Raw genomic sequence first — 57,671 nt, forward strand, 5'->3', positions numbered from 1 at the left:
GGACCGATAACTTATCAGGAAAAGTGGCTGGTTTGAATTTGGTTAGAAACAGTGGCCCTGCCGGATCGAATAAAATTATTCTGCGTGGCGAAAACAACCTTACCGGCGATAACGAAGCGCTGATTGTAATTGATGGCGTAGTAGCCAGCAGTTCGGCCAGGAGAACGGCAGGAGCATCTGGTGGTGTATATGGTACATCGGGCGATATTATGCCTGCCGATTTTGGTTCGGCCCTGAACGATTTAAACCCTGATGATATTGAAAGTGTTACCGTGTTAAAAGGTCCGGGTGCATCTGCACTTTACGGTCAGCGCGGTGCAAATGGTGCTATCATTATCACTACTAAATCGGGCAAGGCCAGGAAAAAGTTAAGCATCACCATTACCTCCAACAATACCTGGGAATCGGTCAATAAAAGCCCGGATATCCAGAGCAGTTACGGGCAAGGGCAGTTTGGCGTGAATTACTTTTCTTACGGTGCTTCAGACGATGGCGCCAATCAGAACGCAACCAGTGCAAGCTGGGGAGCACCATTTGGCCAGGGAACAAGCTTTTTTCAGTATGACACGGCCACCAAAACAAGAGGGCTTACCAGAACACCATGGGTAGCTTATGAAAACCCTATCAAATCATTCTTTAAAACAGGATTTGAAACCTTAAATTCTATCAGTATTGATGGGGGCTATAAAAAGGTAGGGTTGCGGTTTTCGGCCAACCACGGTAACGATAACTGGATAGTTCCGAACACGGGTTTACAGCGCACCAATATCTCCCTATCGGCAAACAGCGATGTAACTAAAAAACTGAGTATTCAATTTAAAGCCATTTACAACAACAGAAGCAGCGATAACCTTCCCGCAACTGGTTACGGCAATCAATCATTAATGTATTGGTTCATGTTTGCGCAGCCTAACGTAAATACCGATTGGTACCGTGATTACTGGGCACCGGGTAAAGAGAATGTGCAGTTTGTGAACATTACCACCACTAACCCCGAAAGCCCTTATGCTGTTTCGGAGCAATATATTAATAAACAACACCGCAACGGCGTTATTGGAAACCTGCAGGCCAATTACAAATTAACCAACGATTTGAACCTGATGGTGCGCGGCTCCATAGATTATAATAAAGACGGCCGCGAAACATTGCGCCCCTGGGATGCCGCCGGAAATAAGTTTGCGCAAGGTTCTTACCGTGTGCAGGATATTGCATCGTATGAGATCAATGCCGATTTCTTGTTGAGATATAACAAAAAGTTTTCGAAAGCACTTCAAATGAACGCTACCGTTGGTGGCAGTCAAATGCGTAACGAATACAAAAAATCGGAGCTTAGGGCAGATGGTTTAGTGATACCCGGCGAGTACCGTTTAGATAACAATGCTAATCCGTTGATCTCTGTTCCGGATACGGCACGTTACCGCATTAATAGTCTTTACGCGGCTTTGTCTTTCAACCTTAAAAGCTACTTGTATTTAGACTTAACAGGCCGCCAGGATTGGAACAGTACCCTGGCCACACCATTGAGGACAGATAACGTGGGCTTTTTCTATCCATCGGCAAGTACATCTTTTATTGCTTCCGATGTATTTAAATTGCCAAAGTTCATCAGTTACTTTAAACTAAGAGCCTCTATTTCTCAGGTAGGTAGCGGCGGTACAACTCCATATCGTACAGCTTACAATTACAACCTTGCATCTAACGGTATTTACCCCGATAGTGCAATGAGCAACCCTAACGTATTGCCTAACCCTAACTTAAAGCCTTTAAAAACAACTACCATTGAGTTGGGTTCTGAATTGCGTTTATTTAATAGCCGTTTAAACTTCGATTTAGCAGTTTACAAAGGCAAAACCAAAAATCAGATCCTGAGCAGGGTGGTAGATCGTGCAACCGGGTACAACGTAGCCATATTTAACGTGGGTCAGGTACAAAACCGGGGTATTGAGCTTTCGGTTATTGGAACGCCAATACAAACTAAAAAATTCTCATGGCAGGTTACCGGTACCTTTACGGCCAACCGCAATAAAATCATTGAACTGGCAGACAGCTCTGTGGTACTCCGAAGCGGTGCTTTAGGCGGCGGTGCCATTGTAGCCAACGTGGGCGGCAGCATGGGCGATTTATATGGCCGTAACATAGTGCGCTCGCCAGATGGTAAAATTGTTTACGATGCAGTTACCGGTAATGCCAAAGCCGGTACCGATTTGGTTTACCTGGGTAATACTCTGCCTAAGTTCAGGTTCAGTTTTGGGTCTACCCTTACTTACCAGCGCATTAGCTTTTCAGGATTATTTGACGCGCAATTAGGCGCGGTAGCACATTCACTTACTTTTTCACGCATGGCCGCTTTAGGTAAGCTGGCTATAACCCTGCCCGGCAGGTACAACGGTTTGGTTGGCGATGGTGTAGTGCAAAATGCCGACGGTACTTACCGCCCTAACGATGTAGTGGCAACCAATCTCGAAAGCTTCTATACCTCCTTATATGGTTCAGACCAAGCAGAAGGAAGTGTGTTCAAAACCGATTACTTAAAGTTCAGGGAAGCAAATATTACCTACGCCTTCAGCACAAAGTTGGTAAAACGGATAGGTATTAACAGGCTAACTCTTGGGGTATACGGACGTAACTTGTTCATCTGGTCGCCATGGCCGGCATTTGACCCTGAGTTTGGTACGTTGTCGGGCACCGACATTGTGCAGGGTTTTGAAACTGGCCAGTTGCCCTCTACCAGGAGTTATGGTTTCCGTTTAGTTGTGGGGATATAATAAGAAACAGATCATGAAAGCATATCAAAAAATAACCAGTTATATATTACTATCGGCATTTGTCACCCTGGGTTCTTGTAAAAAAGATTTCAACTCGGTAAATACCGACCCTATCGGCAAATCGACTACTACGCCAAGCCAACTGCTGGCGCCGGCATTGGTCAACATTTTATCAACCAACATGACCCGTAACCGGAGCTTTAACAACGAGTTAATGCAGGTTACGGTAGATATAAGTGACGCAGAAGGTAAGGTTTTTAGGTACGATGTAAGACGTACCTGGGGTGATTCTCCATGGAATAACTTTTATCCTGAATTAACCAACCTGCGCGATATTTATAACATTGCCAATCAGCCGGCTACCTTAAATACATCTTATAAAGGTATTTCGTTAATTACACAAGCCTGGGCTTTTCAAATTTTAACAGATGTTTACGGAGATGTGCCATACTCGCAGGCCAATCAAGGTAAAGAGGGTAATTACGAACCTGTTTACGATAAGCAAAAAGACATCTATCTGGATTTGTTTAACAAACTGGAAGAAGCCAATAAACTGTTAGCCGAAGGAAAAACCATCATCGCAAGCGGCGACCCGGTGTATAAAGGCGATATAAGCAAATGGCGCAGATTTGGTAATTCGTTATACTTAAGGCTCTTGCTTCGTATTTCGGGTAAGGCAGAAGTTAGTGCACAGGTAATTGCCAAAATTAAAGAGATTGCCGAGACTAACAGGGTTAATTACCCTATTATGGAGGACAACTCTCATACCGCAAAAATTTTATGGAACGGTACCAACAGCAGTACGGCCGTATACTCTTCTCCGTTCATGATCAACGTTAGGGCGGTTGATTTCAGGACACCGGCCATTACCAACTTCTTTCTTGGAAATTTAACCAATTGGGCCGATCCGCGTATTAACGCTGCTTATGGTGTTAATGGCTATAACAAGTTTGGCATTGCCGCCGGACCGGCAGGTTTAATAGGTGTACCGAGCGGTTATGATACCGGCTCATCGGTTGTTAAACAATCTTATTTTTATTCTGATGCGCAAAGTGCCGGTGTTACCTTACAAACCGACCCTAATACCGGTATCATAATGAACTGTGCCGAGGTGGATTTTATTTTAGCCGAAGCCGCTGCTAAAGGATGGATCAGTGGTACGGGCGAATCTTACTATGTAAAAGGTATTGCCGATGCATTAAATTATTGGATACCCACCATGTTTACTTCAGTTTCTGACCCGCTCTTGATCAGCTACATTAATGGTGCTGATATGACCTGGAACAATAATTTGCCTTTAAATAATACTACCGCAGGCTCTCCAAGCAAAATGGAGCTTATTCATTTGCAAAAGTACTACGCCATGTTCCTGGTAGATTTTCAGGAATGGATAGAATATCGCAGAACGGGACACCCTTTTCTTCCCAAAGGAACCGGTTTGGCAAACGGAGGCCGTATGCCGGCGCGGGTAAATTATCCTTTAATTTCTCAATCAACTAATCCAACGAGCTACAAAGCAGCTGTTGCAGCGCAGGGTACCGATGATATAAACACCTTAGTTTGGTGGCAAAAACCATAATCATATCACTAAAAACTATATGAAAAAGATCATACTTTACGTTGCGGCACTAATAGTGTTATGCAGCACCTGGATGGGGTGCAAGCGCGACAGCGATTATATAAAAGTTTCGGTTAGTCCGTACATTTCAAACTTCGATCTGCGTCATCTTTACAAAGGCACAGATCTGCCACTGAATAACGAAAATTTAGGCGGTGCTACTTCTATCAGGGCTGTTGTGGTTTCAGATCATACCGGCGGTAATATTCCTGCCGGATTACTGATTGTTCAAAACAGCCGTGTTGCCGGTAATGCTATCGATTCGTTAAGGGGTATTGCCATCAACATCGGCACTGATGCTTCGAAATACGTTCCGGGCGATTCTGTCCACGTAAACATATTAGGTGCTACGTTGAAAAGAGTAGATGGAATTATGCAGCTTACCGGCGTTGCTCCTACCAATGTGGAGAAAAAGGCATCAGGTAAAAAAATAATTGTCAGAGGTGTAAATTCGGGAGCTTTGGCAAGCCGGCCTGGTTATTACGAAAGCACGCTTATTACCATTAGTAAAGGGAAAATGGCTCCAGAGCCTGTTGCAGGTGATACGAATGCCGGAAACAAAACCATCAGCGACGGATTTGGAACAGCAGTTGTACACACAGAAGCAGCTGCAACCTTTTCCAATGAAGGTCCTAAGCCATTTGCCGATGTTACCGGAATTGTATTTGCTACTACCTCAGGTATTCAGCTTTGGCCAAGGTCGGCAGATGATTCAGATCAACTTCCTGAAATCATACCTTCTGCATTGGTCATAACAGGTTACCTTACAGATCCTTCGTCTACTGATGGAAATTACGAGTATATTCAGTTTAAAGCTACCCGCGATATTGATTTTGCAGCAACACCATTTTCGGTGGTAACTTGTAACAATGCCGGTATCCTTGTAGCTCCAAATACAGGCTGGGCCTTTGGTGGTGTGAGAACATATAAATTCAACATCAGTTCGGGAACGGTTAAGAAAGGGCAATTTTGTTACGTTGGCGCCAATAAAGCCATTTGGGGCCTCGGCACAACAGATATTAGCAACGCCGTATGGATTGCCAGTAAGCAATACGCTACGGTAAATGGCGATGATTTTGGAACCGCCACAGGCAACTTGCTGGCTAATAGCGGTAACGTTGCCGGCGTAGCTGTTTTTGCAGGCCTTACCGTAACAGGTAATTCTGTACCATTAGACGTAATCATGTACGGGGGTAATGGTTTGGTATATTCGGCAGGCCCGCCTGCAGTTGGCTACCGCATTACCAATACAGACCAATACAGTACTATACAAAGCAGAGTAACAGTGCCGTTTTATGGTGCAGGTAAAAACATCAGCAAATTTGGTTTTCCTTCAACCGCAGGTGCGTTTACCATGTTAGGCGGTGCTTACAATCCTACAACGGGTATCTGGAGCACCGGCAGAACGGCTAAGTTTATTGTATTAACCGGCTCGTCGCCTCTTTCAGCCATTGAAGAAGCTACCGGCTTTACCACCTTGGTAGATAAATAATAATAAGCCGGGCATCAAGTGCCCGGCTTATTACTCAATTCAACAGATCAGTAATCACTTTATATCAACTTTAAAAACAGAATTATGAAAAGTGTAGTGTCAAAATTGGTTTATGCCGTAGTAATGGTATTTCTATTTAATGCAGGTTATGCCGGCGTATTACCAGTAACTAAAGTGTTGCCCCGGATTAAAACTGCCCAAAAGAAGAAAACAGCTTACAATACCAATGTTTCATTTGTAAACCAGTCTGGAGCGGCTTTTACCTATATTGAAATAAGCGGAATAGATGGCAACAATCAACCTTACTCAATCTATACCCTAAACCCGCTTGCCAATGGCGGCCAGGCTAATTTCTTTGTGGCAGGTGGTATTCAAACCATTAAAGTGCGCATTAACACTGCACGCCCCAAAGAGTACGGTGTAGAAGCTTACGATGTAAATGATAACTTTTTATATTCAAAAGGCAGTAACGATACCGATGATTTTATTTTCACGTTACCACAGACCTTTGATAGCTCTATGGAGCAACTATCATTATATTTTAATTTATAATAAAGCTAATATAATACCGGCATAGGCCACTCTTTTCCTCCTAATCAATATAATGGACCGCAGAATATTTATACAGCGCTCACTCCTGTTAACGGGCGCATTAACATTAAGATTTAAGAACACTTTTGGCTTTGGCAAAAGTGCTGCTGTTAGCGGCAAGGTAACGGCTGCAGGCAAGCCGGTTGCCGGTGCGCTGATCTCTGATGGATTTACTATCGTTAAAACCGGGACTAACGGTACCTATCAGATCAACACCGATGCTAAGGCCGAGTTTGTGTTTGTTATTGTGCCGGCCGGGTACGATATACCGCACGAAAAGCAGATAGCCAGCCATTATCACCTCATAAGCGAGGGCGGTAGCTTCGATTTCAAATTGAAGCCGCTTAAAAAGAACGATAGCAAGCACAGCTTTATCGTATGGGCCGATCCGCAGGTGAAGAATAAAAAGGATGTTGCCCAAATGCTGGCACAATCGGTGCCCGACACAGTAAGAACCATTAAGGCGTTAGGTGCCGATGAACTGGTGCATGGCATAGCCGTAGGCGATTTGGTGTGGGATAACCACGACCTGTTCCCCATGTATAATGAGGCCGTAGCCGAAATGGGCATTCCGTTTTACCAGGGCTTGGGCAATCATGATATGGATTACCGCCAAGGTGGCGATGAAACCTCGGATAGAACCTTTAAAAAGTTCTACGGACCTACTTATTACTCCTTTAACCGTGGCCGTGCCCACTATGTGATGTTGGATGATGTACGTTACCTGGGCACCGAGCGCGAGTACGACGGCTATATTACCGAGCAGCAATTGAACTGGCTGGAGAAAGATTTGGCTTATGTAGCCAAAGACGATCTGTTATTCATCTGCCTGCACATACCTGTTTACAGTAGTGTTAAAAATAACGAGGACCTGTACAAACTGCTTAAGCCGTTTAAGAATGTACACATCCTATCGGGCCATACGCATTACAATGCCAATAATATTACCGGTAACGTATTCGAGCATAATCATGGTACGGTTTGCGGTGCCTGGTGGACGGGCCCAGTATGTGAAGACGGCACCCCGCGCGGTTACGCCGTTTACTCGGTAGAGGGCAACCAGGTAAAATGGTACTATAAGCCCATGGAAATGGACAGAACCAACCAAATGTCGGTTTTTGTGGAAGAGCTAACCAACCAAAAACGTATGATAGCCAACGTTTGGAACTGGGACCCTGCCTGGAAAGTAGAATACTGGCTGGATGGCAAATACAAAGGTGAGTTAAAGAACGAGCACGGCATGGACCCGCTAACCATCAAACTATACAAAGGTACCGAACTACCTAACCCCCGCCCGTTTGTAGAACCACGCGATACCGACCACTTATTCGTAGCCCATTTTGAGCCGGGCGTTAAACAGGTAAAAGTGATAGCTACCGATAGGTTTGGCGAGAAATTTCAAAAGGAAATTAGCGCTTAATTTAAAGTAAGCAATAGCTGTTTAACCAGCTTATATAAAATGCTTGTACCGCTTCATTGTTGGTACAAGCATTTCTTAGTTTTAAGAAGATATGTTGAAGTAGGTAAATAACAAAAGTTTAATAATTAGCTATCTTAGCCATGCTGTATGAATTATTTGTATAACAAGCTTAAGATAGGTAAGTCTATAAGGCTCTTAGCCGTATGCATGTACATTATGGTGAGCTTTTTTACAATAGCCTGCAATCGTGCTAAAAACCAAAATACACAACAGCTTAAATCGGCACTAAAAGCAAAGAACACTGCTGTTTGCTGCGAGTCTAACATTCCTTCACGTTTTGGAAATGCCAAATTATCCCAACCTACAGGTATTGAGCAGCAGGGCTTAAGTAGCCACCAAGGGATGGTTTGGATAGCAGGCGGAACCTACCCAATGGGTGCCGATAATAAACAGGCATCGCCCGATGAATACCCTAAACACAAAGTAACTGTTGACGGCTTTTGGATGGATGTAACAGAGGTGACCAACACCCAATTTGAGGCTTTTGTACAAGCTACAGGCTACGTAACCACCGCCGAAAAGAAGCCCGACTGGAACGAGCTAAAAAAACAACTCCCTCCCGGCACACCCAAGCCCGATGAAAGTATGTTGGTTGCGGCATCGCTGGTATTCAAGCCCACACAGGGCCAGGTAGACCTAAACGATTACAGCCAATGGTGGACCTGGCAGCAAGGTGCCGACTGGCGCCATCCACATGGGCCGGGCAGCAGTATTAAAGCTAAGGGCAGTTATCCGGTAACCCAAATATCATGGTACGATGCCCTAGCTTACTGTAAATGGGCCGGTAAACGCCTGCCCACCGAAGCCGAGTGGGAGTGGGCTGCCCGTGGCGGTTTAAGCAACAACGTTTATCCCTGGGGTAACCAGCCGGTTAATGCAGGCCAGGCTAAAGCCAATATATGGGAAGGCGATTTTCCGTATAAAAACACGCTGGCAGATAAATTTTACCTGGCTGCGCCTGTAAGATCGTTTAAGCCTAACGGCTACGGTTTGTACGATATGGCCGGTAACGTATGGGAGTGGTGCCACGATCTGTATAATGCTGATTATTACAAAACCAGTCCGGCTAAAAACCCGCAGGGAGCCAATCAAAGCTTCGATCCGCAGGAGCCTTACGCTATTAAGCGGGTAATTCGCGGCGGGTCTTTTTTATGTAACGATAGCTACTGTTCGGGTTTCCGCGTTGCCCGCCGTATGAAAAGTACCGAAGACAGCGGCATGGAACATTTAGGTTTCAGGTGCGTGCAAGCGAAGTAACAAAAGCTGAATTTTTCATATTAATTACCAAACTGTCAAGGATCTGAAATCAATATTTCAGAATCCGGAATCAAAACCTATATTTGCCCCATAATTTCTTAAGGGGTGCCTTGCTTTGAGCAATCAAAACACAAAGACAGGCTGAGATCATACCCATTGTTGAGGTTCAGAGTACAAAGTTTTAAGTATAAGGTCGAGATTGACTAAGACTAAAAACTTCCGACTAAAGACTGCAACATGCACCTGATCCGGGTAATGCCGGCGTAGGGATTGGTAAAAATGTTAAGTGTACTGCGCGCAATTTACACCCTTAGCGGGCAGATGGTTTAACAAGGTTAATTAATTAAACATTGAAAAAAATTTACTCGGCATTTGTTGCCCTGCTGTTGCCTATGCTGGCTATGGCACAATTTACCGTATCCGGTAAAATTACCGACGAGCGTACCGGCCAGCCTTTACCCGGTGCCACGCTCACCCTGCAAAGTATGCAACTTGCGCCAAGCACCGTAAGCCAGGTCAACGGAAATTACGAATTCACAAACATTAAAGCAGGAAGTTATGTGCTTAAAATAAGTTACATTGGCTATCAGTCAACGCAAAAAACCTTCAACTTAAAAGGTAATTTAACGGTGAATGCAGGCCTTACAGCCAGCACTTTTACGGCCGATGAAATAACGGTTAACGCTACCCGCGCCTCGGCCAAATCGCCAACAACATTTACCAACCTGAAAAGACAGGATATTCAAAAGAATAACCTGGGTCAGGATCTGCCTTTCTTACTTAACCAAACACCATCGGCGGTAATAACTTCAGATGCCGGTGCGGGCGTAGGTTACACAGGTATTCGTATTCGTGGATCAGACGGTACGCGTATTAACGTAACCATCAACGGTATTCCGCTTAACGATGCCGAAAGCCAGGGAAGTTATTTTGTAGATCTTCCCGATTTTGCTACTTCGGTAGATAATATCCAGATTCAGCGCGGTGTAGGTACTTCTACCAACGGTGCCGGTGCTTTCGGTGCCAGCATCAATATACAATCAAACACCCGCCGCGACAGCGCTTATGCCGAGCTCAACAATTCGGCAGGTTCTTATGGTACGGTTAAAAATACGGTGCAGGTAGGTACCGGCATGTTAGGCGGTCACTTTACATTCGATGGTCGCTTATCGCGCATTTCATCTGATGGGTATATTGATATGGCATCATCCAACCTCAAATCGTACTTTTTAAGCGGTGCCTATTATGGTAAAACCAGTGTGATACGTGCCAATGTATTCTCGGGCCATGAGCGTACTTTCCAAGCCTGGAATGGTGTACCTGATGTGGTTATCGGCGATCCGGATTATGAGAAGAGCACCGGGCAAAACCCCCGCCGTTATAACGAATTAGGTATTATGGCCAATGGCGACAGGTACCGCAACCAGGTTGATGATTATACCCAAAACCATCACCAGTTACTGTACGATCAGCAAATAACCTCTCAGCTTTCTTTCAGCGGAGCTTTGCATTACACCAAAGGGTACGGCTACTATGAGGAATATCGTAAAAACGATGACCTGCTGGGTACCTATGGCATTAAACCGGTAACTATTGGAGGTACTACCATCACCAATACTAACCTGGTGCGTCGTCGCTGGTTGGATAATGACTTTTACGGGGTAACTTACTCGTTAAAATATCGTCCGCAAAACAAGCTCAACTTCATTTTAGGAGGTGCTTACAATAAGTACGACGGCGACCACTTTGGTAACGTAGTGTACACCGAACAAAGTGCCGGCATCATCCCCGATTATGAGTATTACCGCAACAACGCCAAAAAGAACGACTTTAACATTTTTGGCCGTGCCGAATACGAGGTTGGCAACTTTTTACTGTACGGCGATCTGCAATACCGCCATGTTTATTACGAAAGCTACGGTTTGGAAAACAAGATGCAGCTCATTAACATAAAGGATAAGTTTAACTTTTTTAACCCTAAAGTGGGCGTAACCTACCAGCTAAATGATCGTAATAATATCTATGCATCGTTTGCCGTAGGTAACCGCGAGCCTAACCGCAACGATTATACCGACAGGATAGCTACACAACCCAAGCCTGTTTCAGAAAACCTGAAAGACTTTGAAGTGGGTTACCGTACTACGGGCACCGTGTTTTCGGGTAGCTTAAATGGTTATTACATGAAATATAAAAATCAATTGGTATTAACCGGTCAGTTGAACGATGTAGGCTCGCAAATTCGTAAAAACGTTAAAGACAGCTACCGTGCGGGTATAGAAGCCCAGGGCCAGGTAAAAATTACCCGTCAGCTAAGTTGGGCGGCTAATGCAACCGTGAGTACTAACAAAGTAAAAAACTTTAGCCAGGAGCTTACCAATTACAGCGTACCCGATTATGATGTACTGCCCAATGTAGTGCAAACGCTTGCAAAATCAGACCTGGCGTTTTCACCATCGTTCATTGGTGGCAGTGAAATTGCCTTTTCGCCAGTGAAAAATGGCAGCATAGCTTTCCTGAGCAAGTATGTAAGTAAACAGTTCCTGGATAATACCAGCAATATTAACCCAACCAGCATCACAACTTCGCCCGATGTGGCCAGCAATAGCTATGCTGCAAACCGCTACCTGAAAGCTTACTTTATTAACGATGTACGATTGAATTATAACTTCAGCATTAAAGGGGTGAAAAATATAGGTGTTACGCTGTTGGTGAATAATGTATTCAGCAAAAAGTATGAAAGTAACGGTGCTACCTACCCCGATGTAGAAGGCGGTACTTTGTATAACTATAACTACTATTTCCCGCAAGCCACGCGTAATTTCCTGGCATCGGTTAATTTGAGGTTTTAAAAGAGCCCCTCCCAACCCTCCCCGGGAGGGAGGGCTATTGAATGATATAAATTAACAAGTAGTAATTAGATAGATTTTCAAAGTCCTCCCTCCCGGGGGAGGATTTAGGAGGGGCAATGAACCACTGGATAGATCTTTTAACCGACCAAATACGCCACACTCCATGGTTGGAGTGGCTGGGTGTACTGTTGAGTGTGACCGAGGTTTTGCTGGCCCGGAAAAATAGCATCTGGCTTTACCCGGCTGGTATTGGCGGCTCGGCTATAACCATTGCTTTGTTTTTAGAGGTTGGGTTGTATGCCGAATCGGCTTTGAGCGCTTACTACGTAATTATGAGCATTTACGGCTGGATATTGTGGTTGCGCCGTGCTGGTGAACCACCGGTAAAAGTAGCTTATGCCACCCGTAACGAGTGGCTGATCACCGCATTGATTGCCTTTGGCGGATGGGGAGTGATCTATTTAATATTGCACCACTTTACTAAGTCTAACGTACCTGTATGGGATGCCTGGGTATCATCAACGGCATGGGCGGGTACCTGGTTGCTGGCCCACAGGCGTATAGAGAACTGGATCATCCTGAACGTATCTAACCTGTTTGCTATTCCTTTGCTGTTCCATAAAAATTTGGCCTTGTATGCATTCTTAACTATTTTCCTGTTCATTGTAGCCATCATTGCCTATTTTGATTGGACGAAGATCTACCGGCAGCAAAATCAATCTTCAATATCCACTATCTAATATGCACCAAGAGCCACATCCATCGCACTTGCTCCAACCCGAATGGGTTGATACCATTCGCCGGTACGCTTTTGCTGCCGAAGAAGCCGGTATGTTGCAGCCCCAACAATTGGAGCTAATTTACCAGCAGCAGTGGTTTAAATTGTTAGCACCAAAAGCTTACGGTGGTTTAGAAGCTTCGTTACCAGATCAGATACGCCTCGAAGAAGCCCTGAGCTGGGCCGATGGCAGCTTAGGCTGGGTAGTTACTTTATGTGCAGGCGCTGGGTGGTTTGGTGGCTTTATTGATCCTAAAGCTGCGCATGAAATATATGCCGACCCCAAAGTATGCCTGGCTGGCAGCGGTGCGTCTACAGGTGTGGCCGAAATTACGCCCGACGGTTACCGCCTGAGCGGCCACTGGAAATATGCCAGCGGCGTACGCCATGCTACTCATTTTACCGCTAACTGCCTTATCAAGCAAAATGGCGAAAGTGTTTTAGATGCCGAAGGCAACCCCTTGGTATTGTCTTTTGTAATAGATAGCAAGCACGCACAGCAAGTGCCGGCTTGGAAGTACATAGGTATGATGGGCACCGGCAGCCATGCTTTCAATTTAGAGGATGTTTTGGCTCCGGCCAGCCGTTGTTTCAAGATAGACCATGAAGCCCCGCTGATTGATACATCACTGTACCGATACCCTTTCCTGCAACTGGCTGAAGCTACGCTGGCCGCTAACCTGTCGGGTATGGCTATGCACTTTGTTGATTTGTGCGGCCCCGTATTTGAGCAAAAGCTTAAAGAATCTCGCCGGATGACAGAGCCGCATCGCGTTATTTTGATGGAAACTCTGCAGGAAGTAAGAGAAGATTTAGAAGGGATACGAAACCAGTTTTATGAAGCGGTTGATGCCTCGTGGCAGGCTTGCTTAACGGGTAACCTAACTCCGGAGGCCTTAAAACCGGTGAGCATTACCAGCCGCTTACTGGCACAAATATCGCGTGAAAGCGTAGACCGGCTTTACCCGTTCTGCGGACTGCAGGCGGCATCGCCCGATACCGAAATAAACCAGGTATGGCGCGATCTGCATACCGCAAGTCAGCATTCGCTGTTGACCTTTACGGATTAGCCTATTGAATTTAATAATTCGTGTAAATAATTAACATACTGGTTGTTACAATTTAATACCGCTTAACGTATATATTCATAATTTAGGTGGCTAAGCCTTATCATGAAATATATATACATATCACTATTTACGGCAATGCTGTTGCTGTCTTCCTGCTCCAGGTATTATTATGCTCCCGCCTTGTTCAGGAGCGATGTGGCCTATATACCCAAACCGGCATCGTACGATAGTGCTAAAACAACAATATATCTCACCGGGGGCATTGGCGGTAGCATGGGGATAAACTTATCAGATGATATAAGTTACGGCACGATAGATGCATCGGTGGGGCACGTTTTTAAAAGAGTAAATATTGCTTATGGTGCATTTGCTTATGCCGGTAAAATTGAAAACACTAACGTAAACAATAGTTCTACTGATTTTTACCCGCTTAATTCAAAAGGTTTCTCTGCAGTTGGCGGACGGTTTTCGGCCAACTTGTTCAGCGCAAGAAAGCGCTCCAATTTCAGATATTTAGGTTTTGAGGCTGTTTACAGCAAGGAGTTTGGCAGTTACCTTAATTACCGCAAAAGAGTGAACGGTATAGATGACCACTACGCTATAACGGGCTCTGATTTATTAACCATGGGACTAACCAGCGAAATCATTTGGCGTAACCGGCAGGCACAGTTTACGCAATATGGGATACGCGTATTTTTTGGCGGCCGTTACCTTAACTACAAATTCGACGATAGGTTGCTTTATAACCAAAATCAGTATTCAGGGCAATTTGATTTGGCATACTTTATGAAATATAAGGGGTATATAGCCAGTGTAAACACCAACTTTTTTACATCAATAGCTTTGCGGTTGGGTTATAGCTTTTAGCTATTTAATTGCATACGCTCCATAGCTTAACAGTTTCTACCGCTTCCTTAACATCGTGAACACGTAAAATATTGGCTCCTTTAGTTAACGCTATCGTGTTTATTACCGTTGTTCCGTTCAAGGCTTCGGCAGCGCTTGTGCCCAACAAACCATAGATCATTCGCTTGCGCGATACGCCAACTAATACAGGCAGATGCAAGCGCTCAAACTCTTGCAAGCGGTTCATTAGTGTATAACTCTGTTCGGCAGTTTTGGCAAAGCCAAAGCCGGGGTCAAGTATTACATCATGTACGCCCATGCTACGTAATTGTTCTGAGCGCTCTACCAAATGATCAAACACCTCGGCAGATACATCCTGGTATTGCGTCTGCTTTACCATGGTTTGCGGAGTGCCTTTCATGTGCATTAAAATATAGGGCACTTGCAGGCGAGCAATGGTGGCAAACATATCGGCATCCAGTTCGCCGCCGCCAATATCGTTAATGATATGGGCACCGGCTTTAACGGCAGCTTCGGCTACCCTGGAGCGAAAGGTATCTATAGAAAGTACAGCTTCGGGATGAGCTTTTACAATAGCTTCAACCACGGGCAGTAAACGGTCCGTTTCTTCCTCCATAGAAATATCAGTAGCGCCCGGTCGCGATGAATAGGCACCCAGATCAAGCATGGTTGCACCATCGGCCAGCATTTGGCCGGCTTGCTGCAAAGCATCGGCTACGGCAGGTTTGCGGCTGCCGGCAAAAAAGGAGTCGGGCGTTACATTAATAATGCCCATTACCTGCGGAGTGCTTAAATCCATTAAGCGACCGCGTACGTTAATGGTTGCCTTTTTGCGAAAAACTGTATCTTTAGCCATTTACTTACGGGCGCTTTAAATGCCCGTGCTGCACAAATATCGCACAAAAAATAAAATCTACCGTTTTGACCAATACCACACTTGAATACGAGTCTGTAATAAATACCTGTAAATCGCTGTTCATCAAAAAAACACGCGATTACGGCACGGCCTGGCGTATACTCAGGCCATCGTCCATCACCGATCAAATCTTTATTAAGGCGCAGCGCATCCGCACGCTCGAAGAAAAAAAGGTATCGAAAGTGGGCGACGATATTACCGGCGAGTACATTGGTATTGTAAATTATTGCCTGATTGCCATGATGCAATTAGACTGCGGACCCGAAACGCCCCTGGAATTACCCGTAGAGCAGGTGGCCGAACTGTTTGATAAATATGCCAAGGAAACGTATAACCTCATGATGGATAAAAATCATGATTACGGCGAGGCCTGGCGCGATATGCGCATCAGTTCATTAACTGATTTGATTTTAATGAAGTTGTTGCGCGTAAAACAAATTGAAGACAACGAGGGCGAAACCCTGGCCTCGGAAGGTGTAAAGGCCAACTACCAGGACATGCTGAATTATGCGGTGTTTGCCTTGATAAAGTTGAGCGCCCAGCCAAGTACCCCCACCCACTAAAGGGAGATTTTGAAACGCTTAAATTTCTACCATTGGATATAAAAATACAACATAAAAATTCGTCTGCTTCTCCTTTAGGAGGAGAAGCTTTAGCGCTGATCTGGTTTTGCCGCATAGCGGTTGCCCTGTTGTTCATTTTTTCGGGACTGATCAAAGCTAATGACCCACTGGGCTTTTCCTACAAGTTGGAAGAGTACTTCGAGGTTTTTCATGTTACTTTTTTGAACGATTTGGCGCTGAGTCTGTCCATCATTTTATGTGCGCTGGAGATGATCCTGGGCTTTGCCCTGCTCATTGGCATCCGCATTAACGCCATTACCTGGGGACTGCTGTTGTTAATCATTTTCTTTGGCTTTCTTACCTTTTACTCTGCTTTTTTTAAAGTAGTGCAAACCTGCGGCTGTTTTGGCGATGCTATTCCGCTTACGCCCTGGGAATCTTTCGGGAAAGACATGGTGCTGCTGGCACTGGTTTTAGTTCTGTTTTTTAACCGTAAACAAATACGCCCGCTGGTTAGCCCCACGGCCGAAATTCGCTGGTTGGTTGCGGCTGTAGTAATTTCTTTAGGCGTAGGTTTGTATACCTACAACTTTTTACCAGTGCTCGATTTTTTACCTTATAAAGTTGGCAACAACATCCCTAAAGAAATGAGTACGCCGCCGGGTGCCGTACCTGACGAGTATGAACTCACCTATCAGCTGAAGAACAAAGCAACCGGTGCTACTAAAAGTATGAGCGATAAAGAGTACCTGAAAACCGGGATCTGGAAAGACACCAACTGGGAAATTAAAGGCGACCCGGAACGCAGGCTGATCAAGAAAGGTTTTGAACCCAAGATCAGGGATTTGGGTATCAACGATTCGCAAGGAAACGATTATACCAAAGAACTGCTGGCTAACCCCTTTTATAGCATTTGGGTAGTAGCTTATGATCTCAATAAAACCAACGAAGCGGCTTTGGGGCGTTTAAACGCACTGGCCATTAACCTTACGCAAAATTATAATATCCGCACGGTGATGATTACCTCAGCGTCGCCAACAGATGCCGCTGCATTCAGTAAGCAACATCATTTGGCTTTTGAGATCTTTCATGCCGATGGGGTGCCGTTGAAAACTATGGTACGTGCCAATCCAGGTGTGATGCTGTTGAAGAACGGCACGGTGATTAACAAATGGCATTACCATAACATGCCCGATTATGATGCCCTGGTGAAACAATACCTGCAAAAACAATAGTAAAATGCTAAACTACCTCCTCCGCAAAATTGGATATAGCCTGGCTGTTATGCTGGGTATTGTGGTGGTGGTATTTTTCCTGTTCAATATTTTACCGGTTGACCCTGCCCGCATGACGCAAGGGCAACGCGCCGATGTACAGTCGTTAGAAGCCGTGCGCAAAGAATTTGGCTTGGATAAATCTTTGCCTGTACAGTTCGCTTATTACCTCAACGATCTTTCGCCCATTGGTCTGCACGCGCGTACTGCCGAGGAGCAGGAGCGCTATCATTATGTACAGTTACTTCCGGTTTCGGCTACCCAGGCTATCTGCCTAAAATGGCCTTACCTGCGCCGCTCTTACCAAACGCATAAAGAGGTAGCCGCTTTACTGTTAGAGGTAATTCCCAATACACTCATACTTGCAACGTTTGCTATGTTAATGGCTATTGTGATTGGTATTTTTTTAGGGGTACTGAGCGCTGTGCATCAAAATACCTGGATAGATCGTTTGGCTGTTGGGTTTTCGGTATTAGGGATTTCGGCACCGTCATTTTTTGCCGGTATTTTAATTGCCTGGCTGTTTGGTTTTGTGCTAAGTCGGTACACCGGTTTAAATATGACGGGTAGCCTATATAGTTACGACCCTTTCAAGGGTGAAGTAATGACCTGGAGCAACGTGATATTGCCAGCCGTAACGCTGGGTTTGCGTCCGCTGGCTATTATTGTGCAGCTTACCCGCAGTAGTATGCTGGAGGTGTTAAATCAAGATTATATCCGCACCGCAAAGGCCAAAGGGTTGAGTCCTAATGCTATTATTTACCGCCATGCGCTGCCAAATGCCTTAAACCCTGTTATTACCGCCATTGCCAACTGGTTTGCCTCGCTGCTGGCCGGGTCCTTTTTTGTTGAATACGTGTTTGGCTATAACGGACTGGGTAAGGTAACGGTAGATGCACTTGAAATGTCGGACTTTCCGGTTATTATTGGCTCTATCCTCTTTATTGCCTTTATATTTGTAGTGATCAATATCCTTGTAGATATGATTTACGTTTGGATAGATCCCCGCGTTAAATTGAACTAATATGCCCGCCCAAAATATAACCTTACCCGAGCTTTTTATGCTCATTGCTTACATGAGTTTCCCGGTGTGGTGTATTGCCCGCGCCATACAGTGGTTGCAACTAAAAAACCTGGTGGCGCTACCGCGTTTGATCCTCATTCTGTTGGTGTCGCTTGTAATTTCGTTCATTATCACGCTGGTGATCTGGGGGGGATGGCCGGGTAAGCCCATGTATAGTATCATTTGTGTGCCTGCTGTAGTGGCCGAGGGGTTTATTTTGCTGATGACCTTTTTTGTTAAAAAAGCTTTAGTCAAAAAGAAATGAGCCGCATCTTCTTAATTGGCTTTATGGGCTGCGGCAAAACCACCTTAGGTCGCAAACTGGCTGCCCGCTTAGGCTACACCTTTTATGATCTGGACCACCTGCTGGAAGAACAAGCCGGCATGAGCGTAGCCGAGTACTTTTCCAGCTTTGGCGAAACTGCTTTTCGCTTGGCCGAAGCTGAAATACTAAAGAATACCGCTTACGGCGAAAAGGCCGTAATTTCTACCGGTGGTGGCTTGCCTTGCTTTTTTGATAATATGGACTGGATGAAGGCGCATGGTATTACCTTTTACATTAAGCTATCGCCTAAAATCCTGGCCAGTCGGTTAGCGCATGGCAAAGAAGAGCGCCCCTTACTGCGCGATAAACACGGCGATGAGTTAATTGCCTTTATTGCTGATAAACTGGCAGAGCGTGAAAGCTTTTATGAGCAGGCACAGGTTATTGCAGAAGGGTTGAGTTTAACGGCGGAAAAGGTGGAAGAGCTTGTCTTAAACCGGAATTTATAGGATTAAAGAATTAGCCGCTACCGAACCGAGCCATAATGCTGCATAATTATTTCTGGATAGAGCTGGTACTTGTTTCTTATACTGTAAAGATAATCCATAATGGCATGGTAGCTGCCCTGATAGTCTTCAACCTTTAAAAGTTCTCCCTCTATTGGTTGATCGCCTATTTCAAACAATATACTAAAAGGAATCACAATATAACTGTCTACATGGTTTCCATTTTTCATTGCAGCTTTCCATATAAAGTCTTTCCTGTTAATTACATTTTTGAATGCTTGTAGCATTATGCTGTCCAAGCCTCCTGTATTGCCAATAAGTTTGACAGAATCAATTTGGCTACTCTTAGTTACCCGAAAAGATAACAACAGTATAGTTTGCAGGCCCCGGTTGGTACTTTGTTCGGGAAATCTAAAACTTCTTGCAATGTATTTATTGATATTGTACTTATTTACAAAAGCAGCATCTTTTGTTTGACCAAATAAATTTAGAGATGTTATAGAAAATAGCACGATCAATAAACAAGCTTTCATATTGGTATCTAATGGTTTACGTTTGGTTAATCAGTAATAAGCTTTTACAATATAGCAGTTATTCCATTGATTTAAATATGCATCAAATTGAAGATGCCACTGAAGGGCGTACAATGGATTCATTTCAAGTTGTCTGCGTTATAAAATGTAATGTAAAGCCCTGAATGCATCACCGAGGAATGAGGCTCGCAACGCAAGCCCTGCCCGGAAGCACTCCCTGATTATGATTTAAACAGGTTCTTGATCTTTTTAAAAATATCTTGTTTATGGGGCTTAGGTAAGCCGTCGTGTGTTAGCTTGTTTTCGTAATGTGCTGTGAGTTGTGCGGCGTAATCTTTTTCTTCGGCGTTACCGCTTTGCATTTGTTTTATATAGGGCAATACATTGGCCTGCAACATGCTATTGGCCGATACAGTATGATATTCACTTCTCACCGCCTCGGATAAATTATTATTGATCGGCACTTGTCCATTTTCGGCAAAATAGTCGATATGGAAAATTTCGGGGTCAAGTTTTTTGAGGCGTTTGGTGCCGCGGCGTTCGTTACGCCACGGGTGTTCGCCTTTATGTAGTTGCTGTATTAAAAACTCCCTGTCCCACAAAGTAACCTGGTGCGACATCAGGTAATCGGATGCGGCATTATCAAGCACCGTAACATTAAATCCGTCTATATAATAATGTGTAGGGTGGGTTTTATAAATATCGGCGCTGCCCAATTTAACGTGCTTCCATTCAAATTGCCGGGCTAATGTGATGAGTTCATTGATAAAACTGCTGCTCACTGGTTTTTGCAGCCACATATCTTCCTGAAAGTAAAGTACGTATTTTTCGGTGATAACCTCTTGCAGCAGATATCGTAAACGGTCAGACCATTCGCCTTTGCCAGAATGAATGTTTTGGAAATGAGGAAGAGTAAAATTAACCTTTTCGGTGGCAAAATAGTATTTGCAGTTAGCTTTAAAATCCCAGTTCTTATTGAAAAAGTAGCTGAAACCGGGATATAAAAAACGGTACCTGTCGCAGGTGTGTACCAGCAGTGCTGCAGACTGGGGTTGGGTATCGTTGTTATTCATGCTTATATTTGGCCCGCCGGGTTAGCTTTTGTATTGCAAACTTAGCATATGCCGGTTAAATGCCGGGCAACAAGCACACAAAAATATGTCGTCTCACCATATAGTTCGCGAAAAGCAGGAACCTGCCTTACTGGTATTGGGGTTAAATAATTTTACGGAAGAAGATTTGGGCCAACTGCTGGAATGGAGTCCAACCTTGATAGCTACCGCCCCGGTGGCCGAACAGCTGACTGTTTACGGCATTAAAATAGACCATGTTATTGCCAATGATGCAGATGAAATTACGCAATCGGATGTTAAGATCATTAGCCCCGGTAATCAAACACCCTTACAGGCGGCTTTCGATTATTTGCTCAAGGAAGGTTACCCTGCCGTTAACATTGTAACCGACGAGCTGGAACTGGCTGATTACGAAAGCTACGCCTCGCAAATTAATCTGGTTATATTTCATGAAGCGCAAAAGATTTATACCGTTAGCTCCGGCTTCAGCAAGTGGAAACCGGCCGGCGAAACCATTACCCTGCTCAGTGCAAGCGCAGGTGTTCAAACTGTAGGTTTAGCAGAAATTGCACACCATCAATATCAAACAGTTGCTGATGGTATTATCGTACTTAAGTTTAACGAGCCGTATCTTTTTATAGCTGAAGAGTACTAACAACTTATAAATGGAGGAGAGCCAAGAGCCGAGAAGCAAGAGCCAAGATATATGCACATCTCAATTCTTGGTTCTCGGCTCTTACTTCTATTTCAAGTTAAGCTTAAATGTCAAACCGTTCCCTTAACACCTCACCGTTCGACCGGCTGGAGGTAAGTTTGCTGCCTGCCACGTTGTTCATCATAAAAACGAGCGCACCGTTAAAGCCACGCCTTATTTCTTTAATACAATCGGTGTTAATTAATGTACTGCGGTGAATACGTGCAAAGCGTTCGGGTAACTTTTCTTCAAGCCCCGAAATGGTAAAATCGGTTAGGTGCTTTTTGCCATCGGCGGTGTGTAAAAACACGTACTTATCTTCGGCCTCTATGTAAATAATATCATCAAGCTTAATCAACAATATTTTATCGCCAATTTTTACGGTGAGGGTTTTGATCTCCTTTTTAACCATCAGCTGTTTCATCAAAGCTTCGATGGGCAGTGAGGGGGCAGGTTGCTGCATGGTTAGGTGTAGCTTCTTCACGGTCTTTTCCAGTCGCTCGGTTTCAATAGGTTTGAGCAAATAGTCTATCGAGTCTTCTTCAAAAGCTTTGATGGCATACTGGTCATATGCAGTGGTAAAAATCACTTTGGGCTGATGCTGCAAGCGGCTCAACATTTCAAAGCCGTTGAGCACCGGCATTTCAATATCTAAAAATATAAGCTCGGGTTTAAGCAGTTCTATTTGCTCCAGTCCATCGGCACCATTTGCTGCCTCGCCTATAATTTCAAATTCGTCAAAAGGCTTAAGCAGGCGTTTAAGGCGCTGGCGGGCCAGTTGCTCATCATCTATAATTACAGTTTTCCAGGTTTTCATAGCTGCTTAGTTGTTTATAGGAGTGGTTGCCTCAGAATTACGGATCAATATAAGGTATTGAAAGTAGTCGGCCATAAACTTACCGTCCTCGTTCAACATTATTTGCTGGTCTCTGGGCATAAATGCATTGTATTTGATATCCGCTTTCTCGGTTAAAAACGGGCTATCGGCACCATCCAGCTTAAAAAGCGTAGCCGTGTTGGGCTGGCAAACTTCCTTAAACGGTATAAGGTTGCTTACATTCATTAAAGGTCCGTCGTTGTTAAACTGGTTCACTGCCGAATAACGCTTGCCTTTTTCGGCCCACATTTGGGGCAGGCTGGCAGTAGGCATCATCATTTTACTGCCGCTGTAAAGGCAGGCCATAGATACGATCTTACCTTTCAAATTTAAATCGGCATCATTCAATAAAGCATTGGTGAATGATTGCCCTTTACCGCCGTTGGTTTTAGATTGCAATACATGAAAGAATCCCCAAAAGCCGTAAACCTTTTCTTTACTCCAGTTAAGCTGTTTGTATAAGTATTTAAAGTTGTTATAAATTACTTTTTCGCGGCTTTTTGTGGTCATGGCTGCGCAAACTTCTAATCCAAACACTACCTGATTGTAGCTTGGGCGGTAAAAGCCCTGGTTGTTTTCGGTATTGAGCTGGTTAAGCAGTTGACGGGCCTCGTTAGCTACCAGGCTATCGGCTTTTGGGGTGAGTAACAGGGTAATAAGTTTTTCAAAGCGGGGCTTCAATGTCTTTAAATTGTGGCTAGTAAGTATCTCGTCAAAGTAGCGTGCAGCCAAAGCCGGGTTATGAACCTGGTCTATCCCCACAAAACTTATGGTTTTACCGGCGGGTAAGGTTTGGTTAAGTTTACGAATGTTACGGATCTTTTGTTGAAACTCTTTATTAGCCCATTGTGCGTTTTGCTTATCCCAATCGGCAAAAACAGTGTCTATAAGGCTTTCGTTGTCGGTTTTGAGGTATTGATTTAACAAGTACGCTTTGGCAAAATCAATCTCGGCTATATAGGTGCGCACGCTGGCTTCTTTATTAAGCAGGGCGAGTAGGTTAAGGTCGACTTCCTGTGGTTTTTGCACGCCATGGATTTCGCCCAGTAAAAAAACCTGGTGATTAAAGAAGTCTTTGTTGAGAATGCCGCCTTTTTTAATTGAGGTGGTGACATCGGCCTTGTTTTGGTTTAAATACCCGGTAACAGATTGTGCTTGCACAGCAGTGCTTAAGTATAGAACAAAGGCTATACCTAAAGTGGTAATTTTTGCGATCATGATTTTGGCTAAATTTCGGTTATGTTGAGCGGTAGGCTTATGTGAATGTGTTTGTGTGGGGTGTTGGTGAGTTGAATTTCATAGTTATTGGCGCAAAGCAGGTTCAATTTATCATAAGTGCTCTGCATGCCGTAACCCATGTTTAATTCCTGCGGAAAAGGAGTGCCATTATCGGCCACTTCAATAATAAGGCGGTCGTGCTGGCGGCGTATGGTAATGCCAAGTATGCCGTTGGCTGTGGTGTTGTTAAGTCCGTGTTTAAGCGCATTTTCTACCAGGGGTTGTATCAAAAAGCGCGGAATACGCTGATTGTGTAGTTCCGGGTCAATGGTTGAGGTAAAAGTAATGCGATCGCCAAAACGCACAGTTTCTATAGCCAGATAAGTATTTACGATCTCCATTTCATCGGCCACGCGGGCTACATTTTCCTGCTGAGAGTTAATGCTGTAACGAAATAGTTTAGAAAGCTTCAGGGTCATGTCTTCGGCCTTGTCGGCATCTTCATGTATAAGGCTGGCTATGGAGTTAAGCGAGTTGTATAAAAAATGCGGGTTTATTTTAGACTGGAGGGTTTGCAGTTCGGCCTGAGTTTTTAGCTGCATTATTTTGGTAAGGTCGAGTTCCTTTTCTTTCAGGCGTGCTCTCATGGTTTCCCTTTGCGCATTGTAGAAATAGATCACCGTACCCGCAATTAGCACAATAAGAGAAGTGAATTTGTAATCGCCCACATGGCTCATGGGCACATAGGGCGTATGAAAAATGAGCGCTACTATAATGTAAGACAGTTCAACCCCAACAAGCATACCTATAAAATTGCAGCCGTAATACACAAGCACAAATTGCCACAACGTAGTTTTTTGAGGCCGTAAAAACCGCTCGTATAAAAAAACACTGTTGGTAATACTCAGCGTAATTAATACGCTGAAAAGGATGCTAAGCAGTAACGTTTTAGCGCTCACAAAGCGTTCACTAAATACTGAACGCAACGCGCTAATGATAACGCCTACAATAACCCCTATAAAGGCATTGCGGCGGCTTACCCTGAAATACGAATCGCTAAAGTATTTATATTCTGCTCCCATCGTGTTACAAAGCTGACAAAATTTGCCTCATTATAATAGATAAGTCCGACGAATGGTGTTTTCTGCGGGATGAAGTAATCGGTTATACTTTTTTAGGAGGTAAGCAAGTAGTGGCTCCTTTAGTTAGTGCTGTTTTTGTAACGAAGATGGGGATTTTATAATCATTGAATAAATATTATGGGATTTGATCTTAGTAAAGTATACTTTGATGTAAATAAACTTCAAATTTTATAAATATTGGTGAAAATCAATATTATAAGTTGCTTTATGGAAGATTTAATCATCTATAAGATGATTTTAATTAAAATTCATTTTCTTTTAAAGTTATTTTTCGAAAAAAATATCAAAAAACACCTATTTAATTTTAAATATTTTGATTTGTAATAGGTTTGTTATAATTTAATGCCGAATTAAACTATTAACTGATGAAAAAAACTCTACAAAGATTTTTGTGGGTTTTGCTACTTATAGGCACCCAAGCCTATGCGCAAACCCGTACCGTAACCGGTACCGTAACCGGGAAAGATGACGGCCTTCCATTACCTGGTGTAAGTGTAATGGTAAAAGGATCAACCACAGGTACTCAAACCAACAGCGACGGAAAGTATTCCATTAAAGTTTCGGGCGAAACAGTAACCTTAGTATTTAGCTATATCGGTTTTACTTCAAAAGAACAGGTTGTAAGTGGTAATACAGCAAGCGTTGCTTTAGATGTTAATGCCAAAAGTTTGAACGAAGTAGTTGTTACTACCTCGTTCGGTATTCAGCGCGACAAAAAGAGTTTGGGCTATAGTACGCAAACCATTAGTGCCGAACAATTACAAACCGGCCGAACAACCAACGTTACCAATGCGCTTGCAGGCAAGGTTGCCGGTGTTGCCGTAAATGGCTCGGGTGGTGCTTTTACTGGTTCAAGTGTAATTATCCGTGGTTTTACAACCTTTACAGGGAGCAATCAGCCTCTTTATGTGGTTGATGGTATTCCTATAGATAACGGTGGTGGTGGGCAAGCCTTGCAAACAGGTGCTTCTTCCTCAAATCGTGCCATAGATATAAACGAAGACGATATAGAAAGCCTCACGGTACTTAAAGGTGCTGCTGCTACAGTATTATACGGATCTCGTGCCGCTTCGGGGGTTATTCAAATTACCACCAAAAAAGGTAATAAAAACGAAAAAAGCCACATCGAATTTACCTCGTCTTATGGGGCAGGCGTAGTAAATCGTTTGCCTAAATATCAAAACCAATATGCTCAGGGTAGTAATGGTGTACTTAGTGTTGGCGGCACTACAGCGGGTAGTGGTTTAAGTACCTCATGGGGGCCAATTATTGACGGACGGCCAATTACCAATGCTTTTGGTCAGGCTACCACACTGCAGGCATATCCTGATAACGTAAAGGATATATTTAAAACAGCAACTTCATTGCAAAACAATATTAGCCTTACAGGTGGTGGCGACAAAACCACCTATCGCGTGTCTTACGGTAATGATTATGAAACTTATGTTATAGATAACAACACTTTAAAAAGAAACAATTTAAGTGTAAATGCCCGTAGTGAAATTACGCCTAAGCTGCGTTTAGGTACTACCTTTAGCTACGTAAATAACCAATCAAGAAGAACCTTGCAGGGTAACCAACTTTCTAACCCTCTTTTCAGGGCCTATTTTACCCCGCGTTCTTATGATCTCACAAACTTACCTTTTGAAGATGCTTTAGGTAACCAACAATTTTTTGGAGGTGAAGATAATCCTTACTGGTCAATTAAGCACAACACCTACAGCGATCAAATTAACCGCTTATTTGGTAGTGTGAACGCCACCTATGATCTTGCTAATTGGTTAGTTGCCGATTTAAGAGTGGGTACTGATTATTATAACTCAAAAAGCACGGGTTATGATGATATAGGTAATCGTGGTGGTGGTTTTACAGGGTCGACTGGAACCGGTATTGGTGGTATAATTGAAAATCAAACCAATGTACGCAACCTTCAGGAGTACTTTACACTAACTGCTACTCGCAAATTTGGCGATTTTAATGTGGTTGGAACTATTGGTAACGAAATAAATCAAAATAGTAGCAATTCATCACAGGTAATTGGCTATACATTGGTGGTGCCTAACTTTAATAACCTTAAAAATACCATCACTTATCAGCCAACTTATAGCCGTACGTTAACCCGCCTAATTGGTGTTTACGCCGATTTTGCTTTGGATTATAAGAGGTATTTAACGTTAAATTTAAAAGCAAGAAATGATTGGTCGTCAACTTTGCTGCCGGCAAACAGGTCTATTTTTTATCCTGCCGTAGCTTCAAGCTTTGTATTGTCTGATGCTTTTCCTTCTATTAAAAGCAAAAATGTAAACTTAATTAAGTTGCGTGGTGCCATTGGCCGTGTAGGTAAAAGCCCGGGCGCTTATAACACCGATAATTATTATGTGCGTGCAGGCTCTTCAGATGGGTTTGGCCCAAGTATCACCTTTCCGTTCAATGGTTCATTGGCTGGTTATGAGTTAAGTGATGGTGCCGGAAATCCTAATTTGAAACCTGAGTTTACCTTGGAATATGAGTTAGGTACTGAAATGGCGTTTTTTGGAAATCGCTTAACCATTGATGGTTCGGTGTATCAGAAAAAAACCACTAACGTTATTTTAAGTGTTCCTGTTTCGCCATCATCAGGTGTAACGGGTTTGGTTCAAAATGCGGGTAAATTATCAACAAAAGGTGTTGAGTTATTAATTGGTGGTACGCCCATTAAAACCAGAAATGGTTTCTATAACATAAGCGTAAACTTTACCAGTTTTAAATCAACTGTTGATGCCCTGGCGCCGGGTGTGTCATTGATTACATTGGGTGGTTTCACCACACCTAATATACGCTTGGTTGCCGGTCAGGAATACGGCCAGATCTATGGTGCCGATTATCAGCGCGATGCAAGTGGTAACATTTTGATTTTTGCCAACGGTTTGCCTCAACCAACTGCTAACGTTGTTAATATTGGTAATCCTAACCCTAAATGGACCATGGGTATTACTAACAATATCAATTACAAAGGCATAAACTTTTCTTTCCTGTTAGATATCAGAAAAGGTGGTCAGCAATACTCAAGAAATATAGCCGATGTGCAGCGTAATGGCGTTGCTATTGAGACAGCTGAATTTTCGCGCTTCCAGGCAGATGGTGTTACTGTAGCTAAGCCTTATGTTTTCCCTGGTGTGTATGCTTCGGGCGTAGCGCTTGCAGCCGGCCAGGTTGCCGGTCAGCCTAACACTACTGCGGTTAGTGCGCAAGATTATTGGGGAAATAATGGTAAGTACATTGCCGCTACCGGTTATATTTACGATACTTCATGGTTTAGGGTGCGTGAAGCTGGTTTGAGTTATGATGTTCCAAAAAAGTACTTAGCTAAAACTCCGTTTGGCAGAGCCAGTTTCGGCGTTTACGGAAGGAACTTATTTTTGAGAGCACCTAATTATCCACACTTTGATCCTGAGCAAAATGCACTGGGTATTTCAAATGCTCAAGGCCTCGAATTTAACTCGTTACCTAACACCAGAACTATTGGTATTAATTTGAAAGTAACACTTTAATAAGCTATCAAACAATGAAAAAATATAAATACATATCAATAGCACTTTTGGCGGCAACACTGTTGTTCAGTAGTTCTTGTAAGAAATATTTGGACGTAAATACCGATCCAAACAACATTATAGGCACACCTGAAAATGCGCCTATAGCTCAAATTTTAAGTTCGGCCACTGTAAATATTGGTTTTATGGCCGGTAGTGACGCCTCACGTTATACGGCTTTGCTTATTCAGCACTTTTCTGGTCAGAGCACGGGTGCTTTAAATCAAACTCAGCAATATGAGCAGTACCTGATTTCGCCAACAGATGTTAATAATATGTGGTCATCCTTTTATGCCACTACTATTAATGATCTTGATGTTATTATAGCTAAAGCAAACACCGCGCCTTTAAGCCCTCATTATGCCGGTGTGGCCGAAATATTGAAAGCTTACACGTATCAAAATATGGTAGATATCTGGGGTGATATTCCGTACAGCCAAGCAGATAAAACGGTTGGTAATTTAAACCCGGCTTATGACGATGACGCTGCAATTTATACTGATTTAATAAAATTAATAGATAAAGGTATTACTGATATCAATGCCGCAACATCTGCCTTGTCTCCTGGAACTAATTCGACTATTTATCCGGGTACTTTTGTAAACGCTACCAACACCGGCAGTCGTTTAAACTGGATAAAATTTGCTAATACCTTAAAGCTGAGAATTTACCTGCATTATAGTAAGGTGAATCCTTCGTTTTCCACTACTCAAATAAATGCTTTAGTGGCAAGCGGTGCACAGTTCATGACAAGTAATACAGATAGCTTCTTAATGAACTTTTTTACAACTGCAGGTGCCCGTAACCCAATTTATCAGTTTGAAACTGGCTCAAGAGCAAATTATTTAGTAGCTAATGCTAAGTTAGTTAACTTAATGAACAGTAAGGCGGATCCAAGAAGGCCAACATACTTCACTGCCATAGGCGGTAATTATATTGGTGCGGTGGGCGGTGCGCCCAGTAATGCGGCTATTTACTCGCATATCGGAACTTACTTAACAGGTGTTGTTGGTGCCGGTCCTGTGCGCATGCTTACCTTTGCAGAGTATAATTTCATTATGGCCGAAGCGGTATTAAGAGGAGCTACAGCACCCGGTACCGCCCAGGCATATTATACTGCTGGTATTACTGCTTCATTAACCGATGCCGGAGTTACAGCAACAGGTATTACTACTTACTTGGCGGCTAATGGAGTATTGGCTGGTACACCTGCTCAACAAATTGAACAAGTTATTACCGAAAAGTATGTTGCCAGTTACGGGCAAATTGTTGAACCATGGACAGACTATAGAAGAACAGGCTTCCCCGCCTTGTCGGTTCCAAGCAATGCACTTGTACCAACATTGCCACGCAGCTTATATTATCCGCAATCTGAGATCGATGCAAATACCAGCGCTAAACAAAAAGCTGGGTTAGATGCAAGAACTTTTTGGGATATCCCATAATTATTCTTTTTAAATACTATAAAAAAGCCCGAGGATTTTTAAAATCTTCAGGCTTTTTTGTGTTCATCAAAAAATTTAATTCAATATTGGCCTTTTGTAACGCTTTTTGATCGTGAGAATATGATTAAAAATAAATTAAGGTTAAAATATTCTTATTTGTGATTAATTGTTTGGGTTTAACTGAAAATCATATAAAAATTGTTTTTTCAATTAAAATCTGTAGCTGTTTTTAACAATATGGCCCCTCATTGCCTGCTTAATTAAAATTTTGTTAAAAAAATTTTAGATTGTAATAAGTATGTTATAAATTACGCAACAATTAACTAAACTATTAACGAATGAAAAAAATTTTACAAGGTTTTTTATGCGCTTTGCTATTGATAGGATCCCAAGCCTATGCACAAAGTCAAGTGTCCGGTAGGGTAACCGGAAAAGATGACGGTCTTCCGTTAGCTGGAGTAAGTGTAACTACTAAAGGAACAAAAACAGGTACACAAACTGGCCCAGATGGTCGCTACGTAATCAACGTTCAGTCTGGCACAACATTGGTTTTTTCATTTATAGGATACGTAACGCAAGAAGCTTCTGCATCAGCAAATTTAAATATTGCTTTAGTTTCTGCGCCTAACCAACTAAATGATGTGGTTGTTGTGCCGTTTGGTACGGCTAAACGAGAAACTTTTGTGGGTGCTGCTGGTGTGGTAACTGCAAAAGATTTTGCGCAAAGACCCATTAGTAATGTGTCAAATGCGTTAACAGCCGTTTCACCCGGTGTACAAGTTGGTTCAACTAATGGCGCGCCCGGATCAGGTCTTGCTATACGTATTCGTGGATTTGGTTCAATCAATGCATCAAACAATCCTCTTTACATTATTGATGGTGCACAAAATGAAAATTCTATAGCTAATTTAAATCCTGATGATGTTGAGTCCATATCTGTATTGAAAGATGCATCATCAACAGCACTTTATGGTGCAAAGGCAGCAAATGGTGTAGTAATTATTACCACCAAAAAGGGTAGGAAAAACAATGGTCAGCTAAGTGTTAGAGCTTTACAGGGCTTATCATACCGCGGCGTTCCTGAATATGACTTAATGAATGCCTATCAATACTATCCAACAGAGTGGATGGCATTGCGTAATAGTTTAGTAACAAGTGGTATATCAAGAGAAAATGCTAATATTTTAGCATCAGGCTTAGGCACGCGCGATGCTTTAAACAGGCAGGTTTTTAATGGTTCTAACTACCTTGATGTGTCACAAACTTTAGGTTCGGTAATTGCAAATGGTGTTTACACACAAAGCAATAACCCTTTCAGTGGTGTAGCCTCAAATCAAATTGTTGACGTGAATGGCAATCTGAATCCTAATGCTGTGTTACGTTATGATAACATGGATTGGACAGATGTTATCAAGCGTGTAGGTAGACGTGGAGATTACGGCTTAAATTACAGTGGCGGAAATGACAAAAGCGATTATTTTGTTTCGTTAGGGTATCTTAATGAGCAAGGTTTCACTATTAAGTCGGATTACGGTCGTTTCACAGGTCGTATTAATGTTAATCACCAGGCAACAAGTTGGTTGAAAACAGGTTTAAACATAAATGGTGCAATTACGAAGTCAAATCAAGCTAATGATGGCACAAGCGGTAGTATTATTAACCCGTTCAACTTTAGTCGTAGTATTGGTCCGGTTTATCCAGTTTATGCTTACAATGCAGCATCTGGTGCACCATTGTTTGATGCTCTTGGTATGCGGGTTTATGATACCGGATCATTAAATGCTTTGGGTGTAACAAGCCGCCCAGTTTTACAAGGAAGACACATTTTACAAGAAACGCTTTTGAATGATAACTCATTCAGGAGAAATGTATTTGGTGCCCGTACTTATGGTGAAATCTCGTTTTTAAAACACTTTAAATTTACAGCCAATGCGGCAGTAGATATTAGTAATAACTATTCATCATCTTATCAAAACCCAATTGTTGGTGATGGATCTCCTGGTGGACGTTCAAGCAAAACTTATGATTTGTCAACTTCTTACAATGTTCAACAGTTATTAAACTATGATCAAACTTTTGGGATGCACCATGTAACAGCATTGGTTGGTCATGAAAATTATTCAAGAAAAACAGATCAGTTATACGGTTTCAAAACGCAGATCAATGCAGAAGGAAACACTGAATTAATTAACTTCAGCACAACATCTAGCTTGTACTCATATCAAGATAATGATAAATCTGAAGGTTTTTTTGGTAGCGTTAATTACAATCAGAAATATTTATTCGCTGCATCTGTGCGCCGCGACGCAAGCTCAAGGTTTGCAAGAGATGCTCGTTGGGGAACATTTGGTTCTGTAGGTTTAGGGTGGAGAATAGACAAGGAAGACTTCTTGAAAAGCGTTTCTTGGATAGACATGTTAAAACTGCGCAGTAGCTATGGTACAACTGGTAACTATCAAACATTGACCTCTGGTGGTGGTATTTCGTTATATCCTTATCAAAGCTTGTATGATATAAACCCTAATGCTACAGAAAATGGATATACACAATCTACACTTGTTGGTAATAATAACTTAAAGTGGGAGGTAAACAAAACTCTTGATATCGCATTGGAGTTTGGCATGTTTAAAAATCGTTTAACCGGTAGCTTCGAGGTTTATGACAAACGTTCGTCAAACTTGTTGTTTTTGGTGCCTCTTCCTGTTTCAAGCGGTGTAATTAACACCTACCAAAATATTGGTACAATGTATAACAGAGGTGTTGAGGTAAACTTAGGTGGTGACCCTGTAAGGTTGAAAGATTTTGTGTGGAATATCAATGTTAATGCAGCTACTGTAAAGAACAGAATCACTAAAATGCCTGATAATCAGCCAACAATTGTTTCTGGTACCAAGAGATTAGAGGTAGGTCATGGTATATATGACTATTATCTTCGTCGCTACAAAGGTGTAGATCCAGCAGATGGTTCGGCATTGTATGAGCCTTTAGATGGAGCTACCGGAACTACTTTAAGGACAATTAATGGTGTGGTTTATACAACAGCTATAGCTAACGCAAAGCAAGATTACACAGGTACCTCTGCAATTCCAGATGTATATGGATCTATTGTAAATACCTTTACATACAAAGGTCTTAGCTTAAACATTGGATTGAACTATGGTTTAGGCGGACAGTTTTATGATTCAAACTACCAAAGCTTAATGACTCAAGGTTCGGTTTTAGGTAGTGCATTACACGTTGACATGTTGAAATCATGGAAAAATCCAGGCGATATAACTGATATTCCAAGAATTGATGCAGCTGGCGCGAGTGTTACCAATCTTTATGCTACTTCCGATCGGTGGTTAACTACAGCATCTTATTTAACAATTCGTAACGCCACGTTATCATATAATGTTCCAAGCAAATTTGCTTCAAAATTGCGCATTAAAAACGTACGTGTATTCGCATCGGGCGAAAATCTGTACCAGTTTTCGGCCAGAAGGGGCTTAGATGCAACTCAAGGGTTTACTGGTACTAACTCAAATGTGTATGTACCCGCCCGTGTATTAAGTATTGGATTAAACGCATCATTATAATAAATTAAGAAAGATGAAAAAAATAATTTTCAGTTTCACAGTATTCATGGCTGGCTTCCTAATATTGCCGTCATGCTCAAAAGAATATTTGGATACGGCACCAACCGATGCTGTATCATCAAGTACCGTATTTACTACCACCACTAATGCATTAGCGGCATTAAATGGTATGTATCGTGCTATGTACATTCAATACAGTAATCAGGATGAAGGTGGCGAAGGTTCTATAATGATTGATATGGACGTTATGGGCGAAGATGTAGTATTTAATTCTGCAGGAGGTTATGTAGCTCAAATGCGCTATGTAACAAATCGTACCATTACCAGTGCTCATTTATATTTTGTATACAGATATTATTACAAATTAATATCTAATGCGAACGCAATTATTGAAGGCATTGATGGTGCCTCGGGGCCAACTGCTGATAAAAACCAAATTAAAGGTGAGGCATTAGCAATGCGCGCCTATGCTCATTTTAAGTTGGTTCAGATGTTTGGTAAACGTTATAATGCTGCAGCAAAACCTAATTCACAATTAGGTATACCTCTTAATATTACCACCAAGGTAGATCCTCTTCCGCGTTCGACTGTTGAAGAAGTTTATACACAAATAAATAGCGATTTAGATGCAGCTATGGGTTTGTTGACAAGTGCAACAGCACGCATAGGTTTGTCTCACATTAACATCAACGTTGCAAGAGGAATAAAGGCTCGTGTTGCTTTAGCCCAACAAGATTATGCAACTGCGGCAACTATGGCTTCTGCTGCTATTTCTGGTGTTGGAACCGGCAATTCATTAATGTCAAGCGCTCAATATTTCCAAGGATTCAATACTGTTAATAATCCTGAATGGATTTGGGGAATCAGACACCAGTCTGACCAGCCTTTGTATTTCTACGACTTCTTTGCTTACATGTCTGCAAATTTTGGTTCAAGTAACATACGTTCTAATCCCAAAAGCATTAGTAGTAAATTATATAATTTAATTTCACCAACAGACATCAGAAAAGGTTTATGGGATCCAACAGGTTCTAATACCGCTTTCCCTGTACCCTCAGCTCCATCTGGTTCAAGATTTCCTTATATGCATAGAAAATTCTTAGCTGTATCTACTGATAGCGCTAATGATTTGCCTTTAATGCGTTTATCTGAGCTTTATTTAATAGTAGCAGAAGCAAATGCACGTTTAGGTAAAGATGCAGATGCCCAGAATGCCCTCTTCACTCTTGCAAAACAGAGAGATCCTAGTTATGTAAAATCTACATCTACAGGTACTACTCTGGCAGAGGAGGTAATGGTTCAAAGACGTGTAGAACTGTGGGGTGAAGGCTTTCGATACGGAGATTTGAAGCGTCTGAATTTAACTTTAGACCGTACAGGCAGCAATCACACAGCTACCATAGCAACGGTGTTAACATTGGCTCCTGGCGATGTAAGATGGGAGTGGTTGTTTCCTCAAACCGAAACAAACTCAAATCCTTTAATTGTTCAAAACCCAATTTAACAATAACAAAAAAAGCGCCGCTCCCATTCAGAGCGGCGCTTTTCTTGTTATTGTTTTTGCTATAAATACTTAAGTATACTTAGTTCGTAAGTAATACTTAAGTTTACTCCCATCCCCATTACCAGCGCCCAATTGTCCCTGACATGCCCTGCCGGGAAATCAAAACAAACGGGATAGTCATATTCTTCCACAATAGCCCTGATAATTTCCTGAGCCGTTTGGCCAAAGGGAATATCATTGTCTTTTAGATCGGTAAAGCCGCCTACAATGAGGCCTGCCAGGTTTTTGAGCTTGCCTGCACGTTTTAGGGTATACAGCATCCGGTCTATGGAGTAGAGGTACTCGCCTACATCCTCCATAAATAAAATCTTACCATCATAATGGTAGTCAGATACCGAGCCTGAGAGGGATAGCAGGATAGCTAAATTTCCACCAATGAGCACACCTTCAGCATGGCCCGTCCGGTTTAGTGGGTGAGGGGCAATCTCATACGTGAGTTCTTGTCCAAAAAGTGCTTTGCGCAAGGTTTCTAACGATGGCCCTGTGGCATCGGGTATGTTAACGGGCATTTGTCCGTGTATGGTTTGCAGGTGGTAATTGGTAAATAAATGCGCATGCAGTACGGTAATATCACTAAAGCCAATGATCCATTTAGGATGAGTAGTTAATCGGCTAAAATTTACTTGGTCAATAATGCGTACCGTACCGTAGCCACCACGGGCGGCAAATATGGCTTTAATGCTGTCGTCATTCACATAGCGCTGCAGGTCTTGCGCGCGTAGCTCATCATCGCCGGCAAACTGGTAGTACTCGGCCGTTACCGTTTCGCCCAAAACTACTTCTAATCCCCACGACTGTAGCAGGGCTACGGCATCGTCCATGGGCTGTGGTAATTTCTTAGCCGGGCATACAATGGCCACGCGGTCGCCTTTTTGAAGATATGGAGGAGTTATGCTCATATTGAATTATCTTTGCAAAATAAAGAAAGAGAATTACAATTTTGGAAGCTCAACAATATAAACGCTATACTATTACCGCGGCCTTGCCTTATGCCAACGGCCCTAAACATATTGGTCACCTGGCCGGTGCCTACATTCCTGCCGATTTATATGCCCGTTACCTGCGCCTTAAACGTAAAGACGTGGTGTTCGTTTGCGGGTCAGACGAGCATGGTACTGCCATAGCTAACCAGGCCATGAAAGAGGGTACCACACCGCGCGCCATTATTGATAAGTACCATGAGCTGATCAAGTATTGCTTCGATAAACTCGGCATATCGTTCGATATTTACCACCGTACCAGCGAGCCCATTCATCATGAAACGGCTCAGGATTTTTTCACCAATCTGAACGATAAAGGCTGTTTTGAAGAACAGGAATCGGAGCAGTATTATGATGAGCAGGCCGGCGCTTTTTTGGCCGACCGCTATATTATAGGTACATGCCCGGTTTGTGCTAACGATAATGCCTACGGTGACCAGTGCGAAAAATGCGGAAGCTCGTTAAGCCCTGATGAATTGATAGACCCACGCTCTACCCTGAGCGGTGACAAACCGGTAAAGCGCTTAACCAAACACTGGTACCTCCCCTTAAATAAATACGAAAGTTTTTTGGGCGACTGGATCCTGAAACAGCATGCCAAAGACTGGAAAACTAACGTTTACGGACAGTGTAAAAGCTGGATAGATGGCGGCCTGCACCCACGTGCCGTAACCCGCGATTTAGACTGGGGTATCAAAGTACCTGTAGAAGGTGCCGATGGCAAAGTGCTGTATGTGTGGTTTGATGCACCCATAGGCTATATATCGGCCACTAAACAATGGGCTATTGATAACGATAAAGACTGGAAGCTGTACTGGCAAGACAAGGAAAGTAAGCTGGTTCACTTTATAGGTAAAGACAATATTGTGTTCCATTGTATCGTGTTCCCGGCTATGCTGAAGGCACATGGTGAGTTCATTTTGCCCGATAACGTGCCCGCTAACGAGTTTATGAATCTGGAAGGCGATAAAATGTCGACCAGCCGTGGCTGGAGCGTAGAAATGCATGAGTACCTTGAAACTTTCCCCGATAAGGTGGATGAATTGCGTTATTATTTAACGGCTATTGCCCCCGAAACCAGCGACAGCGAGTTTACCTGGAAAGATTACCAGGCTCGTGTAAACAACGAGCTGGTAGCCATATTAGGCAATTTGGTTAACCGGGTAATGATCTTAATGCATAAGTTCTTTGACGGTAAGATAACTGCGGAAACTGCGCAAGTTACCCTGACCGACGCTACGCTGAATACCGAAGTAGCCCGCCTTTACGATGAACTGGAACAAAGTTTTGAAAGCTACAAGTTTCGCCAGGCGCAGCAAATTGTAATGGAAATTGCCCGTTTAGGTAACCGCTACTTAACCGAACAGGAGCCTTGGAAAACGTTCAAAACCAATCCTGAAGCTGCCCGTGAAGCTTTGCATAACTGTTTAGTACTGATGGGGCATATTGCAGGTTGTTTGCAACCGTTTTTACCGGGCACAGCCAAGAAAATTTTACACATGCTCAACTGGCCTGCAGATACTATTTACTTTGATCAGGAGATAACGTTTCAGAGCGGTCACCAGTTAAATACCGCATCTTTATTGTTTGAAAAACTGGAAGATGAGGTTATAGAAAAGCAGATTCAAAAACTGATTAGCAAAAAACAAGCATTGGAAACTACTATTGAAGAAACCACACCCGTGCAACCGGCTAAACCAAATGTGACTTTCGATCAGTTTGCTACGATGGATATCCGTGTGGGTACCATTTTAACCGCCGAAAAGGTAGCCAAAACCAAAAAACTGGTAAAACTAACTATCGATACCGGGCTTGATCAGCGCACGGTAGTATCGGGCATTGCCGAACATTTTGAGCCCGAGAACATTATTGGTCAGCAGGTAAGCATATTGGTTAACCTGGAGCCGCGCGAGATCAAAGGCATACTGTCGCAAGGTATGATCCTGATGGCCGAAAACGCCGAAGGCAAGTTAACCTTCGTAGCGCCAGGTGCCGATATGCATAATGGCTCGGTGATACGGTAAAATATTTTAATAGCTTGATTAAACCATGACAGCTCTTGCTTGTCATACCATTAATCAAGCTATTTATTACCTTCAACCACTTCTCGCAATGAAAAATCTACTACTTCCCTCCGTTGTTCTGTTTTCAGTTATGCTTGCTTCTTGCAGCAAATATCAGGTGAACATGCTCAGCAGCACAAATGCTGTAAAGAATGAGCAAACCGGAGAATTTAACGTTGAGAACGATTCTGTAAAGATAACTTACTCGTTTTATGGGCAAAATGCGCCCGTGGGTATACAGGTTTATAATAAATCTAATAAGCCTTTATACATAGATTGGCAAAGTTCGGCAATGGTTGTGGGCGACAAAACCATTAGTTATGCTAATAAAAATGTTCCTATTAGTGGTAACATAAATGGTGTTTCAGACACTTATTCTACAAGCAACCGTGGCAGTAATATTGCCTATCCTCAATCTACCTATACCAGCGGAAGTATTAATGCAGTAGCCAAGCTACCTGAGAGTGTGACATTTTTACCACCACATGCGAAAGGCGATTTTAGACCTGCATATGTAACCAACGGGTTTTTGAGTGTTCCGGATACGATGTTGCACAAAGAAATTACAGGCTTTATTGAGCAATATAGTACCGTACCGGTAAATGTAAAAGTGGCAAATTTTACCAAAGAGAATTCGCCACTTGTTTTTAAAAGCTTTTTAACGTTGTACACCTTGCAAGGCAACCAGCCCAAGCCCGTACTTTACGAACAAGAATTTTTTATATCAAAACTTGTTAACAGCAGCAGTAATCCAAAAGATTTGACCGATTACCAGGTTCAGCGTGGAGATTATTTCATTAATTCAAAAAAGACCGGTTACGCTAAAGTAATGACAGGTATTGGTATTGCAGCAGCCGTTGGAGGCGTAGCAGCAGTTGGCGCTTCGGCAGATAATAGCAATAATACTCAGTAGTTAAGGAAGGTAAAGATATTACCAAGGTTGATTGGCAGGTTCGGCAAATTTTTGCATTTTTGTGCCACCATTGTTTGCCCCTGTAGTTCAACGGATAGAATAGAAGTTTCCTAAACTTTAGATATGAGTTCGATTCTCGTCGGGGGTACAAAGAAGCCTCTTAGCTTTTGCTGAGGGGCTTTTTGATTGATTCTTTGGAAGGATTTTGGAAGAATGTAATAAACCTATCTACTGGCTATATTTATTAACCAAGTCCTTGATGTAATCAGCTGCATAAACTATTGTAAGACCCGTATTGGTGTAAACCGAAGAAACTATACCAATAATCCTGTTTTTTTCATTGTGGATATTAGACTTATCCTCGGGGTATCTTCTTCTTGGTACAACAACAGGTCCACCGCTATTACCTCCCACAATATATCCATCTAATAAAATAAGCTTGCCGTAAATCGAAGTTGTTTGGTTGTTTGCCAACATTATGGGGAGATCAAGGGTATTGACCATAGGTGAAGATATAACTGCAGACTTAATTAATGGCATACTCAATGTTACTGTGCCGATTCCAGCAGGATAGCCAATAACAAAAACCTGATCGCCGGTAAAGATATTAAATCCGGATAAATTCATCAAAGATGGCAGCAAACTTATTTCGGTTGCATAAACATCCAAATTAAAGTTTGAAGATTGTCTTAAAAAATCCGTTACGTCAATGACAACAATATCAATCAATTGATTAGGGTAAGCATGAACCGTACTCAAGGGCACGCCTTGCGCGTTAATTAGGGGGACAATTTCAATTCGAGCTTCCTTGGATTTTGTATAAAAATTGACTTTAATATCTTTATCAAGCTTTAATGTGTCTATCAAAGACCACTGACCGACCATGTGCTTATTCGTAACAAGAAACACCTTATAGTCGCCGCTTGGAAATTGCTTGTAAACAAAAAAGCCCGTGCCCGTTGACGAAATAACACTATCTTTTGCCAGTGACTTATTCTTTCCTTTTATCTTAATTTTTACAATATTAGACTTTGTAATTTTAACAGTGCTCAAATATGTTATATCGTCGACTTGGCCTTGTGGTTTTGAATTTGTAAAATCCTGACTATATGCAAGGCTTAGCGCAAGCGCCAGCCAAATTGTTAAAATGAATTTCATCTAGTAAATGTAATTATTCTTCTTGGTCTTATAACCAGCTTTCGAACGGTTCAAAAAATACAAAAGATCTAATGCATCCTGGTTTTTCGATGGGGCAGGCATTGACCGCGCAAAAACTTATATTTTTTGTTATTGATTAAATGGTAAGCAGGTTTTAAAAGCAGATTTCAACATGACAAAAATCAAGTATAAAGCAGTAAGTATGATTACGAAAATGTAGCCCTAAGTTCTCTATTCACTGTTTTTAGTGTTAATAACTTCAAAATATGAAAAAAATTTGTGGATAACTTTCAGGGCGTGTGGAGAACGTTTATAAACTATTTCAGGTCTGCCAATGTACATTTGAGTAGAATAGAGACAGCAAAGGCTACTTGCTGGTAACAAGTAGCCTTCTGATTTAATGTATTTGACATTCCCCTCAAGGATGTATTACAAACATATATTTAAATTAATTGATTTAAGAAATTAATTATTAACGTTTGCACTTATACAGAGATCGCTGCCGTGTTCGGTAAGGAGGTATAAAGAACAAGTGGAAAACATCTTAATTTTAGGTTTAATCATCTTGTTCGGCGGCATGCTTGTGGTTATTCATAAAGCATTAGCGATCGTCGAGCGGAAAAAGAAGTAAGTAGGTAGATTAGGCGAGGTCATAACCACCTCGCCTAATTATTAAAAATAAATTATCACAATGATAAGCATTCCATTGAATCTTATAATTTCTGAGGCTATGAAGGGGAGCTTCGATAATATTTCTATTATCCAAAATTCAGATGAAGATAGAACAGTGGTCATATCGGCACATCAAAACAATCGAAGCTTCTCAACCGAATTAAAGGGTACTGACATCGACGCCATGATAGAAAATAATACCTTTCATCAGCGCCTTTAATTGATTAAGGAAGATTTGCAGGCAATGATTGATCACACTTAACAAAATGAATATATGAAACGAATTATGCTGTTAAACAACCTTGCTGAAATAACTGCGGGTCCAGATCGCGTATTATTTATTACCCATATTGATGGTTCGTTCTGGCGGTCGCAGCGCGTTCAAATCATCGATGGTATTGTCTATGCATCGCCTTTCATGGATTCAGTGATAGACCACGAAATATAGACGGTTTTCATATATTGCAAATAAAAATTATGGCTAAGTACGTAGAGTTTAGAAGAGGTAATAGACGTCTTTTTATTAATCCTGAATTGGTGACCGGATTTTCAACCTCAGCAACCAACCAACTTGAAACCGTTATATACACTGGTGAAAAAGATAAATTTTATGCCGTCGAGCATGACATTGACACTGTTAAGAAATTATTGGAATCAGTCAACAATTAGTATAGCATAAACAAAGGCCGGTAGAGATACCGGCCCTTGTTTATGCTATACTATTATCCTCTGGAATCAATTTCTGATTGCTTAGCGGCGTTAGCGTTAATCAGCAATAAAACCGAGTTTAAAAATGAGCTAAGTACATGTCGGGGTTGAGCTAATGATCATGTGCATCAACTTTACAACCCCGGGCAATGAGCCAAACATTATTAGGCTTAGCATATACCGGTTGTAAAGGCTGTTTATTTTCAGCATGTGGCGTTTCTGAACGGCCTCCGGTTCCGTTCCTTGCCTTATCATGATCATGGCCTCGGCTATAGTCATTAAAGCATGCTCCCGGAAACTGAGCTCTTTCATTTGCTCGGGAGATAGCTGCTCGCCTTTGCTTCTATTTACTGGCGCAGACTTAGCTGCTGTTTGCGATTGTTCAAGGTTAACCAGGCTGGCTACGTAGTTTTCCATAATCAGGCATCCCTCTGCATTGTTTTCAGTTTATTGCACATTGCAATAATATCATCTATTGGAAACCAAACAGATTTTACATGGTGTATTTCGGTAAGAAATTCTGTATTATTTTTTGAGTGAATCCTGAAATTTTTTACCATTTCTGCTGCTTCTTTATAGGGAATGTAGACAGATTTTGGAATTGGTTCGTCCTATTTCGTTTCTTCGTTTTGCATGTGGGGTTTAAATTAAATGTGAAATTTATTGAGTTAAAATTCAGTACAAATTGTGATAGCACATTACATGAAACTACCCTAATAAAAGGGTGATAATACCTGATTATCAGGGCTTAATATATTAATATTCTTTATAATTGTAAAGTTGTGAGGTGCTAAATAAACAAAATAGGTGTATTTGAAAAATAACTTTCCTATCTATGTGTTTCTTATAATTAATACTTAAAACATGCTTACTTTAAACAGCACCCAGCAAATTATAGATACTGAAGAACATTATGGCGCACATAATTATCATCCCTTACCGGTGGTATTATCGCGCGGTTTGGGGGTACATTTATGGGATGTGGAGGGTAAGCAGTATTTCGATTTCCTTTCGGCCTACAGTGCCGTAAACCAGGGGCATTGCCACCCGCGTATTATTGAAGCGTTGGTTAACCAGGCACAGCAGCTTACGCTTACCTCACGCGCGTTTTATAACGACCAGTTGGGCAGGGCCGAAGAGCATATTTGTCGCTTGTTTAACTACGATAAAGCTTTGTTTATGAACTCGGGTGCCGAGGCCGTGGAAACTGCCATTAAACTGGCCCGCAAATGGGCTTACCAGCACAAAGGCGTGGCCGATGGCCGGGCCAATATTATAGTAGCCGGTGGTAACTTTCACGGGCGCACCACGGGTATTATTTCTTTTTCTGATAGTCCCGAGTCTAAAGACCACTTTGGCCCATATCTGCCAGGCTTTACCATGATCCCTTATAATGACCTTGCTGCGCTGGAACAGGCGCTTGCCGCAAACCCCGATATCTGCGCGTTTTTGGTAGAGCCCATACAGGGCGAAGCCGGAGTTATTGTACCTGATGAGGGTTATCTGGCCGCTGCGCATGTCTTGTGTAAGCAATATAACGTATTGCTGATGGCCGATGAGATACAAACCGGCATTGGCCGCACCGGCAAGCTGTTAGCAAGTTACTACGATGAGGTGCATGCCGATGTGCTCATTATAGGCAAGGCACTGGCGGGCGGCGTGCTGCCAGTATCGGCCGTGCTCGCTAATGATGATGTGATGCTGTGCATTCGCCCGGGCGAGCATGGCTCTACCTTTGGTGGCAACCCGCTGGCCGCCGTAGTGAGCATTGCCGCCCTGCGGGTAATTACCGAAGAAGAATTGCCGGAGAACGCGTTTGAAACAGGACAGGTCTTCCGCAACCATATGCAGCAATTGCAAGCCGATTACCCGGCCATAGTTAAAGCCGTAAGGGGCCGCGGTTTATTAAACGCCATTGACATAGCCGATGACTTGCCTTTCACCGCTTGGGATGTTTGCCTCGCCCTGCGCGATAACGGACTGCTGGCCAAACCAACCCACGGCCATACCATCCGCTTTTCGCCACCGTTGGTAATTACCGCCGGGCAAATGGAAGAGTGCTGTGGTATAATCTGTAAAACGATTGCGGCATTAGCCTGATGCTTTCCGTCTCCCTGACACACTCTATAAGAACCCTGGCGAAAACAAAAAATCAACTTGTTAATATGTGAAAATCAATCTTTATATTTAAAGAATGATTGGTAAAAATCTGTTAGGGAGCGTATTAACGTTACTCTTCCTGTTATTGTCGTTTTACTCATACGCACAGTCAAGTAATGACTTTAATGGTAGCAAGGCTGATAGGGATTCGTTAAGAAGAACAGGAGATGCTATTCGTGCGGCATTTTCACGTGGCGATGTTGATGCAATACTGCTGTATCACCATCCCGATGTAATAAAGGCATTAAATTATCCTGATTTCCAAAAAGGAAAAGAAACCCTCAGAAACCAATTGAAAGGTACACTTGACAGTTTCCACCTCGAGTTCGTAGAAAATAAGGTTGAAAGTATGTTTATTAACGGTGGAACAGCCGTGGAACAAACATTATTTACCATAAAAGGTATGCCAAAAGGTAGCGGCAAACCCTTTACGTTCAAGGGTCGATCCATGATCGTTTATATTAAATATAAAGGAAGTCCAACCGGATGGGCCACTATACGGGAGATGATTCAACCATCAACCGAAAAGTAACGCATTTAAACCTTTACTTTTTACTTAAACTAAAGGTCAAATACCAATTTCCTATCTATCGCTTCCCATCTCTCGCAAATACGATGCTAACAATAAAGGCTACCCTTTTAAAGAGCAGCCTTTATTATAAAATGTCATGCTGAGCTTGTCGAAGCATTCGCCGCTTTGCTAAGTCTTCGACAGGCTTAGACTGGCAGTTTTGATTAGAATCTAATTTTTAGAACCCACCACCAAAACCAGCATTACGCGGATCGGTTTTAGCTTTGAGCTGGTACTCTTTAGGAGCTTCGGCACCTAAAAGGTTTTTCACAAAGTAATCCCAGCGGCGGCGCATCATATAGGGCGAATAGGGGCCATAACCGTGCGGACTGTTAGGGAATATAACCAGGTCATAATCTTTATTAGCTTTTTCAAGGGCCTCTACCACTAACAGTGTGTTGTATGGCGGTACGTTATCATCCAGCATGCCATGGGCCAGCATCAGTTTACCTTTCAGGTTTTTAGCATAGTTTTGGTTGGCCTGGTCTTCGTAGTTCGATTTTCCGCTGGCATCCTTGGTCAGCAAGCCAATATAACGCTCGCCCCAATCGTCCTCGTAGTTGCGGTTGTCATGATTACCCGATTCGGAGATGCCAACCTTAAAGAAATCAGGGTAGCGGAACATGGCTGCCGCAGTAGCAAAACCACCGCCAGAGTGCCCCCAAATACCTGCACGGTTAATATCAATGTACGGGTACTTTTGCGCTAATTGCTGCATGCCCGCAATCTGGTCGGTCAGGGTGTTATCGGCTATGTTGCCGTAATTCATATCATGATAGCTTTTAGAGCGCAGCGGGTTGCTGGTGCCTTCTATCAGTACCACTATGAAACCCAATTCGGCCAACGCTTGGTGATCTCCGCGCGAAGCAGCGAACGACCAGCTGCCCACGCTACCCCCTTGCGGACCGGGATAGATGTAGTTGATGATAGGATATTTCTTGTTTGGATCTAGTTGAGTAGGCGTAAACATTAAACCATACAAGTCGGTTTTGCCATCGTGGGCTTTCACCGTAATAGAGGTAGGGGCTTTCCAGCCGGTGGCGGTCAACCTCGATACATCGGTTTGCTGCACGGTGGCTACCAATTTGCCGTTCAGGTTGCGCATTACGGTAACCGGGGCTACATTGGGTTGCGAATAGGTATCTACAAAATAACTTTCAGTAGGTGAAAAGCTAATCTGATGATTGCCTTCCTCGGGAGTAAGCGGCGTTACCTTTTTACCATCGAAACCTACTTTATACAAGTGGCTAAAGTAGGGGTTGCCTGCCTCGCGGCCGCCAGCCAAAAAGTAAACAAGGCGGTTCTTTTCATCAACCTTCACGATGCGGGTAACTACCCAGTTGCCCTTGGTAATTTGGTTTTTAAGTTTGCCGGTAGTGGCATCGTACAGGTAGAGGTGTCCCCAGTTGTCGCGCTCCGAAAACCAGATGATCTCTTTGGTTTGCGGCAGGTAGCGCCAGTTAATGCTTCCCCAGCCCGATTCGTATTGCGTAGGTACGGTTTCTTCAAACACCTCGCGTACATCGCCCGTGGCGGCGTTGGCTATGCGTACCTTTTCAATTTTATGATCGCGCGATGTTGATATAAAAGCCAGTTGCGAGCCATCGGTACTCCAGTTCACATCATCTAAAGTTCCACTGCTTGATATATCATCGCTTAGCGTGGCCCGGTGCGGATCGGCAGGTACTTTCAGCATCACCACTTTAGGGTTATCTACCTCAATAATAGCGCGGTGTATCATCGGTATTTCTTCGCCCGGTAAAGGGTATTTCCAAGCTTTAAGGGTTGGCTTGCCAACGTTGGTAGTTACTAAATACATGTCGGCTACTTTACGCTGGTCCTGCTTAAAAGTGGCTATCTTCTTCGAGTCGGGCGACCATTGTAAAATGGCGTTGTCGCTGTGCGTCCAGCCGGCGTTATCGGTGGCGTAACCAAAATCTTTAACACCATCGGTAGTCAGCTGGGTTTGCTTGGCGGTAGCTACCTCGCGTACCCAAAGGTTGTAATCTTTAATAAAGGCCGACCGCTTGCCATCGGGCGAAAGCACGCCGCCATCACTAAAGCCGCCGCGCCTGCCCATGCGGACACCAGCCTGTTGTGTCGGGGCAGCATCCTCGCTCAGGGTATAAGTTTGGAGGTCGGCTTTATAGCTTTTACCCCCAGTGGTAAAGGTTACATATTTACCATCGGCCGTGTAACCAATACTCGCAAACGGAAGCATGGCTGCATCTACTTTCTTACCTGTGGTGGTTGATAGTGCCGCTGCCAGTTTTTGATGATCGAACGCCGGAGTAGGGGTATCTTTGGCCGGGTCTACCAGTATAAATTCGCTGCCTTGGGCAGTTAGGTTACGGTACCAAAACTTTTCGCCGGGGAGCCAGTTGGGGCGTACGGCGCCACCATCAACGTAGGGGGCAGTATTGTAAGCCATAAAGCTTTCGGCGCGCTCATAATCTTTGGTGGTGAGTGCTGGTATCTGCTGCGCATAAGCGGCCGACGAGAAGGTGAGTATAAAGGCGGGGAGTAAAAATTTGTTCATGCCTGTGTGTACTGGTTTGAACAGCCAATATACTTTAAAAATTTATTTACGCAGATAACAAGATTGATACGAAACAGGAGGTTGCCCAGAACTTAAACGCGATACGAAGGAGTAAAAACGATGGGCACCGTTAAAATTTTCGTGGTGCTTTAACGATGTAGTTTATAACGCCTGCCCCATTATATACGCAACTTTAAAAATTTGAGGAAATATGAACTTTTATGAAGAAGTCCTGAAGTTATGCGTACTTTTTTAATGCTCTTGCTGACTGTGGTTAATGGCATTAATGAGGTAATTAAACAGCGGCATATCCGATGGTATCTGCATCTTTTTACGCAGCCGGTAACGGCTCACCTCTACGGCTTTTATGGTAATGCTCATTAACTGGGCAATCTCTTTGGAGGTTAGGTTCATCTTTAAATAGGCGCAGAGTTTCAGGTCGTTAGAGCTAAGATCGGGGAAACGCTCCTTTAGCCGGCTTAAGAAGTTGGAGTGTATCATATCAAAGTGCATGGCAAACTGCTCCCAGTCGCCGTCGTTGCGTTCGGCTTCGTTAAGCAGGCGTATTACCCGCTTAAACTCCACAGCTTTATCGCCATTGTTGCTGCTTACCAGGGGTAATAGTTCTTCCTTAATTTTGGATAACAGCTTACCCCTTTGTACCAGGTGCATGGTGGTTGAGGCCAGTTCTTTGTTCTTGTAGCCTACGTCGGCTACCAGCTTTTCGTTTTGTAACTTCATGATCTCTCGCTCGTTATGTTCCAGTTCGAGTTGGTGGAGGTACTTGAGTTTTTCCTGCTCCTTTAAATGTTGCTTTTGCTGCCGCTTAATAAGCAGGTATATAGAGCCGGCGGCAAATATCACCAGGAATAGGTAGAACCACCAGCTTTGGTACCAGGCTGGCTCAATAACAATAACGTGTTCTACCGCTTTCGATTCGTTGCCTAAGTTATTGCGTGCCTTTACTTTAAAGGTATAGGTGCCGGCCGGTAAATTAGTATATTCCTTTTCTGCCTTGGTGCTCCAGGCCGACCATTGCTTGTCGAAACCGCTTAACTGGTAACTAAACTCAATGGTGTTTTGCTGCTCAAAAAGGGTAGACGAAAACTCAAATTGCAGGGAATTAAGGTCATAGGGCAGCTTAACTTGGTCTTTTGATAGGTTTTTGCCGTAACCGCCATAAACCACGCTGTCTTTCTTATCAAAAACCTTTACCTGGGTAAGCAGTACATCAAGCCGTTTGCTTTGTTCGCGGTATTTTGAAAAATTAATATGGTAAATGCCTTTATTGGCACCTACAAAGATGTTTTCTTGGTTAAACGGATAGATATGCTCAAAACCCGATACCAGTTTAGAGGTCAACTCGGGGAAGTATACAACGGTTGGATGGCTGCTATCACTTGTGAAATCAATTACCCCTAATTTCTTCTCTGTAACAAACCATACATTGCCGGCGTGGTCTTCGGTAAGGTAATGAATGTTGGTGTTTTTTAAATAGGGATAAAAGTAGGCCGACCGTTCAAAGCGCTGGGTATGATCGTTAAACTCATAAATGCCTTTCAATGTAGCTACTACAATGCGGTTTTTAATATGGAAAAGATAATTGCCCAAGGTGGCAGGCAACCCGTTTTTAACGGTAAGTAGTTCATTTTTAATAATATGTCGATGGTTAGCCGAGAGGCTTAGCTTGAACACACCACGGTAGGGGTGCGAAGCCCAAACCACGTTGCTGTTGCTATCATAAGCCATAAAACGGAGCGAGGTTTTATCCAATCCGGTAATTTGCCCGGCGTTGGTAAAAGTTCCCTTGTCAAACTGTAATAGTTGCAAGCCATCATATGTGCCGGCTACAGCTTCGGGGGCAGGTTCTACGGCTGATAGCGGTTCGAATAGCCAAGTGCCTATGCTTTTGTTAACCGGTGTTAACTGGTCTTTTTCCACTATAAAGGTTCCGTCTTCGTGACCTAACAACAGTTGATGATTGATTTCGCGCAGTCCCCATACCTGGCCTTTGAGGTTGGTAACCTCCCTAAACTGCCCGCGGGCATAGCTCAAATCTTTCAATGCCGCATTTACAGGCAGCTCAAACAAGCCGTTAGAGGCACCCACATATAAGTTATTGTTGAAAATGTACGACGTGTAGCTGCTGATCTGCTTCTTGGCGTCGGGGAAAATTTGCTTGATTGCACTATTGAAAGCCACAAAATCTATCCCATCGTCTAAGGCCAGCCAAAGATTTTTGGCCCGGTCGGTAAACAAATTACGGATATAGTTTTTCTGCAAACCCTCCTCGTTAGAAAAATGCTGGACAATTCGTCCAGAATGGTCTATGATGTAACACGCTGAGGTTGTAGTACCTATGGCAAACCAGTCTTTATTAACCGGTATGGCGCAGTATATATAGCTGGTATTAAAGATCTCATCGGCTTGGGTGATTTTCTTGATCAGCTTATTCCCCGTGAGTAGATATAAGCCGTTTCGGAGGGTAGCAATCAGCAGTGTATCTTTGGTATAATCAACAACCGAGGTAACAATATCATCTTTCAAAACCGGGGCGTTGCAGGCCAGTTGCCAGGTACCGTTCTTAAACTGCATAAGGCCTTTATATTTCTGCTGTGCATAAACCTGGTTTTGTGCAGCGCCAAGATAAATCCATTCGGTATTGGTCTTAAAAACACTGATCGTACCGTCTTTTAAATAAAATATCTTTTCAACCGTCCTGAAAAAAGTTTCGCTTCCGGCCTGGCAAATGTTCCAAACATCGGCAAACTGCCGGCTCGATTCCGGGATAATAGATTTTAAGGAATGGAAAGTTAGGATGCCTTGATTATTAGAAAGATAATAACCTAATTCATCTTGAGCACCCACAAATATTTTACCAGAAGCATCTATTTTTAAGGAATGCACAACTGTTTTATTGGGCAGCTTATACAGCTTCCAGTGCTTGCCGTCAAAAGACAGCAAACCTTCGTTATTGGCAAAATACATCCTGCCATCTTTATCCTGGTCAATGGCCCAGTTCTGAATCCCACCTTTATACTCCAAATTGCTGTAATTAACAATTTGTGGTAGCCCAATGGGGTTCTGTGCGTTCGATAAGATGAATGTAAAGCAGGTTAATATGGTTAGTAATGCTTGCTTCATTAATTACGTAAAGCTAAATAAATACCATAAATAAAGCTACACCTTATAAAAAAGTATTTTTATAAGGTGTAGGAGTGTGAAAGATATGTAAGTCATTTATAGTTAATGATTTGTGTTGCCTTAATTGTAACTGTGTAGTGGTGAATTAGTTAATATTGAGGGGTATAATTTGTCTTGTATAGGTTATTTAGGATGCCTAAAATGTACAGAGTTTAATTACTGGTTTATATTTGATGCCACAAACAGGTGCCAACCTGTAACCAATTTACCAATTTTTTATAAACCATTTTATGATTTTCTATGAAAGGAAAAATTACATTTTTTTTAATGTTTTTTCTGTTGCATGCGTTTGGGCTTAAGGCTCAGGAGTTGCAGGTTACAGGAAAAGTTATGCAAAAGAGCGATGGCTCTCCGTTACCAGGGGTAACGGTTACCATAGAAGGTGGTACAGGTGGTACATCTACCGGCACTAATGGCGAGTTCAAGCTAAATGTACCTAAAATGGGTACAGTATTAGTCTTTAGCCAAATAGGCTTAGAAACTCAACGGTATACAGTTACCGATAATTCTGTTATCAACATCATCATGACCGATCGTGCCACAGGACTGGCTGATGTAGTGGTGATTGGTTACGGTACGCAGGTGCGCCGCAATGTTTCGTCGGCTATTTCGTCTGTTAAGCCCGATCAAATTACGCAAACCCCGGTCCAGCGTATTGAACAGGCTTTACAAGGTCGTGTTGCCGGCGTGCAGGTCACTAACGTTTCGGGTCAGCCCGGCGATGCGCCAACTGTGCGTATCCGTGGTATTGGTACCAACGGCGATGCATCGCCTATTTACATTGTAGATGGTTTCCAGGTGGGAGGTATCGACTATCTGAACCCGTCCGACATTCAATCTATGGATGTATTGAAAGATGCGGCTTCGGCGGCTATTTACGGTGCCCGTGGCGGTAATGGTGTGGTTTTAATTACTACTAAGAGCGGCGCTAAGAACGGCCGTACCAGTGTTACCTACGATGGGTATTACGGTATTCAAAACGCATGGCGTAAAATGAACCTGTTGGATGCCCGCCAATACGTGGTCATGATGAACGAAGGTGCCGCCAATGCAGGCAATAGCATACCGTTCCCCGATATTAGCAAGTACCCTTCCGGTACCGGTACCGACTGGCAAAAAGCGGTGTTTCAAAAAAATGCCCCTATGTACAACCATCAGGTGGCTGTTAACGGTGGTACCGACAAAAATAGCTATGCCATCAACTTTTCTTTGTTCGATCAAAAGGGATTAGTTGGCGGCGACAAGTCTGATTTTAAACGTTATACCTTCCGAGCAAACTCTGATAACCAGGTAAAAAGCTTTTTAAAAGTTGGCGCAAATGTGGCTTACTCACACATTAGCCGTACCGCTATTGACCCTAACCAGGAGTTTGGCGGTATATTAAGCAACGCCATTAATTTAGACCCGCTTACCCCGGTGATAGAAAACGACCCGGCACGTGCGGCAAGTTATAACGCCAATGCTGTACGCGATGGTAACGGTAACCTGTATGGCATTTCGCCTTACGTAGCACAGGAAATTGTTAACCCGTTGGCTCGCTTAGCGGTAACCAATGGCCGTACCCGTGTTGATAAGTTGGTAGGCAACACATACGCTGAATTGAAAATCGTTAACGGCCTGGTGTTTCGTTCCACTTTTAGTATAGATCTCGCTTATGTGAATGGTAACGGCTATAGTCCTGTATTTTTCCTGAATACAGCCCAGCAAAACGTTACCTCAAGCGTATCAAAAAGTGTTGACCGCTATTACACATGGCAGACCGAAAACGTGCTGAACTATAACAAAACCTTCAGCAAGCATACCCTGGGCGTAACTTTAGGTACCACCAGCCGTCGGGAAAATGCGGAAAGCCTGTATGGTTCAAACAGTGGTTTAGTAGTAACCGACCCTAATATGGCTTACCTTAACCTAGCCGTTGATGCCGGTACGGCAAAAGCTACCGGCGGGGCAGGCCAAAGTGCCTTGTTCTCCTTATTTGCGAGGGCTAATTATAGCTATGCAGATAAGTATCTGTTGTCGGCCTCCATCCGCCGCGATGGTTCTTCCAAATTCGGCAGCAATCATCCGTTCGGTTACTTTCCTGCGGTATCTGCCGGCTGGATCTTTACCGAGGAAAGTTTCATTCCTAAAAATGACATTCTCACCTTTGGTAAGCTGCGTGCCTCATGGGGTCAAAATGGTAACGACCGTATAGGCGATTACCCATGGGCCGCGGTTATTGGTGTAGGCCGTGGTTATACTTATTATAACGGCAGCGGCAACGGATATACCAGCGGTGCTTCACCATCGTACATTGCCAACCCCGATATTCAATGGGAAGCTTCTGAACAAACCGACATCGGTTTAGACCTTACCTTCCTGCGTAATATGTTCACCTTTACGGCCGATTATTATATCAAAACTACCAAAGGCTGGTTACTGCAAGTGCCTATCCCGCTAAGCGTGGGTGTACCTGCCGGTACGGCCAACGGTGGTTCGGTACGTAACTCGGGTATTGAGCTGGCCTTAACTTATCAGCAAAGCTTTGGTAAATTAAAGATCAATGCAGGTATCAATGGCAGCTTTAACAAAAACAAGGTTACCGAAATTAACAATGCCGAGGGCATTTTGGGCGGTGCCGGTATTTCTACTTACGGACAGGTAGAGCGCAGCACCGTTGGTATGCCGTTCTCTTACTTTTACGGCTACCAAACCGATGGTATTTTTCAAAACGTAGCCGAGGTAAATGCTTACAGCCGCAACGGTGTGAAAATTCAGCCTGATGCTGTTCCGGGCGATGTTAGGTTTAAAGACCTGGATGGCAACGGTATTATTGATGCTAACGACCGTACCATGATCGGTAACCCTACGCCTAAAATTACAGGTGGTTTTACTTTGGGTTTATCATACAAAGGGTTCGACTTAAATAGCTTCTTTACCGGGGCATTTGGTAACCAGATCTTTAACGGTACCCGCCGTCAGGATTTGAACACCACCAACATGCAAACCTTGTACCTTAACCGCTGGAGCGGCGAGGGCAGCACTAACCAGTATCCGCGTTTTACCTGGAACGATGCTAACGGTAATTACACACGTATATCAAACCTTTATTTGGAAGATGGCGACTATGTGCGTTTAAAAACCCTGCAGTTAGGCTACACGCTTAATAAGACCATTGCCACCAAGCTGAAATTACAGGCCCTGCGCTTATATGTATCGGGCGATAACCTGGTTACACTGACTAATTATACCGGTTTCGACCCAGAAATTGGTGCCCGTGGCAGCTTGGATATTGGTATCGACCGCGGTATCTATCCGCAGGCGCGTACCTTCCGTTTAGGTTTAAGTGCAACTTTCTAAATCTGTAACACATGAACAACATTAATAAATATACCACCACTATTATATTAGCAGGTTTGCTTACCATGGCAGGAACCGGCTGCAAAAAGTTTTTAGAGCTTACCCCGCTTGATAACCGGGTAGAACAAAATTTCTATAAAACAGAAAAGGATGCCAACGAAGCCTTGAACAGCGTTTATGATGCCCTGCAATGGCATACGAATGCCGGCGGTGGCGGCTTTAGTCCCGACCCGATGATGGCCGACATAGCTTCGGACGATTCGTACGCAGGTGGCGGCAGCAGGTCCGATTCGCCTGAAATGATCCAGATAGACCAGCAGAAATTGTTAACCAATAACTCGCTGATCCGTGTATATTGGGCTAACCATTATACCGGTATTTACCGAGCAAACCTGTTGTTGCAAAAGCTTCCGGGCATTACCATGAGTGATGCTGCCAAGGCAAAAATTACCGCAGAGTGCAAGTTTTTGCGCGCTTTCTTTTACTTCGACCTGGCTAAATGGTATGGCAACATTCCGTTGATACTGGCTCCGCAGGCGCCGAGTGAGTACTGTACCGCGCAAGCTACCCCGGCCGAAACCTTTAACCAGATAGCCAAAGACCTGGTAGAAGCCATCCCGGTTTTAGATAAGTCAGATTTGCGTACCAGCAAGGCACATGCCACCCGCTGGTCGGCCGAGGGTTTATTGGGCCGTATCTACCTTTTCTATAAAGGCGTTTACAAAGCCGAATTACAGGCCGGTTCGGTAGCAGTGAACGGCGCTTATGTGCTTACGCAATTAAAAGATCTGATCGCTAACAGCGGTCACGATTTATTGACCAACTATGCCGATAACTTTACCAAAGCCAATGAGTTTAGTAAAGAGTCGGTTTGGGAGATTTCTTATTCCAACGATAACCCATGGTTTGACTGGAACTACATTCAGGGCGGCGAGGGCAACATGCAGCCGCAAATGCAAGGCCCTCGTATTGATGGAGACCCTAGTTATAACACTGGCTGGAGCTTTGCCCCGGTTGCCCAGGAGTTGTACGATGCTTACGAAGCTAACGATCCGCGCCGTGCGGCTACCATTATCAATATGGAAACCGACCTGAAAGGCAAGGTGACTACCGGCTACCAGCACACCGGTTTCTTCAGTAAAAAGTATACCACTACTAACGAGTACCGCACTACTGCCGGTCAGTACGAGTTAAACTGGGGTAATAACTACCGCTCAATCCGTTATTCGGATGTATTGCTGATGGCTGCTGAACTTGACTTGGCCAACGGCGGTGGTAGCGCACAAGGCTACCTGAACAAAGTACGCGGAAGGGTAAGCCTGCCTAACAAAACAGTTTCATTAGCGGCCATATACCAGGAGCGTCGCGCCGAACTGGCCTTAGAAGGCATTCGCTACTGGGATCTGTTACGCCAGGGTTTACCTGCCGCTGCGCAGGCCATTACTATAAGCGGCAAGCGCGGACCGGGCTACAATGGCGACCAGGTAGATTATAACGTAACCTTTAACCAGGCTACCAAGGGTTTATTTCCTATACCGCAAAGCGAGCGCGACCAGTGCCCGGTGTTGAAACCTAATTTTTAAGACCAATAATCAATCAAGAAAATGAAAGCATATCTATATCAATCAACCTTACTGCTGTTGATGGTACTCTCATGGATGGGATGTAAGGTAGACGACCCCGAGTTGGGTGCGGCACCTACCAGCGCGCAGGTGAAATTTTCGGCCACACCAACGGCCACCAACAGTAACATCATTGTGTTTAAAAATCAATCGGGCCCGGTAACCAAAACCGTGTGGGATTTAGGTAACGGCCAAACCGGCAGTGGAGAAGAAATTACCGGTTCGTTTGCTTTGGCGGGTACTTATACCGTTAAGCTTACGGTGTTTACCAGCGGCGGTTTTGCATCAAGCACGCAAACCGTTACCATAGCCCAAACCAAGCCCGAAATGCTTAACCGCCCTGATTATAATTTCCTGACCGGAGGCGGTTCTAATACCGCGGGTAAAACCTGGGTTATTGAAAAAGGCGTTGGTGGTCACCTGGGGGTAGGGCCAACTACCTCTTCAGTTCCTGAATATTATCAGGCTGCTGCCAACGAAAAAGCATCTGAAGGTTTGTACGATGATGAAATGGTATTTACCTTGAGCAATAACCTAAAGTATACCTACATTAATCATGGTAATACTTTTGCCAACGGAGCCAATGCAGCCGGTATAGGCGGCACTGCGGGAGGCGATGTCACCCTGAATTATACCCCGCCAACTAACCTGAGCTGGAGTATTAGCGAAGAGGGTGGCAAAAAGTTTCTGACCATTTCAAACGGTGGTTTTCTGGGTTATTACACCGGCGTATCCAAATACGAAATTCTGACGTTAAGTGAGAACGAGATGTATTTACGTGTGGGCGATAAAGCCAGCCCCGCCCTGTACTGGTACCTGCGCTTAGCACCTAAAGGCTACACCCGCCCGGTAGTTGAAAAGCCGCTTAAAGCAAATGATATTGCCGATAAGTTTGACGGCACCGGCAATATTGCCTGGAAAGCCGATGGTATAACGTTTAAAAATAACTTTGATAACCCTTTCCCGCAAGCGGCTAATACTGCAGCTAAAGTAGGTTTCTATCAGCGTTTAACCGGCGATGCTAACCAGTACGGTAACCTGCAAACTACTTTAGACTATCGCCTTAACTTAAGCGCCCGCAACAAGTTCAAGGTAAAAGTTTTCTTCCCGAGCTTTAACGATTACAGCGGAACACTTAAACCACAGGTATCGGTTAAGCTACAAAACTCGTTAACGGGTGGTAACGCATGGCAAACCCAAACCGAAGTAGTTAAACAGGTAGCCACCCTAAACCAATGGGTTGAACTTGAATTTGACTTTTCGGGCGTTGCAAGCTCTACGGTATATGACCAGATTGTGCTGCAATTGGGTGGCGAAGGTCACCAGGTTCCGGGTATATTTTATTTAGGGAACTTCGAACTACAGAAATAGAATAATGTGATTTTGCCGCAGCCTTGTGCTGCGGCTTAACTATTTCTCTGCAGGGAGATATTGAAAAACGTGATGAAAAAGAATAGTTATATGGCTTTAAGCAAATTAAGACGAACCAAAATGCATACTTTATTATTAGGAAAGCTGATCGTAGCCGGACTGCTGATCTCTTGTTCCGGAAAAGAAGACTTAAAACCCCTGCCGGTAGACCCGGGTACGCCGGTAGTAGTGGCGGGCCCACCAACAGACAAGGGCTGGTCGTTTGAAACTACGCCCGTTTGGGCAGACGAGTTTACCACCAACGGATTGCCCGATGCTGCCAAATGGGGCTATGACCTGGGTGGTAGCGGCTGGGGTAATAATGAGTTGCAAAATTATACCAACAGCATGAACAATGCATCGGTTAACGATGGTATTTTAACCATTACAGCCCGTAAAGAGAATGTGGGCGGTAATGCCTATACATCGGCCAGGCTGGTAACCAAAGGTAAAGGCGACTTCTTGTATGGTCGATTCGAGATCAAAGCTAAATTGCCTTCGGGCCGTGGCACCTGGCCTGCCATATGGATGCTGCCAACAGATTTTGCTTACGGCAGCTGGCCAAAATCGGGCGAGATAGATATTATGGAACACGTAGGTTACGATCCAACCAACGTGCATATTACCGTGCATACAGACGCTTACAATGGTGCTATCGGCACCCAAAAAGGTGATGCCAAAAAGATTGATGATGCATTTACCGCCTTTCATTTATACCGTGTAGACTGGACGCCTTACGCCGTACGCGGTTATATAGACGATCAAAAGATATTTGAATTTGTAAACGATGGTAAAGGTTATGCAACTTGGCCTTTCGATAAAAAATTCCATTTATTACTAAACCTGGCCGTAGGAGGTAACTGGGGCGGTGCGCAAGGTGTAGACGAAACCATTTTTCCAAAAGCCATGGAAGTTGATTACGTTCGTGTTTATAAAATGATAGAGAAATAATCAAAAGCGGAATATAAAGGATGAAGATCAGTAGATTATTATATAGCGGTGCCGCACTGGCTGCCTTGCTCTTACAGCAAAGTATCGCTTTTGCTCAAACAGATGCCGACGTTTACCAAAAAGCCGATGCGCTGTTGAAGCAAATGACGCTACAGGAAAAAGTGAGCCTCATTCACGGCAGTTCGTCATTTACGTCTGGTGGTGTACCGCGTTTGGGTATACCCGAGTGGGTCATGTCCGATGGTCCGCATGGTGTACGCCTCGAGCACGGCCGCACTTATGCCGACAGCATGGGCATTGCCGATGCCAGCACGTATTTGCCAACCGGCGTATG

At 43.5% G+C, this 57,671-nt stretch carries 42 protein-coding genes and 1 tRNA gene (2 of these 43 only partly in view); 32 read left to right on the forward strand and 11 right to left on the reverse strand.

What is annotated here, in order from left to right:
- From IEV61_RS05915 to IEV61_RS05960, 10 genes are all read left to right on the forward strand, one after another.
- A protein-coding gene (locus IEV61_RS05915) for a SusC/RagA family TonB-linked outer membrane protein (protein ID WP_188414696.1) crosses the window boundary here: on the forward strand, window positions 1-2,765 show its 3' portion. It extends 463 nt beyond the left edge of the window; only the last 2,765 of its 3,228 coding nucleotides appear in the window; the start codon falls outside the window, past its left edge; it ends in the stop codon at window positions 2,763-2,765.
- Window positions 2,766-2,778: 13 nt separating this feature from the next.
- Entirely contained in the window at window positions 2,779-4,344 is a 1,566-nt protein-coding gene (locus tag IEV61_RS05920) for a SusD/RagB family nutrient-binding outer membrane lipoprotein (RefSeq protein WP_188414697.1), read from the forward strand.
- Between the two features lie 19 nt (window positions 4,345-4,363).
- Window positions 4,364-5,875, forward strand: coding sequence for a DUF5689 domain-containing protein (locus tag IEV61_RS05925; protein WP_188414699.1), 1,512 nt, complete (start codon window positions 4,364-4,366; stop codon window positions 5,873-5,875).
- A gap of 84 nt (window positions 5,876-5,959) precedes the next feature.
- On the forward strand, window positions 5,960-6,427 hold the full coding sequence (locus IEV61_RS05930) for a hypothetical protein (protein ID WP_188414701.1): 468 nt from the start codon (window positions 5,960-5,962) through the stop codon (window positions 6,425-6,427).
- Between the two features lie 52 nt (window positions 6,428-6,479).
- On the forward strand, window positions 6,480-7,886 hold the full coding sequence (locus IEV61_RS05935) for a calcineurin-like phosphoesterase C-terminal domain-containing protein (RefSeq protein ID WP_188414703.1): 1,407 nt from the start codon (window positions 6,480-6,482) through the stop codon (window positions 7,884-7,886).
- A 147-nt stretch (window positions 7,887-8,033) separates the two neighbouring features.
- On the forward strand, window positions 8,034-9,203 hold the full coding sequence (locus IEV61_RS05940) for a formylglycine-generating enzyme family protein (RefSeq protein WP_229747053.1): 1,170 nt from the start codon (window positions 8,034-8,036) through the stop codon (window positions 9,201-9,203).
- A gap of 350 nt (window positions 9,204-9,553) precedes the next feature.
- Complete coding sequence (locus IEV61_RS05945; RefSeq protein WP_308472318.1) at window positions 9,554-12,052, forward strand: TonB-dependent receptor; 2,499 nt, start codon at window positions 9,554-9,556, stop codon at window positions 12,050-12,052.
- 116 nt (window positions 12,053-12,168) lie between these two features.
- A complete protein-coding gene (gene pnuC, locus IEV61_RS05950) occupies window positions 12,169-12,792 on the forward strand; it encodes a nicotinamide riboside transporter PnuC (RefSeq protein ID WP_188414706.1) in 624 nt (207 codons plus the stop codon).
- A gap of 1 nt (window position 12,793) precedes the next feature.
- Window positions 12,794-13,900, forward strand: coding sequence for an acyl-CoA dehydrogenase family protein (locus IEV61_RS05955; RefSeq protein ID WP_188414708.1), 1,107 nt, complete (start codon window positions 12,794-12,796; stop codon window positions 13,898-13,900).
- A gap of 102 nt (window positions 13,901-14,002) precedes the next feature.
- A complete protein-coding gene (locus tag IEV61_RS05960) occupies window positions 14,003-14,767 on the forward strand; it encodes a hypothetical protein (protein ID WP_188414710.1) in 765 nt (254 codons plus the stop codon).
- 4 nt (window positions 14,768-14,771) lie between these two features.
- Here the strand turns inward: IEV61_RS05960 and folP are convergent, their stop codons facing one another.
- Window positions 14,772-15,623 (reverse strand): dihydropteroate synthase, encoded by an 852-nt coding sequence (gene folP, locus IEV61_RS05965; protein ID WP_188414723.1) that lies wholly within the window; start codon window positions 15,621-15,623, stop codon window positions 14,772-14,774.
- Between the two features lie 65 nt (window positions 15,624-15,688).
- Between folP and IEV61_RS05970 the strand changes: the two genes are divergently transcribed.
- From IEV61_RS05970 to IEV61_RS05990, 5 genes are read left to right on the forward strand one after another with little or no spacing between them, the layout of a single operon-like run.
- Complete coding sequence (locus tag IEV61_RS05970) at window positions 15,689-16,246, forward strand: DUF1599 domain-containing protein (protein WP_188414725.1); 558 nt, start codon at window positions 15,689-15,691, stop codon at window positions 16,244-16,246.
- Window positions 16,247-16,278: 32 nt separating this feature from the next.
- Window positions 16,279-17,481, forward strand: a complete 1,203-nt coding sequence (locus tag IEV61_RS05975) for a BT_3928 family protein (protein ID WP_308472319.1) — start codon at window positions 16,279-16,281, stop codon at window positions 17,479-17,481.
- A 4-nt stretch (window positions 17,482-17,485) separates the two neighbouring features.
- Complete coding sequence (locus tag IEV61_RS05980; RefSeq protein ID WP_188414727.1) at window positions 17,486-18,544, forward strand: ABC transporter permease; 1,059 nt, start codon at window positions 17,486-17,488, stop codon at window positions 18,542-18,544.
- 1 nt (window position 18,545) lies between these two features.
- Window positions 18,546-18,848 (forward strand): hypothetical protein, encoded by a 303-nt coding sequence (locus tag IEV61_RS05985; RefSeq protein ID WP_188414729.1) that lies wholly within the window; start codon window positions 18,546-18,548, stop codon window positions 18,846-18,848.
- A complete protein-coding gene (locus IEV61_RS05990; RefSeq protein ID WP_188414731.1) occupies window positions 18,845-19,357 on the forward strand; it encodes a shikimate kinase in 513 nt (170 codons plus the stop codon). Before IEV61_RS05985 ends, IEV61_RS05990 begins: the two co-directional genes overlap by 4 nt.
- A gap of 17 nt (window positions 19,358-19,374) precedes the next feature.
- Here IEV61_RS05990 and IEV61_RS05995 read toward each other — a convergent pair whose 3' ends face one another.
- Both IEV61_RS05995 and IEV61_RS06000 read right to left on the reverse strand, forming a co-directional pair.
- A complete protein-coding gene (locus IEV61_RS05995) occupies window positions 19,375-19,887 on the reverse strand; it encodes an energy transducer TonB (protein WP_188414732.1) in 513 nt (170 codons plus the stop codon).
- Between the two features lie 221 nt (window positions 19,888-20,108).
- Complete coding sequence (locus tag IEV61_RS06000) at window positions 20,109-20,960, reverse strand: hypothetical protein (protein WP_188414735.1); 852 nt, start codon at window positions 20,958-20,960, stop codon at window positions 20,109-20,111.
- An 85-nt stretch (window positions 20,961-21,045) separates the two neighbouring features.
- On the opposite strand from IEV61_RS06000, the gene IEV61_RS06005 reads away from it, so the two are divergent.
- Window positions 21,046-21,615 carry a thiamine pyrophosphokinase gene (locus tag IEV61_RS06005; RefSeq protein ID WP_188414737.1) on the forward strand — a complete coding sequence of 190 codons (570 nt, stop codon included), beginning with the start codon at window positions 21,046-21,048 and terminating at the stop codon, window positions 21,613-21,615.
- 103 nt (window positions 21,616-21,718) lie between these two features.
- Here IEV61_RS06005 and IEV61_RS06010 read toward each other — a convergent pair whose 3' ends face one another.
- The 3 genes from IEV61_RS06010 to IEV61_RS06020 are packed head-to-tail and all read right to left on the reverse strand — an operon-like array spanning window position 21,719 to window position 24,831.
- The gene (locus tag IEV61_RS06010) at window positions 21,719-22,471 is read right to left on the reverse strand and encodes a LytR/AlgR family response regulator transcription factor (RefSeq protein WP_188414739.1); all 753 of its coding nucleotides are present in this window, start codon (window positions 22,469-22,471) and stop codon (window positions 21,719-21,721) included.
- Window positions 22,472-22,477: 6 nt separating this feature from the next.
- Window positions 22,478-23,749, reverse strand: coding sequence for an erythromycin esterase family protein (locus IEV61_RS06015; protein WP_188414741.1), 1,272 nt, complete (start codon window positions 23,747-23,749; stop codon window positions 22,478-22,480).
- Between the two features lie 8 nt (window positions 23,750-23,757).
- On the reverse strand, window positions 23,758-24,831 hold the full coding sequence (locus IEV61_RS06020) for a sensor histidine kinase (protein WP_188414743.1): 1,074 nt from the start codon (window positions 24,829-24,831) through the stop codon (window positions 23,758-23,760).
- Between the two features lie 425 nt (window positions 24,832-25,256).
- Here IEV61_RS06020 and IEV61_RS06025 point away from each other — a divergent pair, with 425 nt between their 5' ends.
- The 4 genes from IEV61_RS06025 (at window position 25,257) to IEV61_RS06040 (ending at window position 34,987) form a co-directional block, all read left to right on the forward strand.
- Window positions 25,257-28,421 carry a SusC/RagA family TonB-linked outer membrane protein gene (locus IEV61_RS06025; RefSeq protein ID WP_188414744.1) on the forward strand — a complete coding sequence of 1,055 codons (3,165 nt, stop codon included), beginning with the start codon at window positions 25,257-25,259 and terminating at the stop codon, window positions 28,419-28,421.
- 14 nt (window positions 28,422-28,435) lie between these two features.
- On the forward strand, window positions 28,436-29,905 hold the full coding sequence (locus tag IEV61_RS06030) for a SusD/RagB family nutrient-binding outer membrane lipoprotein (protein ID WP_188414746.1): 1,470 nt from the start codon (window positions 28,436-28,438) through the stop codon (window positions 29,903-29,905).
- A gap of 338 nt (window positions 29,906-30,243) precedes the next feature.
- Window positions 30,244-33,483: a SusC/RagA family TonB-linked outer membrane protein gene (locus tag IEV61_RS06035; protein ID WP_188414748.1), complete on the forward strand. Its 3,240-nt coding sequence runs from the start codon at window positions 30,244-30,246 to the stop codon at window positions 33,481-33,483.
- Between the two features lie 13 nt (window positions 33,484-33,496).
- Window positions 33,497-34,987: a RagB/SusD family nutrient uptake outer membrane protein gene (locus IEV61_RS06040; protein ID WP_188414750.1), complete on the forward strand. Its 1,491-nt coding sequence runs from the start codon at window positions 33,497-33,499 to the stop codon at window positions 34,985-34,987.
- Window positions 34,988-35,046: 59 nt separating this feature from the next.
- Here the strand turns inward: IEV61_RS06040 and IEV61_RS06045 are convergent, their stop codons facing one another.
- On the reverse strand, window positions 35,047-35,946 hold the full coding sequence (locus IEV61_RS06045; protein ID WP_188414751.1) for a S66 peptidase family protein: 900 nt from the start codon (window positions 35,944-35,946) through the stop codon (window positions 35,047-35,049).
- Between the two features lie 41 nt (window positions 35,947-35,987).
- Here IEV61_RS06045 and metG point away from each other — a divergent pair, with 41 nt between their 5' ends.
- The 3 genes from metG to IEV61_RS06060 all read left to right on the forward strand — a co-directional run bounded on the left by metG (window position 35,988) and on the right by IEV61_RS06060 (window position 39,151).
- The gene (gene metG / locus IEV61_RS06050; RefSeq protein WP_188414752.1) at window positions 35,988-38,051 is read left to right on the forward strand and encodes a methionine--tRNA ligase; all 2,064 of its coding nucleotides are present in this window, start codon (window positions 35,988-35,990) and stop codon (window positions 38,049-38,051) included.
- A gap of 88 nt (window positions 38,052-38,139) precedes the next feature.
- On the forward strand, window positions 38,140-39,003 hold the full coding sequence (locus IEV61_RS06055) for a hypothetical protein (RefSeq protein ID WP_188414753.1): 864 nt from the start codon (window positions 38,140-38,142) through the stop codon (window positions 39,001-39,003).
- A 76-nt stretch (window positions 39,004-39,079) separates the two neighbouring features.
- Window positions 39,080-39,151, forward strand: a tRNA-Arg gene (locus tag IEV61_RS06060).
- Window positions 39,152-39,231: 80 nt separating this feature from the next.
- Here IEV61_RS06060 and IEV61_RS06065 read toward each other — a convergent pair.
- The gene (locus tag IEV61_RS06065; protein ID WP_188414754.1) at window positions 39,232-40,161 is read right to left on the reverse strand and encodes a trypsin-like peptidase domain-containing protein; all 930 of its coding nucleotides are present in this window, start codon (window positions 40,159-40,161) and stop codon (window positions 39,232-39,234) included.
- 730 nt (window positions 40,162-40,891) lie between these two features.
- On the opposite strand from IEV61_RS06065, the gene IEV61_RS06070 reads away from it, so the two are divergent.
- Window positions 40,892-41,053: a hypothetical protein gene (locus IEV61_RS06070; protein WP_188414756.1), complete on the forward strand. Its 162-nt coding sequence runs from the start codon at window positions 40,892-40,894 to the stop codon at window positions 41,051-41,053.
- Window positions 41,054-41,310: 257 nt separating this feature from the next.
- The gene (locus tag IEV61_RS06075) at window positions 41,311-41,502 is read left to right on the forward strand and encodes a hypothetical protein (protein ID WP_188414758.1); all 192 of its coding nucleotides are present in this window, start codon (window positions 41,311-41,313) and stop codon (window positions 41,500-41,502) included.
- 129 nt (window positions 41,503-41,631) lie between these two features.
- Here IEV61_RS06075 and IEV61_RS06080 read toward each other — a convergent pair whose 3' ends face one another.
- Window positions 41,632-41,958: a hypothetical protein gene (locus tag IEV61_RS06080; protein ID WP_188414760.1), complete on the reverse strand. Its 327-nt coding sequence runs from the start codon at window positions 41,956-41,958 to the stop codon at window positions 41,632-41,634.
- A 447-nt stretch (window positions 41,959-42,405) separates the two neighbouring features.
- On the opposite strand from IEV61_RS06080, the gene rocD reads away from it, so the two are divergent.
- On the forward strand, window positions 42,406-43,641 hold the full coding sequence (rocD, locus tag IEV61_RS06085; RefSeq protein WP_188414762.1) for an ornithine--oxo-acid transaminase: 1,236 nt from the start codon (window positions 42,406-42,408) through the stop codon (window positions 43,639-43,641).
- Window positions 43,642-43,735: 94 nt separating this feature from the next.
- The gene (locus IEV61_RS06090; protein WP_188414764.1) at window positions 43,736-44,233 is read left to right on the forward strand and encodes a YybH family protein; all 498 of its coding nucleotides are present in this window, start codon (window positions 43,736-43,738) and stop codon (window positions 44,231-44,233) included.
- Window positions 44,234-44,450: 217 nt separating this feature from the next.
- Here IEV61_RS06090 and IEV61_RS06095 read toward each other — a convergent pair whose 3' ends face one another.
- Together IEV61_RS06095 and IEV61_RS06100 are read right to left on the reverse strand one after the other, a co-directional pair.
- On the reverse strand, window positions 44,451-46,811 hold the full coding sequence (locus tag IEV61_RS06095) for a S9 family peptidase (protein ID WP_188414766.1): 2,361 nt from the start codon (window positions 46,809-46,811) through the stop codon (window positions 44,451-44,453).
- A 252-nt stretch (window positions 46,812-47,063) separates the two neighbouring features.
- Window positions 47,064-49,955, reverse strand: coding sequence for a triple tyrosine motif-containing protein (locus IEV61_RS06100; RefSeq protein WP_188414768.1), 2,892 nt, complete (start codon window positions 49,953-49,955; stop codon window positions 47,064-47,066).
- A gap of 327 nt (window positions 49,956-50,282) precedes the next feature.
- Here IEV61_RS06100 and IEV61_RS06105 point away from each other — a divergent pair, with 327 nt between their 5' ends.
- The 5 genes from IEV61_RS06105 to IEV61_RS06125 form a co-directional block, all read left to right on the forward strand.
- Window positions 50,283-53,354: a SusC/RagA family TonB-linked outer membrane protein gene (locus IEV61_RS06105; RefSeq protein WP_188414770.1), complete on the forward strand. Its 3,072-nt coding sequence runs from the start codon at window positions 50,283-50,285 to the stop codon at window positions 53,352-53,354.
- An 11-nt stretch (window positions 53,355-53,365) separates the two neighbouring features.
- Window positions 53,366-54,937: a RagB/SusD family nutrient uptake outer membrane protein gene (locus tag IEV61_RS06110; RefSeq protein ID WP_188414772.1), complete on the forward strand. Its 1,572-nt coding sequence runs from the start codon at window positions 53,366-53,368 to the stop codon at window positions 54,935-54,937.
- A 21-nt stretch (window positions 54,938-54,958) separates the two neighbouring features.
- On the forward strand, window positions 54,959-56,347 hold the full coding sequence (locus IEV61_RS06115; RefSeq protein WP_188414774.1) for a PKD domain-containing protein: 1,389 nt from the start codon (window positions 54,959-54,961) through the stop codon (window positions 56,345-56,347).
- A gap of 120 nt (window positions 56,348-56,467) precedes the next feature.
- Entirely contained in the window at window positions 56,468-57,337 is an 870-nt protein-coding gene (locus IEV61_RS06120) for a glycoside hydrolase family 16 protein (protein WP_188415070.1), read from the forward strand.
- A gap of 20 nt (window positions 57,338-57,357) precedes the next feature.
- Window positions 57,358-57,671, forward strand: the 5' end (the start) of a protein-coding gene (locus tag IEV61_RS06125; protein WP_188414776.1) for a glycoside hydrolase family 3 C-terminal domain-containing protein. The gene runs 1,858 nt beyond the window's last position; only the first 314 of its 2,172 coding nucleotides appear in the window; it begins with the start codon at window positions 57,358-57,360; the stop codon falls past the right edge of the window.

The organism is Mucilaginibacter galii (assembly GCF_014635825.1).
Taxonomy (GTDB): Bacteria; Bacteroidota; Bacteroidia; order Sphingobacteriales; family Sphingobacteriaceae; genus Mucilaginibacter; species Mucilaginibacter galii.

What these genes read in the sequence shown, in the direction of transcription:
- IEV61_RS05920 (WP_188414697.1), top strand. Translation starts at nt 2,779, where the DNA reads ATGAAAGCATATCAAAAAATAACCAGTTATATATTACTATCGGCATTT.
- IEV61_RS05925 (WP_188414699.1), top strand. Translation starts at nt 4,364, where the DNA reads ATGAAAAAGATCATACTTTACGTTGCGGCACTAATAGTGTTATGCAGC.
- IEV61_RS05930 (WP_188414701.1), top strand. Translation starts at nt 5,960, where the DNA reads ATGAAAAGTGTAGTGTCAAAATTGGTTTATGCCGTAGTAATGGTATTT.
- IEV61_RS05935 (WP_188414703.1), top strand. Translation starts at nt 6,480, where the DNA reads ATGGACCGCAGAATATTTATACAGCGCTCACTCCTGTTAACGGGCGCA.
- IEV61_RS05940 (WP_229747053.1), top strand. Translation starts at nt 8,034, where the DNA reads ATGAATTATTTGTATAACAAGCTTAAGATAGGTAAGTCTATAAGGCTC.
- pnuC (WP_188414706.1), top strand. Translation starts at nt 12,169, where the DNA reads ATGAACCACTGGATAGATCTTTTAACCGACCAAATACGCCACACTCCA.
- IEV61_RS05955 (WP_188414708.1), top strand. Translation starts at nt 12,794, where the DNA reads ATGCACCAAGAGCCACATCCATCGCACTTGCTCCAACCCGAATGGGTT.
- IEV61_RS05960 (WP_188414710.1), top strand. Translation starts at nt 14,003, where the DNA reads ATGAAATATATATACATATCACTATTTACGGCAATGCTGTTGCTGTCT.
- folP (WP_188414723.1), bottom strand. Translation starts at nt 15,623, where the DNA reads ATGGCTAAAGATACAGTTTTTCGCAAAAAGGCAACCATTAACGTACGC.
- IEV61_RS05980 (WP_188414727.1), top strand. Translation starts at nt 17,486, where the DNA reads ATGCTAAACTACCTCCTCCGCAAAATTGGATATAGCCTGGCTGTTATG.
- IEV61_RS05985 (WP_188414729.1), top strand. Translation starts at nt 18,546, where the DNA reads ATGCCCGCCCAAAATATAACCTTACCCGAGCTTTTTATGCTCATTGCT.
- IEV61_RS05990 (WP_188414731.1), top strand. Translation starts at nt 18,845, where the DNA reads ATGAGCCGCATCTTCTTAATTGGCTTTATGGGCTGCGGCAAAACCACC.
- IEV61_RS05995 (WP_188414732.1), bottom strand. Translation starts at nt 19,887, where the DNA reads ATGAAAGCTTGTTTATTGATCGTGCTATTTTCTATAACATCTCTAAAT.
- IEV61_RS06000 (WP_188414735.1), bottom strand. Translation starts at nt 20,960, where the DNA reads ATGAATAACAACGATACCCAACCCCAGTCTGCAGCACTGCTGGTACAC.
- IEV61_RS06005 (WP_188414737.1), top strand. Translation starts at nt 21,046, where the DNA reads ATGTCGTCTCACCATATAGTTCGCGAAAAGCAGGAACCTGCCTTACTG.
- IEV61_RS06010 (WP_188414739.1), bottom strand. Translation starts at nt 22,471, where the DNA reads ATGAAAACCTGGAAAACTGTAATTATAGATGATGAGCAACTGGCCCGC.
- IEV61_RS06015 (WP_188414741.1), bottom strand. Translation starts at nt 23,749, where the DNA reads ATGATCGCAAAAATTACCACTTTAGGTATAGCCTTTGTTCTATACTTA.
- IEV61_RS06020 (WP_188414743.1), bottom strand. Translation starts at nt 24,831, where the DNA reads ATGGGAGCAGAATATAAATACTTTAGCGATTCGTATTTCAGGGTAAGC.
- IEV61_RS06025 (WP_188414744.1), top strand. Translation starts at nt 25,257, where the DNA reads ATGAAAAAAACTCTACAAAGATTTTTGTGGGTTTTGCTACTTATAGGC.
- IEV61_RS06030 (WP_188414746.1), top strand. Translation starts at nt 28,436, where the DNA reads ATGAAAAAATATAAATACATATCAATAGCACTTTTGGCGGCAACACTG.
- IEV61_RS06035 (WP_188414748.1), top strand. Translation starts at nt 30,244, where the DNA reads ATGAAAAAAATTTTACAAGGTTTTTTATGCGCTTTGCTATTGATAGGA.
- IEV61_RS06040 (WP_188414750.1), top strand. Translation starts at nt 33,497, where the DNA reads ATGAAAAAAATAATTTTCAGTTTCACAGTATTCATGGCTGGCTTCCTA.
- IEV61_RS06045 (WP_188414751.1), bottom strand. Translation starts at nt 35,946, where the DNA reads ATGAGCATAACTCCTCCATATCTTCAAAAAGGCGACCGCGTGGCCATT.
- IEV61_RS06055 (WP_188414753.1), top strand. Translation starts at nt 38,140, where the DNA reads ATGAAAAATCTACTACTTCCCTCCGTTGTTCTGTTTTCAGTTATGCTT.
- IEV61_RS06065 (WP_188414754.1), bottom strand. Translation starts at nt 40,161, where the DNA reads ATGAAATTCATTTTAACAATTTGGCTGGCGCTTGCGCTAAGCCTTGCA.
- IEV61_RS06070 (WP_188414756.1), top strand. Translation starts at nt 40,892, where the DNA reads ATGAAGGGGAGCTTCGATAATATTTCTATTATCCAAAATTCAGATGAA.
- IEV61_RS06075 (WP_188414758.1), top strand. Translation starts at nt 41,311, where the DNA reads ATGGCTAAGTACGTAGAGTTTAGAAGAGGTAATAGACGTCTTTTTATT.
- IEV61_RS06080 (WP_188414760.1), bottom strand. Translation starts at nt 41,958, where the DNA reads ATGGAAAACTACGTAGCCAGCCTGGTTAACCTTGAACAATCGCAAACA.
- rocD (WP_188414762.1), top strand. Translation starts at nt 42,406, where the DNA reads ATGCTTACTTTAAACAGCACCCAGCAAATTATAGATACTGAAGAACAT.
- IEV61_RS06090 (WP_188414764.1), top strand. Translation starts at nt 43,736, where the DNA reads ATGATTGGTAAAAATCTGTTAGGGAGCGTATTAACGTTACTCTTCCTG.
- IEV61_RS06095 (WP_188414766.1), bottom strand. Translation starts at nt 46,811, where the DNA reads ATGAACAAATTTTTACTCCCCGCCTTTATACTCACCTTCTCGTCGGCC.
- IEV61_RS06100 (WP_188414768.1), bottom strand. Translation starts at nt 49,955, where the DNA reads ATGAAGCAAGCATTACTAACCATATTAACCTGCTTTACATTCATCTTA.
- IEV61_RS06105 (WP_188414770.1), top strand. Translation starts at nt 50,283, where the DNA reads ATGTTTTTTCTGTTGCATGCGTTTGGGCTTAAGGCTCAGGAGTTGCAG.
- IEV61_RS06110 (WP_188414772.1), top strand. Translation starts at nt 53,366, where the DNA reads ATGAACAACATTAATAAATATACCACCACTATTATATTAGCAGGTTTG.
- IEV61_RS06115 (WP_188414774.1), top strand. Translation starts at nt 54,959, where the DNA reads ATGAAAGCATATCTATATCAATCAACCTTACTGCTGTTGATGGTACTC.
- IEV61_RS06120 (WP_188415070.1), top strand. Translation starts at nt 56,468, where the DNA reads ATGCATACTTTATTATTAGGAAAGCTGATCGTAGCCGGACTGCTGATC.